Here is a 54,244-nt window from a genome sequence, read left to right as displayed (position 1 = left end):
GAGCCGGATGCGGTGAAAGTCGCACGTCCGGATCTAACTGAGAGGTGCGGAGGATAATACTTCCCATCGACTCAACCGGACAATAGAGGGAGAGGAGGGCGATCATTAAGGAAAGTTGACTGATTCGAGTATGGAAACATACCAGCTCAATAAAAATAGAAAAGATAAAAAAATCTTATTCCATAAAAAAATAAATTATGAAGCCAAACGACAACTTAGTAAAGTTACATATGGGCTGTGGGACCAACCTCAAGGAGGGATACTTTAATATAGACCAATATGTTTATGCTTCAGGCGTTATTCAAATGGATATCTTTAATTTGTCCTTTGAAAGTGACTCAGTAGATGAAATTTTTACAGAACATATGCTGGAGCATATTGGAAAATTTGAAGTGCCACTAGCTCTTCAAGAATGGGCAAGAGTTTTAAAGCCAGACGGTAAATTGGTGATGAATTTACCAAATCTAGAATGGTGTATGCAGCAGTGGTTAGCTAAGCCAGAAGATGAACGATGGGGTTGGCAATTAGATACTATATTTGGGTTGCAGACCCACCCTGGCGAGTTTCACAAGACGGGCTTTACTGCGCCTCGACTGCAACAATTGCTGAAAGCCACAGGTTTTCAAAATATCACGATTAGTAATTACTGGTCTCATGCTCAGAGCTGCTTTTGGGTTGAAGCAAGTAAAGGTTACTTCACGAGTGCAGTTAAGTGTTTAGCGAGCATAGTTGTACCTTGGTGGGATCACAGTGAATTGTTAGAACTGTGGGAACAAAATCTCCAATACTTACCCGATACCGAAATAATATTTATTGATAATGGTAGCGCACCAAAAGGAAAAACAGCATTGGAAGAATTTTGCAGGCGACAGAAGATTAAGCTGCTACGAAATGAGACCAATAGAGGCTTTGCGGCAGCAAACAATCAGGGAGCGAAGGTAGCAAATGGTGAGTATATTATTCACCTAAATAATGACGTGGAAATAATAGATTCACCGATTGAATATTTGTGTAATTTGGCTGCCGAAGGTTTAGCTGGACCTTTAGCGCAAAATGAACTAGGAGAATTTTATTTAGAAGGTTGGGCGCTGTGTATTAAAAGATATTTGTTAGAGGCGTTGGGAGGATGGTGCGAAGACTATGGGCCTGGATATTGGGATGATGTGGACTTGTCTCATCGGGCAAGATTGGCAGGCTATTCATTGACCCCTGTTCCTGATGCAAATCGGTTAATTCGCCATATAACAAACGCTACAGGTCGAGACGGACGAATCGATCAACTTGCTTTACATTTTAAAAATAGAAAAATTTTTATAAGAAAGTATTATAATTCTTGTCCCAAAATCATTGTTGATGGCGTATTCTTCCAGCTTTACAGAACAGGGATAGCTCGTGTATGGTCCTCATTGTTAGAAGAATGGGCAGAAAATGGTTTTGCTAAGCATATTGTAGTTCTTGACAGGGCTGGAACAGCGCCCAAAATCTTGGGTATCAGATACCGTACTATAGCAGCTTATAACTACGGAACAACCGATGCTGATCGCGAAATGCTGCAAGCAGTCTGCGATGAAGAAGAGGCTGTTTTATTTATCTCTTCCTACTACACGACACCGCTATCAACACCTTCGGTGTTTATGGCATATGACATGATTCCAGAAGTTTGGTCGACGAATTTAGATGAAGCCATGTGGAGGGAAAAGCATCACGGTATCCGCCATGCTTCTGCATATGTTGCTATCTCAGAAAGTACAGCACGGGACTTAACAAGGTTTTTCCCAGCCCTTGCCCAAGAATCGGTAACTGTAGCTCATTGCGGAGTTAAAAATCTTTTCTCGTCAGCGAGTAAAGAAGAGATTAGTAGTTTTAAAACGAAGTACGGAATTTCAAAACCATATTTTATTTCGGTTGGTGGTGGAGCTGGTTATAAAAATTCTATTTTATTCTTCCGCGCATTTGCTCAACTTGCAAGTAAACAAGGTTTTGAAATAGTATGTACGGGGAGTGGAGTTTTATTAGAAGGAGAGTTTAGAAATTATACATTAGGTACTGTAGTTCACAAGCTTCAACTTGATGATGAGGAGTTGAGATTAGCTTATGCCGGTGCTGTTGCACTGGTTTATCCATCGAAATATGAAGGATTTGGCTTGCCTGTACTGGAGGCACTCTCCTGCGGTTGTCCCGTCATTACTTGTCCTAATGCCTCGATTCCTGAAGTGGCAGGAGAAGCAGCTTTATATGTGGATGATGAGGATGTTGAGGGTTTAGCCGATGCACTTTGCGAGGTACAAAAACCGAAGGTTCGCAACTCATTGATTGCGGCTGGGTTGGAACAAGCCAAAAAGTTCTCTTGGTCAAAAATGGCGAAAACGGTTAGTTCCGCCCTGATAGACGCAACTCTAGTGCGTTTAAACTTGAAAGAGATTAATCTAATTATTTTTCCAGATTGGACGCAGCCAGAAGAGTCTCTTGGTTTAGAATTGGAACGAGTAGTGAGGGCGATCGCAACTCACCCAGACAAAAGCAAGATGACTTTACTGGTAGACAATAGTAACATTTCTGACGAAGATGCTAATCTCGCTTTATCAAGCGTGGCGATGAATCTTTTAATGCAAGAAGATTTAGATGTTTCCGACGGCCCAGAAATTACACTGATTGGACAGTTGAGCGAAATTCAGTGGTTAGCTTTGACACGTCGACTTTACGGTCGAATTTTGTTGGAAAATGAGAATAAAGAAGCGATCGCGCTTCTGGAAGCAAAAGGTATTAATTGTTGCGAACTAGAAAAATTTAACCAACAGGCATCAGCCCTAAAAGTAGAGGATAGCTAACCACTTCTCCACCTATCTCCATCCTTACACTTCTTGATTAAGCAAAGCCTTAATTCCCTCTAAATTTCTTTGAGCGTCTGTACAGTTTTCATCAAAATTAAGCGCTAGTTCAAAAGCATATATAGCGGCTTGCCAGGACTTCATCTGAATGTACGCAGCACCTAAACCACAGGCCGCATCAGTTGTCATAAAACTGATTTCAAAAGGCTCTCCTGTATAGTAACTGACATCTTTACCAAGTTGCAAGCACTTCTCAAAATAAGCAATAGCGCCCAGAGGAAATCCTAAACTAATTAAAGTCATTCCAGCTATGTAATTTATAGGCGGATAGTTGGCGCACCACTCCAGACCGCGCTGACAAATTAACCGTGCCGTTTCATAATCTTGATTCTGCAAGGACTGCCCCGCCAATGTAAAAATCAGGGAGGGAATAAAAGCAAAATCATCCGGCGGGTTCCCTTCCATCAAGTGTGGAAAAAGTCGCTCAAATGCTTCAGCGTAGCATTCTTGAGCTTTCTCAGCTTGCTGAGTAGCCCCGTAAACATTAGCAAGGCTGTAAAGAAGTCTTAAGCTAATACCTTCCTCTTGCTGGATTCGTTCCAAAATAGCAATGTCACGCTCTATCAATTCTTGCTGGATTTCTTCAGGAGCGGTTTTAGGATGGTGCAGAATTTTCAAACTTTCTAACTGACTTAAAAAGTTTGAACGATCGTACCATTTTTTTAAGTCTATATATTCGTGTAGGCGACTTACATATCTAAGTTCTGGAAGATTGCGAAATAGCCTGGGTGTGTGTAATGGGGTTGTCCCCTGTACAGCATTGGCTTCGCTTAGCATCAGTAAATAGGCTATGACTTCCCTTTTTGAAGTTAATTCCTCTTTCAACGCATCAGTATTAACAACTAATTCTTCATCAGCATCCAAAACTAAAATCCAGTCGCCCGATGCTAAGGAAAGAGAAAAATTTCGAGCGGCTGCAAAATCATCGCACCATTTGAAGTAATCGACTTTTGCTCCATATTGAAGAGCAATCTCCGGCGTACCATCCTGAGAGCCAGTATCTACCACTATGATTTCATCAACGTAAGGTTTAGCGCTCTCTAAGCATCTCGGTAAATTCTTTTTTTCATCTTTAACAATCATGCAAAGGGACAATCGAGGCGCAATCACCTCCTCTAAAGCATCACTCACTTAACTATCCTCCACAGTTCAAGTTATGTCATACATTGCTATCAGTCGTTTTACGAATGATGTTTCTCCAGATACATTTGCCACATTTGTTGGTAAGCTTTCTCCATCTCTAGCGTAAAATGCTTAGCATTCCACAGGGGAGCAGTTTGCCTCGAATGTCGCAATTTCCAAGCAATTTGTTGCCTCATAGCCGTATCTTTCCCTAAGCGTATCCCCCACTCGACATATTCCTCATCCGTCCAAGCTATTCCCTCAGTTATACCAGCATTGATCATCATCGTGTAACTGTTGCGAGCCGCAAATTGCTGTCCTACCCGCGTCACGAGGGGAATGCCCATCCACAAAGTTTCTAGGGTAGTTGTAGCACCGTTGTAAGGATAAGTATCAAGAACTACATCTGCAATGCCTAAGTTTGCTCTATGAACAGATTCGGCTCCTACCTCTGGCAAAAAACGCAGGCGATCGCCCGCCACACCTTCTTCTTCTGCTAACTGAAAAAAGAAGTTTTTAATTGATTCTTCATCAGCAGAACCTTTGATTAAAAAGTAACTATTTGGTACTTCTGCAATAATTTTTATCTGTAGTCGCGCTGTATCTGGATGGCGTTTATAGCCCCTCTGAGCACTAAGATATACAACAGCATCACTCGGAATACCCAACCTATCGCGCCTCAAATCTGGAATACCCACCTCAAAACCATCCACAGCTATATAAGTTTGAGGCAAACGCCAAATTTTTTCACTGTAATATTCCTCAGCAGACTCCGGCAGAACATAGGGATCGGCAATAAAATAGTCAACCGCCGGCAACCCTGAAGCATCCCAACCCAGCCAAGTGACTTGAACGGGTGCAGGCTTGAGTGCCATCACCTCACAAGTCACATCGAGTGTGATGCTGTCGAGATCGATCAGAATATCAATCTCATCGTGATAAATTTGCTCAGCCACTTCAGTACCGTAAAAACCGCCTTTGTGGGCTTTATCAACATGATTGACAAACCATTCCTGTAAAGAGTCCTCCGTCTTTCTATAGATCAGGAAATAACCGTGTATTTCAAATTGAGCGCGATCATGATGCTGGAAAAGCCATCGTGCTAGCCAGCCAACTGAATGTCTTCTGAGGCAATGCGATACATAACCAATCTTCAAACGCTTAGTAGCAGTACCATTGCTTTTACTGGATGCCACTCGCTGTCTGTATCGATCTGCCTGCTCCTTGGCATAGGTTTCAACATTAGTTTGACATAACTGAGAGACTTGATTTTGAATGGGTTTATTAATTTTTGGACTGTCTTCAAAGTACGGTAAAAAGAAGGTAGTAAGAAACAGATTTTGGACTGTAGTCGCGTGAAGTGATGTTGGTTGTTCGCCGATCAGTGACTCCAACAGTGATTTGTGTCTCTGGATTACCGGTAATACCTGTTCCCAATATCCACCTGCACTCATCAATCCCCGCATAATTTGATGATTAGAAAAAACTTTATCTGCTAGTTGCTTGCATAAGGAATAGCGCAATTTGGCAATTTCTATACCCCGAGCATATTGCTGAGCATTTTGATAATAAGTACCTAACTGTAGCAAAATTCCGAGATTATTAATATCTAAAGTGCGAGCTAACTCTGCAAAGCTTATTGCTAGTCCCGGCATCAATGCCGAGTGAGCAATTTCCACCGACGCTGCGATGACAATTTCAATAAAAACTAGAGGTTCCCGGACATGGGCTAGACAGGCTTCCGCTAGTTCGAGCGACGAAGGGTGCAGGGGAGCATAATGTAAAACACTGTTGAGCACTTGCATTAATAGCTCAGAGTCTGCCTCTGCGAGTTGCTCTGAATGGAGATGATCGATTAAGCCCAGAGCATTCAGTTCCTCTCCTGTATAGGTCTCAAGCAGGATGCACAAGCCAATCAAGTGCAAGAGGTTGCTAATATCTGCGGGATTAATTTCTCGGATGTGCTGCCGAATTACCCAAGCTACTGAATAGTCTGCTATACCTCTACGTCGCTCTGCTTCTGCTTGCAACACTTGTATCAGTTCTGCTGTCCACTCCTCCACTTGTTCTGGTTCCCCTTCTGCCATGCCTAGCAGCCAAGTAGTTTGAGCTTCTGCTTCTTGTTCCTGCAACAGAAACATCAAGCCCAAATACCAGTAATTAGATTTGGTGTCTGGATTAACTTCTATTGCTTGCTCGTACAACTTTGCTGCTTGAGCATAATGTCCCTGCATTGCATATTTATCTGCTTGCTGCTGAAAAGTTTGTAGTTCAGGCAATCCCGGGTTGTCTAAAAAGTTAGAGGGTGTCAAATTTTTAATATGGGAAACTAATATTTCTAGAAACTATGCAAATGGGTAGTGTATACAAACACTACCCACTTTTGGAAAAAGTTAAGACTACATTGATCGAACCTTCCTAGCCGTAATACCTTTTTTACTTGGCGACTTCTGTACCACCAGTTTCACACCGAGAACCGATCGCCGCGTTCGGATCTGGCTTATAAGCAGTAGCCTCACCATCATATGCACATAAAACGGCTGACGTGGTTTTGTCCTGTGTAGCCGCGCCTGCTCCAGTTTGTGAACCTATAGCTACCCCACCAGCATATAATTGGAGGGACTTTTTATTTACAGGTGTTGCGAAGTTGGTCGCTTTTGTATCCGATGCAAAATCTGACTGTTGGATTGAGTATAGATAGTTAGTAGTTTGAGTTTTGATGCCCAAACCCAAATCATTAACGTCCTTTACAAAGCCATTATCCTCTGCATATTTAGCTTGCTGAGCTCTGTTCATGGAACCGATATACTGCTTGGCTTCTGACTGCTTGGCTTTGTTGGCTTGGCTGAGGAAGGAAGGCAGAGCAATCGCAGACAAAATACCGATGATGATAATAACGACCAGCAGTTCAATCAGGGTGAAACCCTTATCCTGTCTTTTTTGATTGAGGTGTTGCAGGAATCTGGCTTTAAATTCAGTTTTCATTGGTTGTTTCTCCTAGAGGGGTGGGATGCTTGATTTCTAACTCTTAGAGATAACTTACCCACTTCTGACAGGCTTCATATCACTCGCGGGATTTTTTTTTTCGTTCTCAAGCCGAGCGCTCCAAAAGCACGTATATAAAAGCTTCTAGCATTTTCAAAAGTTCCTTGACCTCCTCAAACGCTGTCTCGTGACTCGCGGGTTCTAGGGTAACGGGATGGATGGGTCTGAGCTTTAGCCAGCGTTCGGCTAGGTCGGTGACAGAACAACCTCCTTCCCAAAGCGGCAGCAAACAAGCAGCCTTAATACTCTCTATTAGGATAGGAACTTTGGTTGGCAAACGCACATAACTGCTGATCTCGAATGGTCTGTAACCATTGATACAGTTAATCAAGTCTTCTTGTACCTGAGCAGTCCTTAGCTGGGGATGCAGATACACCCGTGCAGTCTGCCAATCAGCAAGAGTCCATTCCGAAACAGGTAACAACGGCTCTCGCGCGGGATGAGCGCACCAAAAGTCAATTAAACGATGAACTGGTTGTAACAGTTCAAACATATGCAGCCTCTCTTCTATAGAAACTTCTGGCAAACTCATCTCCAGAAATGCAGGTAAGTTATCTGGATCTTTGAACAAGTCCGTCAATTCCCAGTGTCGCCAATTCACCATGCTCACAAACTCTAAATCAGCAACTCTCAGCGCCGCGAACATTTCAGAAATCGTATAGCCTTTATCACCTTGAAACAAATAATTCATCAGTATGGACTGTTCCTTTTCAGCAAGGTTACCGTCCCAGGTAGTTACTTTAAGTCTTACGTCATCTTTCAAAGCATTCATAATATCACGGGTTAATTGGATCTCCATTTCTTGCGGATTTTCATCCATCAACCCCATCATCCTGAAAAGTGCTTGGGCGCGGTAAAAGTTAGTGCGCTGAAGAGAACTGTGCAGGTTGGTACGGATGATCCCCTCGGATTTGAGGACTGATTTCATCGCTTGCAATCCCACCGCTATGTCAGGTAAAATATAAAGCACCTCGTCGTTATTAATGTAGTCAAATGTGAGATTCAAGCTGGGTAAGTCTTCGATGGCTAAAACATGAAACTCGGCCTTTTCAAATCCGTGATGTCGCAGCCGTTTTTGAGCTAAGTTAACAGATTCTTCAGAAAGGTCTATGCCAACAATTTTTGCTCCGGGATTTGCCTCTGCCAAAATTAAGGATTTATAGCCAGTGCCGCAGCCAGCGTCTAAAATAACTTTACCTTCAGTCTCTATAACTTTTTGATTTCTTAAATAGTAAGCTGTTACCAGATTATGAATGTAGAGAGATTGATAGTCTGTTTTGGGAGAGTATTCGAGGGCAAATTTAGGGTAAGGAGCATTGTCAAATTGTTGACGAATTTTCTCTATCAAATCTGATTCTTGCTTATCCATTCTCTCTCAAGCCTAATATTAGTAAATTAGCTGATGGCACATTCCTATTATAGAATGGAAAGGCATCTGAGCCGCGCTATCTGGGGAAAAATTGATCGCCCCCCAATCCTCCGAGATTCTGCAATAATGGTGTCTCGATGGCTTCTCGGCATATTAGCCAAGTCCGCGCGACCGAAGCTATCCCGAAATGAAGCGCCCCTCTTCTCCCTCCCAAAACCAGATTATATAACCAAAGACCAATTCTATGAACACCAACACCGGATTTATCCTGAAAGTATTCCTGATCTCCGCTGTAATCTCCCTCATCATCAAGTACGGTGGCCCCATTATCTCTATACCCTTAACCGCATTCAACGCCCTAATCGCCGTCTTTACCCCCAGTATCATCCTAGCTGCCGTCCTCGGCTGGCGATCGCGCCAACAGCCAAGATAGGGGATGGAGGGCGATCGCCAGCCCCCAAAGACGAGTTAAATTAAACCAGGGGCGATCAAACTTTCACACCAAAACCCCTCCATGCCCAGCAATATAAATGAGACAGACAATCACATGGATCTAGCCACCTTAAATCTGAAACCCTTAAATTTGCTGATTTTTCCTGATTGGAACCAACCAGAAGAATCTCTTTATTTAGAGTTAGAACTAATTATTAGGAGTCGGGTAAATCATCCCGATTGCGATTTTATCACTATTTTAATATATGTGAGCGAAAGTTTAGAAAAATCCGAAATAGATCCCAATCTAATTTTATCAGCGATTGTGATGAATCTTTTTATGGAAGAAGATTTAGATACTAGCTGCGAACCAGAAATTATTTTATTAGAAAACCTCAATCGAAGCCAGTGGCAGGATATTTTGCCACAGATTCAATATCGAATTAAGTTGAATGCGGAAAATCACCAAGCAATAGCAGAGTCTGGAACCGCAGAAATTCCAGTAGTGGAACAGGAACAACTTAGCGAGATAACTGTTGATTCCCAAGCATTAGCGTTGAGAGAATTCGGCAACCAATTCTATCGTCAAGGAAGATACGAAGCTGCCATTAAGCACTATCAAAGGTTTTTAGTATCCCAGATAGGAGATATAGAACTGTATAGTAACTTAAGCGAGTGTTTAAGAAACCTCAACAGAATCGAAGAAGCGATCGGGATTCTTGACTCAGGCATCCACCATTACCCAACCGCAGGACAACTGCACTTTCAAATAATCAAAATTTTTCAGCAAAACGGACGCACTCAAGAAGCTATATCAAGTGCAGAAAGAGCAACGAAACTACTGCCCCATGAATATGTTTTTCAACTATTCAAACACTTGATATTGCCGATTATTTATAACACATCAGATGAAATCCTATTTTACAGGAAAAGATTTGTCCAAGGATTAGAAAACGTAATTCAGCAAACCTCCCTAAAAACTCCCGAATACAAAATTAATGCTTTGCGGGGTTTTAGTAGTTTTACTAATTTTTACCTAGCATATCAGGCTTACAATGTTGTGGAATCGCAATCAAAGTATGCTAATTTAGTGCATCAAGTTATGGTCGCCAACTATTCGCAGTGGGTGCAACCGCAATCAATGCCTCCCCTGCTGGAAAATGGCAAAATTAGAGTCGGTTATATTTCTAGTTATTTGCATTCTTACAGCGGCACTTTATGGTTAACTGGCTGGCTGCGTTATTGCAACCACCAACTATTTGAAATTTACTGTTACTATACGGGGGACGAACCCGATCCAATTACAGAAAGATTTCGCCAATACAGCGATCGATTTCGCCACATTCCTCACAACCTAGAAGGCGTATGCCAACAAATTATTGATGATAAATTGCATATTCTTGTCTTCCCGGAAATTGGCATGGACGCACCAACTATACAAGTAGCAGCTTTGCGCCTTGCCCCCGTGCAATGTTCGGCGTGGGGACATCCTGTAACCTCTGGTTTACCGACGATTGATTATTTTATTTCCAGTGAATTGATGGAACCGGAAAATGCACAGTTGCACTACTCAGAAACCTTAATTAAGTTGCCTAATATTGGCGTTGCCTACCCAAAACCGATTGTTGGTCAATTAACCCAAACTCGCTCAGATTTTAACCTGCGAGAAGATGCCGTTATTTATTTGTGCTGCCAAGCTCCTTTCAAATACTTACCACAATATGATTTTATTTTAGCAGAAATTGCCCGCCGCCTTCCGCAAGCTCAGTTTATTTTTCCTCGCGGCGAATTACTGCGGGAACGGTTAAAGCGTGCTTTTGCTGCTGTGAATCTCGACAGTGAAGATTACTGTCTGTTCCGAACTATTCCAACTCGACAAGATTACATAGCAATTAACTTTCTGTCTGATGTTTTTTTAGATACTTTTACTTGGTCGGGGGGGAATACGTCTTTGGAGGCGCTCGCTTGCAATTTACCCATAGTAACTTGTCCGGGAGAATTTATGCGGGGACTTCATGCTTATAGCTTTCTCAAAAGGCTGGGAGTAACAGACACAATCGCCAAAAATGAAGAAGAATATATTCAAATAGCTGTCAAGTTGGGTATAGATTCAAAGTGGCGCCGAGACATTGCACAACGCATGAGTCAGCGACAAGGTGATCTGTTTGACGATAAAGTTTGCGTGACAGCTTTAGAGACTTTTTATCAAGAAGTTGTTCGAGAAAGGCTTGAAGGTAACAATAATTCTATAGGTTAGGGCGATCGCGCCAACAGCAGCAGTAGAGACACAATCAAAAAGTGCGATCGATCTACACTAGGTCTAAAAACTATGTTTTTGCCAAAATCTTAATTCCCCGTACAGCTATCAAAACCAAAGTTGAGGCACTCACCATGATTCAAACCATCACAGAATTAGTAACATTCGATGAATTCATTGATTGGTATCCTGAGAATTCAGAACACCGCTACGAACTGCACAATGGAGAGATTGTTGAGATGCCAAAAGCAACAGGTAAACATTCTAAAGTGGCCGGTTTTACCAGCGGCTGGTTATTTCTCGAAATAGAACGCTTAAACCTACCCTACTTCATCCCCAAAGAATGCGTCATCAAACCCATGCGCGAGGAATCGGGATATGAACCAGATATTATTGTACTTAACGAACAAACCATTGGAAACGAGCCGCGATGGGAAAAATCATCAATTATCACAATTGGTTCATCAGTCCCCCTAATCGTCGAGGTAACTAGCACTAATTGGGGTGATGATTATGCCCTAAAGCTTGAGGCTTATGAGTCAATGGGTATTCAAGAATATTGGATTATAGACTATCTAGGATTGGGCGGCAGACGGTTTATTGGCAACCCCAAACAACCCACTTTTTCGGTTTACCAACTAATTGACGGGGAATACCAAGTCAAACTGTTCAGAGGCGCCGAGGGTATTGAGTCCCGAACTTTCCCCGAATTGAAGCTGACAGCGCAGCAGGTGTTCGCCAAAGGGAATTGAGGAGGCTGCTTATACTCATGTCCGAGTAGGGGTATATGATTAAAGATGCGATCGCGCCCATCTGCTGTATCTTGATATAAAGGCGATTCATCGCTTCTAGGCTGCGGAGCAATTAGCAAGCAGTAATTCCCCATACCCTATTCCTCAATCTAAAATCTAATATCTAATATCTAAAATCTAATGAAGCTAGGACAGTGGATGGGCTTATTAGCCCTCATCGCATCTTGTTACATTTTGTGGCAAATCAGGCAGGCCCTACTGCTGCTGTTTGCGGCCGTCGTCTTAGCCACCGCCTTAAACAGGCTAGCACGCTACTTGCAAAAATTCGGACTCAAAAGATCGATCGCTGTACTCTTATCAGTTAGCTTCCTAATCCTCGTATTCGTAGGCTTATTCCTGATAATTGTACCGCCCTTTACCCAACAGTTTCAACAACTTACCCAAAGAGCCCCTCAAGGAATAGAAAGATTAAATCAGTGGATAGATCAATTTGAAGGTCGTTTTTCGGGACAATTTGGTCAGAGGCTGCCCAATCTTGATGTTAACGACATCATGCAACAACTGCAACCTTTATTCAACCAACTCGTTGGCGGTGCAGGAGCCTTTGTCGGTAACACATTAGGCGTTATTCTCAGCTTTTTGCTAGTCATAGTTTTGACATTGATGACATTAGCAGAACCTCTATCTTACCGCAAAGCATTCATCCAACTATTTCCATCTTTTTATCGGCGACGAGTCGATGGCATCTTAGATGAATGCGAAATAGCTCTCGGTCGATGGGTCATCGGCGCTCTCATTAGCATGAGTGTGATTGCTTTTTTGAGCTTAATTGGTTTGTCGGTCTTGCAAGTCCCCCTACCGCTAGCTCACGCTGTAGTAGCAGGATTTCTTAACCTAATTCCCAATATAGGCCCCACTTTGAGCGTCATCCCCCCAATGACGATCGCACTTTTAGATTCTCCCTTACAATCAGGTTTTGTCCTAATCCTTTACTTTCTAATTCAACAGTTTGAAAGCAACGTCCTCACCCCCTACGTCATGGCACAGCAAGTATCACTGCTGCCAGCAGTAACATTAATAGCTCAAGTATTCTTCGCCACCTTCTTTGGATTTTTAGGCTTATTGCTAGCTCTCCCCCTCACCGTTGTAGCTCAAGTTTGGATTAGGGAAGCCCTCATTAAAGATATTCTAAACCAGTGGAGTGCCAGCCCTAAAACCTTAGCAGCAATCGATTCTGCTATCCATGAAAAACATGAATCTATAGGAGTCGCCGAAAGCCTACCAGAAAAATATTTACCAGAACAGAAACCAGACATCCCAGATCATGCTGAAAATGAGGCTCCTGAAAATCAATAGTTAAGGTTCATAATGACTTCATTCCTGATTCATTGCCAGTTATAGTACAGAAGTATTCACTAGAAAATTAGGAAAAATGTGGTACTAACACTCTCAACTAACTATCTTCACCCCTCGCATTTTTTACCGTATCTCTGTCGGCTATAAAAAGCTGTTGAACCCTCAAATTCAACAGCCAAAATGTGGGTGACACAACCCTATTACTACCCCGAAACTGACTGACTTGATACTCACCGTCAATCAACTGGTAAACAGAAAAAGTAGGTTTTTTCGGGGTGCCAATATAGCGTCTGGCACCAAGTCCCAAATAATCCGCAATCCAGTATTCAGAAATGCCCAAAGCTTCGTAATTCACCAATTTGTAGCCATAATCATCCCGCCAATTGGTACTGACAACTTCGACAATTAGCCGGACAGAACTACCCATTGTAATGATAGATTCCTTTTTTCATCTCGGTTCGCTGTCCGTTCCTTGCCTATCTAAAACTATCGCATCCGGTTCGTAACCAGATAGCTCGTTATCAGCTTTGACAACGCATTCTTTGGGAAGGAAGTAAAGAAGTCCTAGTCGTCTGATTTCAAAGTTGAGTTCAGCGACAAGGAAGCCAGCTACTTCTGAATATTCTCCGGTGGCTTTAGGGATTTCAACAATAGCTCCATTGTGCAGTTCGTAACGGTTTTCATAATTTTTAGGATACCAGTCAAGAAATTTATCGAAGCTGACTGGTTTTAATATCGCTTGAGTCATAGCGATCGCCCTTTATTTTATTTATGATATTGTTATTGTATCCGTTATAATTTACATCTTGCATCATTATCCAGAACAGGCAAGATGCCTGTTTCACGAAGAGTGAATTTTCCTGTGGAACAGGCATCTTGCCTGTTCATAAAATCCTTATTGAGAATAGTGCAACATCTCAGTTATAATATATTGCTTTTATCTCAAACAACCAGCTCGATCGACATTCCATCAATCCAAAATCAATCCAAAATCAAAATCACTCCAAAATCAATCAATTCAAAATCTAAAATCTAAAATCTAAAATATATGAGATCGATCGACGAAATCAACGATAAAATCAGTCAGGGCAAAGCCACAGTCTGGACAATCGAAGAACTCAAAACTAGAGTTCAAGAAACCAGCATTACCCAAGCAGCCAAAGAAGTCGATGTGATTACCGCAGGCACCTTCGAGCCGATGGAATCCTCCGGTGCAATCATCAACCTCGGCCATACCGACCCGCCGATCAAAATCCGCCAGTGCTGGCTAGACGGCGTTTTAGCCTACTCCGGCTTCGGGGCAGTAGACCTGTACCTGGGAGCCACCCAAGTAGCCGAAGACGGCGAAGAATCCCGCGAACGGGGAGGCGGACACGTCATCGAAGACCTGATTGCCGGGAAACCCGTGCAGTTGCGTGCCTTGGGGCAAGTAACAGACTGTTACCCCCGCGCCTCCTTTGAAACCACGATTACCCGCGATACAATCAACCAGTTTTATTTATTCAATCCCCGCAACGCATATCAAAACTTTATTGTTGGCGTCAACGGGGGCGATCGCCCGCTGTTCACCTACCTCGGCTCCCTGCAACCAAACCTCGGCAACGCCGTCTACTCGAACCTTGGAGCCATGTCTCCCCTGCTCAACGACCCCGACCTCGAAATCATCGGCATCGGCACCCGCATCTTCCTAGGAGGCGCTCAGGGCTACATCACCTGGGAAGGAACCCAGCACTTCCCGCTGCAAAAACGCCAGCCCAACCGCACCCCCATCGGCCCTGCCGCTACCCTCGCACTCATCGGCGACGCCAAACAGATGAACTCGAAATGGGTGCGCGGCTGCTACTTCAAAAACTACGGCCCATCCCTGATGCTGGGAGTCGGCATCCCCTTCCCCGTCTTAAATGAAACAGTCGTCGCCCACTGTGCAGTATCAGACAAAAAAATAGTAGCGCCGGTGGTAGATTTCTCTATCCCCCGGCGCGTTCGTCCCACATTCGGTTTAGTTAGTTACGCTCAATTAAAGACTGGCCGCATCCTGATAGAGGGCAAACCTGTGCGGGCAGCCCCCCTTGCTAGTATGTTTCTCTCCCGGCAAGTAGCATTGGAATTGAAGCAGCAAATTGAAGCGGGTCAATTTACCCTCACGGCCCCAGTTGCTCCCCTACCCACTGACAGAGTATTTCTCCCGCAAGATTTGTGGGGCGCACAAGTCCGGCTCGAATAAAGGATTTGAGATTGCCGATTTGGCGGTTTTAGATTATTTGTGGACGCACAAGGTCTGAGAAACCGGGTTTCTTGTCCCTAGCGCGGGCCTGAAAGCTTAGGTTGTTGGTCAAGAAACCCGGTTTCTGCTCCTCGCGAGTGCGTCCAGGATTCTAGATTTTCGATTGAAGAATTCTGGTAAAAAACTGCACACATGGGAAAGTGATGCACTCACCTAAAATCTAAAATCTAAAATCTAAAATCTAAAATGGGTTCATTCCTCGATCGGCTTAGGCTTCTTAACGGGCTTAGGAAGAGGTTCCTTCGGGACACGAGGTGCTGCTGCTGCTGCGGACTTGATGGTAGGACGCCCTACAGGAGCACCGTCACCGCTGGGCCTAGGAGTAAACGGACGCTTCCCTCCTCCTTTGAAGCCACCGGGCGGCTTGCTACCAGGGGGGAATTTCCGCTTTTTAATCGGCAGGGCACCAATATTATTAGCCTGCTCAATCATCAGACTGTCAGCTTTCAATTTGACGTGGAAATCCCAAAAAAACCCGATCGCCTTTGTTCCTAAATCTCCCTTGAGTTTCAGCTTAAAAAACTTCATCTTGTCGTCATTCTTGCGGGGAGCTTGCTTGATTTTGACGATGACATACTTTTCTTGGTCTTGGGATTGATAAATCACCTCACCTCTAATCGAAAAATAGCCATCTTCAACATCAGGTTCCGAGGGAGGCAAAGATGCGGTCGATGCTTCGCCGCTAGCCTCAATCTCCGCTGCTTCCTGATTTTCCTCATCAGAGGACGGTTCGGGAGGTTTCTTGAGCGTTTCCGGCTCCCAAACTCCCATAATCTGAGCGTGCAAGTTGCCGTCTTCTTGTCTGGTGCGGGGATAGACCACCCACAAGTGTTCTTGTTCCAGCTCCAGGTGATTTTTGACTAAACTCATGACTCTACCCAGCAAAACTGCGTCGATGGCAGTTCCGTCGGCAGCTATCAGCATACCCCGGGTGAATTGCTCTTCTGATGGCGTGTAGCGGCCCCGCACCAAACCAACAGCTCGGTACTGTCTGGGTTCGCTGGGGGGGGGAATGGGATGTTGGCGCATGACGGAGGGTATGTCCTCAGCGGTCTGACTTTCGTTAGTGGCAGGCTCGGCGTTTGCGGGCGGTGCGACTGCTAGCGCTGTCGGATCGCTGACAGCTTCCGAAGGTGCTGCTTGCTCAGAGGGTGCAGGAGCATTGCTGGGCTGGTCTTGTGGCTTTGTTTTGTCCTTGTCGAGGGCAGAACTGTAGCGTGGTCGTTGCAGCTTATCCTTGGACGCTGGGGCGTCTTTTGGCGTTGCCGGTTGATTTTGGTCAACAGGTGCACCCAACGCCGAAGGCACCGAACTTTCGTCTGGTGTCTCAGGAATGGAATCTGTATCTTTAGGCGAATTGACGGCCAGTTCGCTCGGCTGATCCTTGCGAGTAGAAGTAGATTTGGACGATTTGGAAGACCGGTTGGGAGAGGGGTTCATAAAAACTCCTTGCAGCGGAGACACATCCCTTAAGGGAAATTAGGAATAAACTGAAGAAACTGCTTTAAAAACTACTAGCACCTGACAGGCGGGCTTGCGCCCGGAGGTCTGGTTGTGACCCGTCAACGCCAACTTTCAACGCTACGAGTGCCGATCGGTTCGCTGGCTGCTAAAATCCTTCCGAGGAAGGACTTTGGGAGTTGCTGACCGATCGATCCTGCGATCGCGCTGATCTGGAGTTGCTGGCTAATAGCATTTAGGATATTCAGCTTGCCTATTTTACTTAATCCAATTACCTAACGGCCTGATCCGCCATATTTTCGGTAATTTTTAGCTTGACCAGACTAAATTGGACAGACACCGCAGTCCTTGGGGCTGCAGGTCTGAGTGTCCAAAATTGTTTAGCTAGCATGGAGTTATGGGTCTGTTACCATATTAGCTGCAAGTAAAAGGCTGCTTTGTCCGTTCGGACTTTGAAGTTAAGAACTTTTATGGTTGCATGGATCTAGTTAAATGGCAGACGCCCCTGGGCGATGCGTTAATTCTTAGAAAATAGTAGATTTTAAGCTGGGATAGTTGAATTATGGAAAAAGCAAACAAGCGTCGTGGGTTGATTACTGTAGTGGTGGTGCTATCGCTCATCGCTTTTTTGGGATTTTCTCTGGTTCCCATTTTGGACAGTATTCTCAAGGCCAGCCAAGCGCAAAGTACATCAACTCCAACACCTACTCAGACGGCGCAGTCTGGGGAGAAGCAATCAGAGTTGCTGCAAGCTCAGGCTAGGGGATACGAATTGGTTTTGCAGCGGGAACCTGACAACGTAACAGCTTTGCGGGGATTGTTGCAGGTGCGGCTGGAGTTGATCGGGCAAGGAGTGGGGGACATTAAGGATGCGATCGGTCCTTTGGAAAAGTTGGCTTCGCTGAATCCCGATACTACTGAATACGGAATTTTGCTGGCTCAGGCTAAGGAACGCACGGGCGATCGCGAAGGGGCTGCTCAAGCTTACAGGTCAATTTTAGCGTCTAAGCCTGGGGAAATTAAGGCTTTGCAGGGGTTGGTGAATTTGCTGCTGGTGCAGCAGCGGCCGGAAGCTGCGATCGGACTGCTGCAAGATACGCTGAAGGCTGCTCCGGCTGCCAATCTCGCGAAACCGGAAAGTGTTGATGTAACTTCAGTGCAGTTGATTTTGGGACAGGTTTATGCTGTCCAGAAGCGCTACGAGGAGGCGATCGCAATTTACGACGAATCTGCTAAGGCTAATCCCAAAGATTTTCGCCCGACTTTAGGAAAGGCGATCGTGCTGAAGGAACAGGGCAAAACAGATGAGGCAAAAACGTTGTTCGATCGAGCTACTGAGTTAGCTCCTCCTAACTATAAAGACCAAATTAATCAGTTAGCTAGTGGCACTCCTTCGCCTTCTCCTGCGGCTACGACGACTCCCGAACCGGCTGCTTCTCCTAGTCCAGAAGGTGCGCTACCGAAACCTTAAGAAAAGTTTTAAGTGTAAGAGTTTTGAGTTGTTAGTGAAAAACTTTTAAGTTCAAAACTTAATAATTTAAACTCAAAACTACTCGCTTTCTTCTCAATTACGCAGGGCTTAGGAAAAGAAACCCGGTTTCTACGAGAAATCTTTGTTGAGCGACGACATATACAGGTCGAAACCGGGTTTCTAAGCCCTAGCCCCCAGCGTACTTTTACCGATTACCAATTACTAATTACCAATTATGTAAGACCTCGGAGGGAATTATGACTACTAGCGTTAACCGCGTTGTTCTACCTCCTGCTTTTCCAGACCACACTCAATTACCAGACTCCGACGGTACTTTTGTAAAAAATTTTCAGGAGCATCCGCAGAGCTTAATTTTAACTGATTCGATCGGGCAAATTTTGCAAGAGCGGCATCCTGACGGACAATATGCGATCGGTCAAGACTGCGGCATTTACTGGCGAGAAACTGAACCTGCGGAACAAGGTGCAGAAGCTCCTGATTGGTTTTACGTTCCGAATGTACCTCCTAACATTGACGGTCAAATTCGGCGTTCCTACGTGCTGTGGCGGGAACACATAGCACCATTAATTGCTTTGGAATTTGCTAGCGGGAACGGGGATGAAGAGCGCGATCGTACTCCTTTATCTCGCACCGATGAAGGGGTAGTCACTAAACCGGGAAAGTTTTGGGTTTACGAGCGGGTGATGCGAATTCCCTATTATGGAATCTACCAAGTTAATAATGGCAGATTAGAAGTTTATCGGTTGATTGACGGGTATTATCAACTGTTAGAACTGAATCAGCGCGGTCATTTTCCCATTGCACCTTTAGGCGTAGAATTGGGACTTTGGCAAGGCAGTTATCAAAATCAAACCATGCTGTGGCTGCGCTGGTGGGACCAGGAAGGTAATTTGCTGTTGATTGGCGATGAAAGAGCTCAATTAGAAAGATTGCGAGGGGAGCAACAGCGGGAAAGGGCTGAACAAGAAAGATTGCGAGCCGAGAGTGCAGAACAGGCACGACAAGCTGAATTTCAGGCAAGAAGGGATGCAATTCCCCGGTTGTTGGGAATGGGTTTGAGTGCCGAACAAGTGGCGGAGGCGTTAAGTTTATCCGTCGCAGAAGTGACGGAGAATGCTGGAGAGTGAGAGAGTGACAGAGAATTGGGGGAAAAGGCGATCGCTATCAATAAACTTTTTCAGGGAAACCGATGTTGACCGACATTACGCCTTTAGCTTATCAAATGGCTAGCTGCTTGCGCAAACGGCCCTGGTGCAAATAATAAATCACAAATAGTGGAAACATATTCACACAAAGAGGGCTATAGCTATGTCGGATAAATTTCCCCACCCACCAAATCCTCGCCTAAAAATGCTGATCGTTGAGGATGGAACGGCCAGTGGTCTTGACTTGCTTTACCGCCAGTTCCGTCGCAAATATCAAGTATTCAGGGCAGAATCAGGCCCCGCAGCCCTAGAAATCTTGGCAAGGGAAGGAGAATTTGCCGTCGTTATCTGCGATGCGCCGACGCCCAAAATGAGCGTGACTGAGTTCCTCCGTCTGACGGCGGTACAGTACCCCGATACGAGCCAAATTATGTTAATTAGTTATACGGAACATTTCTTTAAAGCTATTGATGCTGGCCAACTATGCCATTACATAGCTAAGCCTTGGAATCCCGAAGAGCTTAACGTTTTCGTCACTAGACTGGTTGATACTTACACTCTCCGGAAAGCGCGCACCAATGAACTGCGACAGGGCGAGAGTGCAGAGCAAGCACGACAAGCTGGATTTGGGGCAATAAGGGATGCAATTCCCCGCTTGTTGGGAATGGGATTGAGTGCCGAACAGGTGGCAGAGGCGTTAAGTTTATCTGTGGAGGAAGTTAGGCAGAATGCTGGAGAGTGAGATAGTTTTATGTGGATCGGGTTAACTTCAATTTCGAGAACCTTCTAAAATGTTAACTGTCTGCTTCTCAGCTTTTGGAAGAAGTAATAGCGAGTGCCACATCCTCGCGAGTTGCTCCCAGCGCTAGCATTGTCCTTACCATCAAATCAAGAGAAACAGACGGATCGCCAGCTTCTATTTTAGCTACCCGTGACTGACTAGATTTAATTTTCTTAGCCAAACTTTCTTGAGAAAGATTTTGACTAATGCGAAGCTGCTTCAAGCGTTTAATTAGAGACAGCTTCATCTCAATAAAAGCAATTTCTTCGGCTGAAAGTTCTAGAAAGTCTGCGGCATCTCCCACCCGCCAACCTGCTGCTTCTAAACGTTGACGTTTAATGGCATCCATTGTAAATATTACCTCTTTTTTTTATTATATGAATTGCACAGAGCAAGGATTGTGAATGGTGAATTGTCTCTCAATTTGTAAGGTGGGCAATGCCCACCCTAAAGGAAGTCCTGAAATAACTAGGTTTCTCCTGAGCTTCGATCGTACAATCTCAGTCGTTTTTGACTGTTTTCGATCGCGCGCTTAGGCGTTTTCTGGGTAGTTTTTTGAAACACCTCTGCAATGACAATAGCATCTGAGTCAATCGGGTAAATAATTCGCCACTGTTTACCGGCTTCACTATCATCGATCCGCAATTCGTGGCAGTGAGGGCTGATGCTTGGCATAGGCCGAGAGACAGGCATGGCTAAAATTTCTCCATTTTGTAACATCCTTAATAAAATCCCTGCCTCAATTCGCGCTGAGGCGGAAAAAGGGGGAGTTTTTACGGAGCCTCTGATGAGCCAAACAACATCTTTGTTCTCGCCTTGGGATTCCATAAATTAAGTAGTCTAGTCATAAAGTTTACAAATATGTCGTATCTGACATAATTATAGCGCAAGATAACTAAAAGTGGTAGAAGAGACTAAAGATTGCCGAATTTCCTCTCAATTGGTAAGGTACGCATTGCCAACCAGCCCAGTCAAGGTGCGATCGACTGATTTGCGTCATTCTAGGCGGTGGCGATCGGCAATAAACCTGGTTTATGACTGATCTCCTTTTAAAAGAATCAGATTTAACGATCGCCCGCTACCCAATTTCAAGCGTTTGAGGGATTTCTTAACAACCTTAACAGGGCTGGCAATGCCCACCTACAATTTAATACTTCCTCTCCTGTGGCTCAAACATCGTAATCGCCACCGGCATATAAGCCAAATCAATCCCCGCAGGCGAATAATACGCCATTGTATGCTTCAAGAAATTGCCGTCATCGCGCTCAGTAAAATCTTCCCGCGAATGAGCTCCCCGACTTTCCTGACGGTTCAAAGCCGAAGTTAAAATCATTTTCCCGACAATTATCAAACTCCGCAACTCCAAAGCTTCCACAATTTCCGTATTCCACAATTTGCCTTTATCGTCTAAGTAAACATCCTCATATTGTCGCTCTAAATCCTCCAATTTTTTTAAACCTTCCTGCATCAATTCGGCGCTACGAAATACGCCACAATACTCAGTCATAGTATCTTGATACTGCTGGCGCACTTGATTGATGCGGTATTTTCCGGGACGTTCTAAAAGTGCCTGAATTTGCTCTTTTGCTTCCGTAATATAACGCTGTTCGTCTACGGCAGGCAACTTGCGATTTTGTACGAATTGTGCTATGGTTGCGCCAGTAACTTTGCCGTAAACTACGCATTCCAACAGCGAATTGCTGCCCAAACGGTTCGCGCCGTGAACCGACACACAAGCTGCTTCCCCGGCGGCAAAGAAACCCTCTACCAAACTGTCAGGACTGCTGCGAACTTGCCCGCTAACATTAGTAGGAATTCCCCCCATTGAATAGTGAACGGTAGGGCGCACTGGCATTGGCTGATTTACGGCATCAATTCCTAACAAACGGTGCGCTTCTTCCCAAGCAAAAGGAATTTTGCTCATGATTTTTTCGCGTCCCATGTGCCGCAAATCTAGATAGATAAAGGGGCCGCCGGCACTACCATCCACATTAATGCCTCGACCGGCGCGAATTTCTATGGAAATTGACCGCGAAGTGATATCTCTGGGGGCTAATTCCATCCGCGACGGGGCATAATTCGCCATAAATCGATCGCCCTCTGAATTAATCAAATAAGCGCCTTCGCCCCGCACAGCCTCGGAAATCAACACTCCCACGGGATACAAACCAGTCGGGTGAAACTGCACGAATTCCATATCTTCCAACGGCAATCCCGCCATAGCAGTCATCGCCAAACCGTCTCCAGTCGAGGCATAATCGTTCGAGGTCGTGTTGTAAACTCGGCCGTAACCCCCCGTGGCAAACATCACCGCCTTAGCACGGACAACCTCAATTTGACCGTCTAGAAGGCGGTACATAACTACCCCCTTGGCTTGGCCTTCTTCCAAAATCAGGCGCGTGACATACCACTCCTGATAGATGTGAACTCCGCAGCGGCGCAGATTATTGACTAATTCGTGGAGGATGGCATGACCGGTTTTGTCGGCGGCGTAGCAGGTGCGGCGGTGGGAATGTCCGCCGAAAGCGCGCTGGGCAATTCTGCCGTCTGGGAGGCGGGAGAAGAGGACTCCCATGTGTTCTAAATCTATGACTACACCGGGGGCTTCGCGGGTGAGGATTTCTACCGCGTCTTGGTCGGCTAAATAGTCTGAACCTTTTACTGTGTCGAAGGCGTGGGCTTTCCAACTGTCATCGGGATCGACATTTTGGAGGCTGGAGGCCATGCCACCTTGGGCTGCGACGGAGTGCGATCGAATTGGGTGAGTTTTGGCGACGACAGCTACCTTTAAACTCGGGTCAGTCCGGGCAATTTCTACTGCGGCGCGGCAACCTGCTAAACCGCCGCCTACAATAATTACGTCGTGTTCTAGCATCTTTTTGAATTATTTTGAGTGTTCTGCTCAACTTATCGTGACGCAAAAAAAAACTTCCTACCAAAAGAGCAGGAAGTTTTTTAACTTTTGGTTTGAATGGAAAATCAAAAGTTAAAATTTCAAATGGGACTAGCCGGCGCTTTCGGCAGGATTCTGAAGCGACTGATTTCCCGTTGCAGAAGGTTGAGGTTCCGTACCGGGTTCTACAGCAAGCACTTCAATGTTATTTAGCAGAGTTGTAACGAAAGCAAACAGCAAGAAGGGCAGAGATAGCACTAAAATCAAGCCGACGGTTGCCAAGGCGAAGATTTGGCGGGCGCTACTCCACAAGGCCAGTGCCGACGCTAGACTTAGGAAGATGACTATCAGCCAAACAATGATTTGACCGTAAATGTCGCCAAAGGTGAGGGTACATTTAAGGCGATAGTTTTGGATATTATTCATTTTGCTCCTGGCGAGATTGCTATTAAGACTTGTGCAAAAATACTTTGACAGTGCGTCAATCCCCACTGTAGATTTATCAGTTTAGCTACCCTAGCTTGGTTTGGGGGCTATTTTAAGCATTTTTACAGAAGTCGCAACAAGACTTTATAAATTGTTGCTTTCCCTCAATATAGCAACCGCCCGTGTTAGGACGCAAGGCGTAAGACATCTGCGATCGCATGGAGTAAGTAATCAAACTCATCTAGCTGTTTACGAATTCGACTTTTGGGCGAAGATCGGCATTGTTCCATCCAAATTCAAATCAAATGAATCAACTTAACTTTTCTCTTTTGGCGACAGTTAGAGTTCGATATCAGTTGCCACAACCTTCTTTAGTTTTTGTGCCATCTGGCATTGTGACATCACAGAGGTTATTTTTACTCATTTCCGCACCGCTGAGGTCTGCCCCCATTAAGTTAGCTCTACTCATGTTGATATCTACCAATCTGGCTGCTTTTAAAATAGCATTTGTGAGGTTAGCATCAACAAGTTTGGACTTCACAAGATCGGCATTACTGAGGTTTGCCTTAATTAAAGTTGCTCCTTCCAGGTTGGCCATCCTTAGAGAAGCCTTCGTTAGATCTGCTTCCGTTAATTGAGCCATTTCCAAGTTAGAATAACTAAGGCTAGCATTAGTTAAAATGGCATTATTCAAATTAGCTCTAGACAAAGTAGCATCATTCAGCCTAGCGTTAGTTAAAAGGGCATTCTTCAAATTAGCTCTATATAAATTAGCGCGATTTAACGTAGCCTTGTTAAGATTGGCGTTTCTCAAGTTAGCACCGCTGAGATAGGCAGGAGAAATATAGATTATGTTCCCCGCACGATAACGGTCAGGACTCAGATCTGCCTCGTTAAGGTTGGCATCTGCGAGATTTGCACCTATAAGCGATACTCCTTTGAGATCGGCCTTAGTCAAGTTAGCTTTTTTGAGGTTGGCATAAGTCAGTCTAGTTCGAGTTGTTTTATTACACTTTAATATAGCTCCAGATAAGTTGGCATTTTCTAAGTTAGCGCCCGTCATATCGTTGCCTTTAAGATTGGTATCTGTCAAGTCAGCACCGCTCAGGTTAATTCCTTTCATGTTGACATCTCCTAAGTCAGCAGATCTGACATTAGCACCGCTAAGATTAGCATTGACAAGATTAGCTTTGTACAAATATACATTTTCTAAGTTAGCTCCTGCCAAATTAGCCCCCTCCAGACTCGCACCCCTTAATTGAGCGTTTGTTAAATCGCAACCTTTGCACTGTTTAGTTTCTAACAGTTGCTTGATGTGTTCCGGGTTAGCGGCCTGAGCTGGGTTTGTCAAAGTCAGGGAAGCCACAAGTAGAGCAGTAGCTTCTGGCAACCAAGCTAGAAAGCTTCCTGTTTGGTCTTGTCGCTTTAGCCATAGGGCAATAATTTTTAAGCAATCGAGATTGATTGCGGGAATGACTTTCTGGGGTAAATCGTAGCTGTAGGGTTTTGCCATGAGTGGTGCGATCGCTTTGCAACAAACAAGATCGTTCTTAGTTTACACCACAATTGTCTGAGGAGTTGCTATACCAAAGAAGCTGGGTTTTTTTGATCGGTATTCAAGGAGCGAATGCAATTTTTATTGAAAAAACTCAGTGTCTGACTATCCCATGCGTCCTGAACTATAAAGCCCAGGTAGATGGGAAAGTCTACTTTTTGAGGGAGCCCTGCCTTGGTAAAGTAATGTTAAGCTGCGTGAGAATGGAATCAACCTTTATAGCGTCGCACCTGTCTTTTCGCCCATGTCTTCAGAGAGCAAATTGCTGATTTCGCGCTGTTTCCTGGCTGGTTTGGGAACGCAGACGTTTGTGTTCCGGGAAGACCGGATTCCCCAAGAGAGTCCGGTGCTGGTGGTGAGCAATCACCGCAGTTTCTTAGATCCTGTGCTGCTGACGGCGGCTTTGGGTCGATCGATCCGCTTTGCTTGTCATCATTACATGGGTCAAGTTCCGCTAATGAGGGAAGTTGTCACGACTTTCGGCGCTTTCCCCTTGGAAGCACCGGAGCACCGACAGCAGCATTTTTTCTCTCAAGCGACAGCGCTGCTGCAAAGCGGGGAGATGGTGGGGGTGTTTCCAGAGGGTGCAGAACCGATGGTGAAGCTGACTGGACCCAATACTGTGGGGAAGTTTCAGCGAGGATTTGCTCATTTGGCTTTGCGGGCGCCGGTGCGGGATTTGGCGGTTTTGCCGGTGGCCATTAGTTCTTTTGAGGAACGCTCGGTAAGATCGGGTGTACCGCTCAAGTTGTTGAGTTTGTTTGATCCTTCGGAACCGCTGTTCGATCGCTCTGGGTGGCATCCTGTGATAATTTATCAGCGAGTTAATGTTTTAATCGGCCAGCCTTACTGGATTACTGCCGAGAGACAGCAGCAATATCAAGGCAAAAAAGCCAAAGCAGTTGTGGCTGAACTCACAGACCACTGTCAGGGAGAAATTGCACAATTACTCCAACGAGCTTGTTTGTAAGTTTGTTGGCTGTTGACTGTTGGCTGTTGACTGTGGGCTGGTGTCAGATTTCCAATCTAAAATCTAAAATCTAAAATCTAAAATCGATTGACTTGAATCATGGCAAATGCTAACAACAAGGTTCGTTTCCTAACCCCCAAACCGCCGAAACCCGATCGCCCTTTATTTGTATTTTTGCCCGGTATGGACGGGGGCGGTTTGCTGCTGCGGTCGCAAATTCCTAAATTAGCCAATCATTTCGACATTCGCTGCTTAGCTATACCGGCTGACGACATGGCTAGTTGGGAGGTACTGGTTAGCGAAACAATTGCCTTAATTGAAGCAGAAAAGCAAGCGGGAAAGCCGAAGCGGCCGGTTTATCTGTGTGGCGAGTCATTTGGGGGCTGTTTAGCGATGAAAACTGTTTTAGAAGCTCCTCAATTGTGCGATCAATTAATATTAGTCAATCCAGCTTCTTCGTTTCGACAGCAGCCTTGGGTGCAGTGGGGATCGTACCTGACTCAGTGGCTGCCGGCAAACCTTTATCCGCTGTCGGTAATCGGTTTATTGCCGATATTAGCATCATTAGGAAAAATTGGGCGCGACGATCGGCGAGCTTTGCTAGAAGCGATGCAAGCGGTACCGCAAAATACGTCTGTGTGGAGATTGGCGTTAGTGCGATCGTTTAATGTTGACGAAAATCAGTTGCGCGGCATCAAACAGCCGACGCTAGTAATTGCTAGCGGTGCAGATCGGCTGCTGCCTTCCCTAGTAGAAGCGAAGCTTTTAGTCAAGGTAATTCCCAAAGCTGAAATGGTGGTGCTGGCTAACAGCGGTCACGCTTGTTTGTTAGAAACAGATGTTAACCTTTACGGGATTATGCAAGCTCGCAATTTTTTGACCAAATCCGAAGAAAATCTGTCATTAGTCATTAGTCATTAGCTATGATTTCTCACTTCTGAGTCAGTCGGGGCAAAATTAGAGATGGGGCGAGGGGTAAAGTTTATATTACAATTAACCGGCCCTGATACTCATTAGTAAGTCCCCGAAGACAAGCCACTAACGACTAATAACTAATGACTAATGACTAATTAAGATTTAACCATTTTTGAGCGTTAAGTCGCTGGACGACGCCAAACACCATGAGGTCTAGTGTTACCTTGCGCTCATCTATCAAAAAAGGCTCTAAAGTGCTGGTTTGGGTCTTATTTTCCGCGCAGGAAAATGCTCTTTGACTTTGAATATTTTCTTGAGGAAAATACAGGTTAAATTGGCGCTCTCCTTCTTGGAATTTACCAATTACCTGCCAGCAATCCCCGGCGGAACTCATGCCAAAAACGGGGAATTTTTGCTTGGTAAAACTCACCTCTAAATCCTTAACGCCCTGCTTAGTCAAAGCAGTTTGCAAAGCGGGCAAATAATCTTGTTGAATAAATTCCGCAAAGGGCTTGTCTTCAACAGCAGGTGCTTTTTCCTTTTTAGCTTTAGCTGGGGGCTTGTCGCCTTCGGCCTTGGCTGCAGGCTTTTTAGCAGCCGTTGGAGGCTTGTCAGTGCTGGGGAAGTCGGTTGTCTCGGCAGTGTCGGAACTCGGGGCGTTCTCAATCGACGCACTGGGAGTTTCCGATTCGCCAGCGGTAGGATTTTTCGGTTCTTTGGGCTTTTTAGCAGCCGGCTGAGGCTGGTCAGTGCTGGGAAAGTCGGTTGTCTCGGCAGTGTCGGAACTCGGGGCGTTCTCGATCGACGCACTGGGAGTTTCCGATTCGCCAGCGGTAGGATTTTTCGGTTCTTCTGACATTAACGCTTCCTGTTAAAAGTGATTCGGTAAGGAGTTGGGAGTTGAGCAAGCGGGCGATCGACTTTCTTGAGGGCACACATTTTATCGCAAACCAACCTGAGAGAATGGCTAGTCAAAAAAATTTGAACTGAAAACACTCTCACAGGGCGATCGACCGCCAATATCACAACTCCTTTGGTTATTCTAAATCTCAGCGACAGCTCGTTCAATCAAACGGCGGGCTAGAGTTTGAACACCGGTGTGTTCGTAGTAGTTGGTAGTCATGTCGAGGAATGCGCCCACGTAGTCCACCTTGTCAGCAGAAATTTCCACAAAACTCTGCAAGTGGCCAAGTACGTTTTCGGGAGTCAAACCTCGATCGCTCACAAAAGAGCTCATCCAGCCAGAAACCGAGTTAAAGCTTTCGCCGATAAAGCCGAGTTGGCCTGCAGGAGAGCCCCCTGGAATCATGCTGCCGATCGACTTAAAGGCCGAATTATCTTGCAAATCGCTGGGGGAGAGTCTCTGAATCCAAGACTGAGTTGCCATGATAAAGTCTGGGCCCAAAGGAATCAAACCATCAAAGCAAACCAAAGCAGCCATCCGCATCAGGGATTCGCCGCCGTAGTCGCCCAAGGATGCGGCAAAATCGCCGATGCTGTCGCCGGGAATGCCGTTGATTTGGCAAAAAGCGAGCAACTCAGTGACTAACTTCAGAGAAAGGTCGATGGTTTGAGCTTTTTCCGGCTTGGGAGTGAGATTGCCTAGCATGGACAAAAACGGCACATTTTGGGAGACTTTGTTAGCGAGCGCGGCAGTCCCCAAAGCCTTGTCGGCACTGTCGATCGTTTGGTATAGCCAAAGAGCGCGCTGGTAGCCCTGAGACTTATCGTTGTAGAGGTATATGGCGCGCTCGCCAATTTGCTGAATCAGTTCTTCGTCTGTTTCGCCAGTAACGGTGCGAATGGTATTTTCAAAGCCAACTAAATTGTTCCACTCACCGGGAACCACAAAGTCAAGCGCTCGCAGGGCTTTGACAGTCATGTTGTCTTGAGGCAGTTGATCGACTAATTCAAAGACTGTTTTGCTCACAAAAAACTCCTTTTGCTGGAACTAAAATCAAAGATATTACTTTTGGCAGATGGCAAAAAATTCACACTCTTTTTGTGGCCAACTTAGTTTTGATAGCGCCAGACTGGAGTCGGGCGCGGAGTGTGACAAAAGAGATTGCTACTTGAGGCGGGCGAGACCGCCGAGGTTAAATTTTGACAGCCAAGCTTCGCGCTCGCTCGCGGTAAAAGAGGGACTGCGTGATTGAACTTTCACCTGATAGCGATTTGCCACTAAAACAGCGGTACCATTAGCACCCTGATTAACGGCGGGATAGCCACTGATTTGCTTGGTACTTTGCTTAAATTTTGCACCTGCGCTGGGGTTGCCGGCGATGTCGCTAATCGAGAGCACCGCGACATTTTTACCGTCTTTGTTCAACTTAGCTTCAGCAAAACCAGATTTTTCTTGAGCAAAAACGCGATCGAATCCACCGCCAGAAGCCGGGAAGTATTTATTTAACTTACCGCCTGCCACTGCCTTCTTGGGCAGGTTTTGATTACTCGCACTTGATTTATCAGCAGTTGTCTGCTGTGCTTTACCAGGTTTTTGGGTACTTTCCTGCTGGGCTTTGTCCCAGCGGGAGGGGGCTTGGGTTTGACCGCAAGCGGTCACTAACAGCAGTACCGAGATCAGGAATGGAGCTAAGATGCGGCGTGCGGGGGAAAATTGCATCGCTGTCTCCTCATTAGTAGGTTTCCATAACAATTGTGGCTCAGAATTTAGCAATTTGTGTGCTCTGAGCGGATGATTTGTCTTCTTTGCAAAAAAATCCTCTGCCTGCCGGCAGAGGATTTTTTTACAATTGCGAGTTCTGAAGGAAGAAAACTCAAAGATTGCTCTACAGATAAATTCTGGAGATGGGGGTAAAGAAACTAAGTTTTCTGATAGCCAGCAATCTAAAAACAATTTTTGCTGATTTTCCCTAGATTTATCTAGAAATGTCAGAGCAATTGTTCCTCATCTTACTTCGGCTTTCCAACTTAGGTCTTACTTTAGGGGTAAGGCTCAGGCGTCGCTTTCAATGTAGATAAACAACAAACCCATTACCACAACCGGCATTACCCAGGTAATTAGGGGAATCAAAATCCAAGGCAAGAAAGAGGCAGCGTAGGAACCTGTCATATCAAATTCTCCAAACTAAAGTTAGTGTGTTCCAACAGGGATATTTGGGAGTCGAGTCTAATTGTTGACTAAGCCCCGGAAAATGGCATCAACGCCGTTAAAGTTTTCGAGTAAGAAGTAGGCAACAAAGACACCACCCATTCCACCAATGAAGAAACCACCGGTAAACTGGCTCCAGCCTTCAGCATTTCTGAGGGCATCAGGGGTCATGGGATTAGCGCTAGGGTAGCTGGTGTTGTCTTGTTTGAAAGAGACTAAACCGTAAGCAGACATACCTAGTGTGCCAAGCAGAACTAAGACGAGGGCTGTATATAATCCTCCGAGATTAGCTGCTTCTGGATAATCCCGCAGGGGGCCGAAGACGATTTCGGGGCCGACGAGGAAATAACCGTGTGCCAAACCAATTTCTAGGCCTCGAATTAGGGGCGAGAGTCCTTTGCGGTAGACGGGCAAGTTCCCAATGAATGCTTTTGTGAAATCAGAAGCACTGATGGGAGTTGCTAGATGACCCGTGAAGGGGTCGCCGTTAAAGGGTTTAATAAGCTCTGCATCTCTGGGATCGGCCATATTCTGTTTGTCCTCGCAGTTTAAAAAGTTGAGGCGTTCAAGTCATATTTTACGCAGGGACGTGTTTCCTATTTACATAATTAACGGCGAGCTTTAGAAAAGTTCACTATTCTTTAGTTTTTGGAAGAATTTTTCTTTTGCCTCTTATACCAGAAAGCGAGTCGATCGGGCGACACTCCCAAGAAATAAGCGATGATTACTATTTGATTAATAGCGGTGGTTTTGATGACCCCAAGCTGTTGCCAGCGACGGGCGGAGGTCAGGACTGGCTGGGGTACTATTTGAATGCGGCCTTGTTTTTTCAATCGGCGCACGAATTCAAAGTCTTCCATGAGGGGCAAGTCGGGAAAACCGCCGATTTTGTCAAAGGTAACTGCGTGGAGGAAAATAGCTTGGTCGCCGTAGGGCATTTCCAAAAAGTTCGATCGCCAGTTTACCCCTGTTTCTACCAACCGGAGGCTGAGACTGCCGGCGTCAATCTTGAGTTCAAAGGCCCCCGCTACCGTACAGGGATTAGCTAGTACCCGACGCGCGCTATCGTCGTACCCGCTAGGCAAAAGAGTGTCGGCGTGGAGAAACAGCAATATCTCTCCAGTAGCTTTGGTGGCACCTACATTCATTTGGGATGCACGGCCTGGGGCGGTGGAGATAACTCGGACGCCCAAAGATTTTGCTATATCTGTAGTACCGTCACTGCTGCCGCCGTCAGCGACAATTATTTCGACATTTTGGGCCTCAAGCGCGGTGGAGATGACTGGGGCAATTGTAGATGCTTCGTTTAAGACTGGAATGATAATGGAAATTTTGAGATTTGGATTTTCTGGCGACATACAGAATTAAGCAGCCCGTGAGAGAGAGCGGGTTTTGTACAAAGCTGATTTTGCCCATTTGTGACCCCGGGTTCGCCCCTACATTTGGCCTTAACGTGGGAGAGTTTGGTAAAAAACCCAGCTATTAGTTGCTCATTTTTTACGCCGGGCCCGCGCCTACATTGGGCTTTCCTGTGGCATGGCGGGTTTTGTACAAAGCTGAACTGTTAGTTGCTAATTTAATTGCTAATTTTTGGCTTTTTCTCGCGCCTGGGACTATTGTCCCAAGCGCTGTCTAACTGCTACTGAAATTCAGTATTTGGTTAGACAAATACAATTACTATATTATGACGTTCCGGTTTTACAAGCAAGCATTTTTATTAAAAAACATATGATTCTTTCTAATAGTTGACAAGCCTTAAATATAGTTTAGTTATTTCAACATATTAATATCTAAACCAAGGAGGTCTTCTGGTCGATCAATATCTGTAAGAGTGGGAAGATAAGCAATATTGAGATCGAGCTTTTGGGCGATTGCCCGCGTACAAGCAAATACTTCACTCGTTCCCCAGGGAATGCCACCGAACAATTCCGGTATCGATCGCCGCAACCCGATCAGATAATAACCTCCGTCTTTTGCGGGACCCAAAACTAAATCGTGCTGGCTCAGTTCCTCAAAAGCTTGCGCCATGATTTCGGCTTTCAAATCAGGACAATCTGTACCGATTATTGCAGTTTTTTCCACCCCTGAATTAAAAGATTTTTCAAACGCTGCTTTCATTCTTGCGCCCAAATCTCCGTCTATTTGATTTTGACAAATAATATCACTTCCCAACCAGTCTTGCATCACTTGTTGGCTGCCGCCGGAGCGGTGAATTTCTACCGATAACCCGCGGGATTTTTCAAGAGAGAGAGCGCAGGCGATCGTCCGTTGGGCCATCAAGCGGTGAAGGTTGGCAGCACCTGCTTTTCCCAGCACCGGAATTAGTCGAGTTTTGGTTGTTCCCGGTTCGGGATAGCGGGTGAAAATAATCAGTTTTTCGGACATCATTTATCGTGGTTCATGAGTTTTAAAGGTAGGCACCCCAGAGGAAGAGAAGAGAAAGAGTGGACAACTGATTGACAGAGTGCCACTCGATGTTGGTGGGTTAGGCGATGACTTAATTGAATAGCTTTGCCCAACCCAGCCTACAATAGATTTACTTAAAAATATCCACCGGTTAGCTCATTTCTAGCATTCGTTGGATGGGCTGCAAGGCTGCTAGTTGAATATCTAGGGGCATGGTAATTTCGGGGGTTTGATTTTTTAGGGAGAGATACAATTTTTCCAAGGTATTTAATCTCATGTGCGGGCATTCGTTGCAAGCACAGTTATTATTGGTTGAAGGAGCGGGAATAAAGCGTTTGTGCGGAGCTTGCTTTTGCATTTGGTGAATGATTCCCGGTTCAGTCGCAACAATAAAAGCTTGGCTGGAACTAGCTTGAGAATATTTGAGCAAAGCAGTGGTGGAACCTATGTAATTAGCGTGGCGCAGCACGGGAGGTTCGCATTCTGGGTGGGCAATTATTTCGGCTTCGGGATTTTCGATTTTGAGTTGAACTATCTTTTTTTCTGAGAAGTTTTCGTGGACGATGCAAGCTCCTTGCCAAATCTCCATCTTTCTACCAGTTTGTTCCATGACGTAGCGGCCGAGATTGCGATCTGGCCCAAAAATTATCGGCTGATTTTCCGGAATTTGGTTGACAATTTTAACCGCGTTAGAACTGGTGCAAATTATATCGCTCATTGCCTTAATTGCGGCGGTACAATTAATGTAGGAAATTACTAAATGTCCTGGTCGATCGGCTTTGAAAGCTGCAAAGGCTTCGGGAGGGCAACTGTCGGCGAGGGAACACCCAGCATTCAAGTCTGGCAACAATACTAATTTGTCGGGATTGAGAATTTTTGCGGTTTCGGCCATGAAATGAACTCCGGCAAAAACTATGACATCGGCGCTGGTGTTGGCTGCTTTGCGGGCAAGTTCTAGGGAGTCGCCAATGAAGTCTGCGATGTCCTGAATCTCGGAGTCTTGGTAATAGTGGGCGAGAATGACGGCGTTTAACTCTTGTTTGAGGGCGTTAATGGCTGCAAACAAGTCGTGGGGCAGTCGGGTTTGAGTAAAGTTCGGAGCAGGTGCGGTGGTAAACACAGTTAGAATATTCCGGGGAAGGTGGCGAAGACAGCTAAAGTGTATTTTGAATTATAGTTGAATTCACCAAAAAGTGCTGGCTGTTCAGTGGAGCTCATCTAAAATCTAAAATAGCCTGGGGGAGAGTGCAAAAATTGGTCGCTGTTTCTTATGCTGAGTAAGAAGGGGCTAGGGATCGATCGCACATGACAAATCACATGAATAAAGCTAAATCTATCAAAATTGCGGTAGTGGGGGACGTTCACGATCGCTGGGAACCTGAAGACGGCGAGGCCCTGAAGCATCTGGGCGTTGATTTGGTGCTGTTTGTGGGGGATTTTGGCAATGAGTCGGTGGAGGTGGTGCGGGCGATCGCCCAATTGGACATTCCGAAAGCAGCGGTGTTTGGGAACCACGATGCTTGGTACACGGCGACGGAGTGGGGCCGAAGTCAGTGCCCTTACGATCGCACTCAAGAAAATTGGGTGAAACAGCAGATAGATTTAATGGGAGAAGCTCACGTCGGTTACGGGAAAAGGGATTTTCCCGAATTGGGCGTAACTGTGGTGGGAAGCCGCCCGTTTACTTGGGGGGGCTCGGAGTGGAAGTACGGGGATTTTTACTCGGAATGGTTTGGGGTAGAAAGTTTTGAAGAGTCGGCACGGCGCATTGCAGAAGCTGCGGCGGAGGCCGATTGCGAAAATGTGATTTTTTTGGGTCACACGGGCCCGACGGGGTTAGGAGAGGCTCCTGAAGACCCCTGCGGGCGAGATTGGAAGCCGTTGGGAGGGGATTGGGGCGACCCGGATTTTGCGGAGGCGATCGATCGAACTCGGAGTTCTGGGAAGCACATACCGCTGGTAACTTTTGGTCATATGCACCACAAACTGCGGCACACGAAGCACGAGTTGCGGAAGTCGCTGGAGGTGAGTGCGGAGGGTACGGTGTATTTGAATGCGGCCAGCGTACCGCGAATTGTGGAGAGAGAGTGCTCTAAACTGCGGAATTTCTCGATCGTCCTGCTGGAAAATGGAGCAGTGTCGGAAGTGTCTCTGGTATGGGTAGGCGAAGATTTCGCGGTAGAAAGAGAACAAATTCTTTATCGGCGCACTGAATCTGCGGCTATTTGTAGTTAGAGACAATTGCTGGTATGATAAAATTTATGCGCCAGGAGAGGTGGCAGAGTGGTCGAATGCGCCTGACTTGAAATCAGGTGAACCGCAAGGTTCCGTGGGTTCAAATCCCACCCTCTCCGTTTAACAATTCTCTTGTTCGTTAAGGGTTTCAGATTCGCTATCCCCTGAATAGTTCCCTTTTCCGCTCATCTTTGGCTCACTCGTGGTATTTCCCCAAAAAAAACACCCCCGCAGGGGTGCTGTTGCTTACCAGGTAATTTTTCTAGCCAACTGACTTAACTAAACCCTTCCTCATCCGCCGGGTCGCCGTAGGGGTCTTCGCTTGCCGGGATCACATTGCCGAACATTCCAGCATCCGCTACGTAGTCTGCGGGGTCGCCGTAGGGGTCTTCGCTGGCCGGAGTCAGGTTGCCGAACTGTCCGTAGTCGGTACCGGCGTAGTCTGCGGGGTCGCCGTAGGGGTCTTCGCTGGCTGGGATCACATTGCCGAACTGTCCGTAGTCGGCGGGGTCGCCGTAGGGGTCTTCGCTGGCGGGAGTCACGTTGCCGTACTCTCCGTAGTCAGCCGGGTCGCCGTAGGGGTCTTCGCTGGCCGGACGCGCGTTGCCGAACTGTCCGGGATTTGAGGCATCTTGGTAATTGCCGTCAGGATCAAATTGCTCGCTGTCTGGTCCAACGATCGCATCTTTTAACTTCCGCAAAAATCCGTCCACCATGATAGAGTTCCTCTTTTTTATGTGTTGAAAAACGACTGTTTTAGATTGGGAATCCCAGATTTAATTGAACGTCACGGAACCTGCAATCTAAAATCTCAAATGGTTACACTACTGTGCCGGAACAGGAGCTGTAGCTTCCGGCAAGGTAGTAAGGTCTCGACCGGTATTTTGGTTGTTGTATCCCTGGAATTCGCGGTAACGCACTGCCTCGGACTCCGGAACTTTAATTCCTCCAGGCGGGGGCGTTACCCAGTGAGCGCGATTCTGGGCATCGCGGTAGTAAACGCGACCGTTTTTGGAAAGGTAATGTTTTCCCTGCGGCCCCTTTTCTTGTTTATTTTTGTGCTGATTGTAGATGTAGTAAAGGGCGGCGGCTCCTGCTAAAGTAATCCCTACTTTTTGAGCATTGCTCAGTCCTTTTTTCGCTTGTGGCGAAGGAGTGGAGCCACGATTAGTTTGCACTCCTCCAGCGCGAGTATCGTCAACAGGAGGCGGGGGAGCGGAACTTTGCTGGTTAGAACCGCAAGCAGTCACAAAGGGAAATGTCAGCAGCGTTGTCAGCAGCAGAGCCATGAAGCGCGATCTTTTTGGTTCGGGTTTGATTGTGTTCATTGCCGCTCCGAATTGTCGGGATTATAGGTAGGGTGTATTCTGGCGAGGTTTAGGAACCTGAGCTGCTGCCAACAGTTTTTAGAGTAAATTAATTTCTCAAAGCAATTTTTTTGACAAAAGTAGTTGCTGAGAACTTAACAGCGCAGGTACGGTATTGCGTTTCTATTTAATCATGCTGTAATCTCTCGATGATTTACTCATTCCAGGGATATAAATAAAGTTTCTTTTATTTCAGTCTGGAGGTATATGCAAATGCGCGCCTTCGGGTAACAGTAAATTCCGTTTGTGGGCTGGTCAAAGCAAAGTGAAGCAGACGGAGGGGGCGAGTCCGAAACTCAATGCAGCACTGGCGAGGGAAAGGAGGCGGGATTTATAAGCCCGGCGGTGTTTAATTGCGCCAGAGTGCTTGTGGGAGATGCCTGCTTTTTTTTGGGAAATTCTGGAGAGGTCGATCGCACTCTTGGAGAAATCTATTAGCCGCGACAGAAAGCCCCCCAAGCTTTTCGGATATTTATGAAATTAAAGAATTTAGTTACTGCTGGATTGTCCATCGCAGTTGTATTTACTGCGGTAAAATATCTAACATTTTCCAATCAACAAAACCAAGTCAAGGAATTACTGCAAACAAAACAGTGTCCCGAATGCAATTTCAGCAATGCCAACCTGAAGGGACTTGACTTACGAGGATTTAACTTGCAGGGTGCGAACCTCGAAGGTGCTAATTTGTCGGGAGCCAAATTAGCCAATGCTAACTTAAAAAATGCTAACTTGAATAGAGCCAACCTCACCGGAGCAGATTTGGGCTGTAGCGGCATTACTTTCAACCTTGATGCGAACGATCGAGGAGCAAACATGGATTTTAATGTCACCGCTGTTCCCGAAAAAAACAACCCAGAAAATGCAGTAGTTGGTTTCAACATGAAAACGAGCGATCGGGGAGCGACAATGCGTTTAAATCTGCCGGGATGCGCTGACTTTGAGAATGCTAGCTTGCAGTCAGCTCAAATGCCAGATGGCACAATTCATCCTTAATTGCAGCAAATATAGCAATCTGCTCTCTCATCATTTCTCAACTTCTTTTCCTTTTTTCTGCTCTCTCTTTTCTCTTTCTCTGTGTCCTCTGTGGCCTCTGTGGTTCATAAATAAAACCGCCGTCTGAAAAACAGGCAGCGGTTTTTTAAGCAACTAACTGCACGCCTAAAATTAGTGAGCAGAACCGTTACCGTGATACTTGTCAGTATCGTAGAATCCGTTTTTTGTGCCGAAGAACAGACAGCAAACGGTGAAAACTGCTGTCAAGACTGCTAAAACTAACTTAACGTCCATAATTTACCTGCTGTTGTTGAGTGAGTGCAAATACTCAGATTGTAGAATCTTTTTGGCTGGCGCGACCATCTACCAGCGTAGCGCCAGATTTGCTCGGCTGTACTCTGGTGCGGCAGTTTCCTGACGGCGAGACAATTCGGGGAATGATTGTCGAAACAGAAGCTTACGGCCCGGGAGATCCCGCTTGTCACGCTTACCGACAGCGCACTCCTCGCAGTGAGGTGATGTTCGGGCCTCCGGGTATGAGCTACGTTTACTTAATCTACGGGATGTATCACTGTTTTAATGTGGTGACGGATGCAGAGGGAGTTGCTAGTGGTGTGCTGATTCGAGCTTTGCAGCTAGATGCGCTTCCCCAAGAATTCGCTGGAATTCCCGAGAAGAAGCGATCGCGCCTCGCCGCCGGGCCTGGGAAACTGTGTAAGGTGCTGGATATCGATCGAACTTTAAGCGGTTTTCCCTTGGGTGCAGGCCAACCGCTGCGATTGGAACACCGGAGCGAGGACTTTCAGCAAGCTGTGGAGGAGGGTACAATAAATTTTGTGCAAACTACGCGGATCGGGATTTCTCAAGGAATGGATTTGCCTTGGCGGTGGTATGTAGGGAACTCTACCGCTGTGTCACAACTCTAGTAATCTCAAAGGTATCAGTGTAAATTTTGTCGCTTATCTCTGTGAAATTATGGCTTACTCTTCTGAAAATCCGATCGTACAACTCAAAAAATGCCTAACCCTGGTTCAGGATGTTAGCACTCACAACGAAGCGAACCGGGCCTTCGAGCAATTGTGCGGGATTATCGATGCTGAAAACCCAATGGCCGCGCAACTTTTGGAGATGCTTTGGGAAGAAGCAATTATGGCGAGGCGATCGGCTTTATTTTGGCAGCAAATGAGCGATGTTGAGAAAGATATGGCTAATAGAATGATGGAAAATATGACGCAAATGCGGCAAAACTATTTGCGGTTGATGCAGGAAATGTAGACAGTAATTGATAAATTCCTGTTTGTAGTGAGGACTCTAGTCCTCTCTTTATCAATAAACTTTTCTAGATGTAGGGTGCGTCAACGCTGATATTTGAGGAAGCTCAAACAGTTGGTTTCCGGGGCACCCTACAATAAATTCTGCTACTTCATTAAAGCAGCGCCGCGGTTGTAAAGTTCCCGCGCGTAATCAGTCCAAGTTCCCTGTCCCCAATAGCGGAAACAGCTTGTTTGCAATAACAAATTGTAAAGCAAAGCTTGCTGGTATTCAAACTGCTTGGTAACGGTCGCATCTTGCTGCACCAGCGGATCGTATTTTTTGTGGAATGCTGCGCTGAGGAGATTCATCGGTTCCAAGACATTTTCGTAGCCTTTCACCCAACTCAAATCGTTAGTCCAAGAAGCACCATCCATGTGAAAATTGTGGTCTGTTTGCTTGAGTTGGGCGATCGCACTTTCCACCTTTTCCGGTGTAGCACTATCAGGATCGACTAACTGCCAGATTTTGTGCTGGTTAATCCCCTGACAAACAGGATAATCATCAGGATTAACGCCCGCCGCTTCAATTATCTCCAAATATTCAGTGCCGTTTAAACCAACAACACCGGATTTTCCCCCGCCTTGTTCGCGGTTTTCGTGCCAAGCTTTGACAAAAGCGCTGGGAAATTCATTCATCATCACGCCGCCATTTTCGCCGTCGGCAATCTGAGTGACTAAAGAAGGAATTGTAATATTGCCAATTTGCTGTTTGTTCCGTCCTTTGGCTTCGTAATACGGCTGCATTTGACCCACCAATTTCGTATCCGAACCTTGGGTTTTAATCAAAGCCGTGATGCTGATTGTTTCGCCGTGAGAATTGCGGGCAACCAAACGGTTGGGAATATATTTTTGGTCTTGCGACAATCCCGAACCGTCGGAATTTTCTACTGAATGTTCTTGCACCATCAACCAGCGATAGCCGCATTCTTTCAAAGCTTTGATGTATTCGTAAAGTGTATCTGGGTGATTGGGAAAGTGCATTTCAGGGGGTGAAAAACCTTTAACCCGCTTCAGGGCATCAATGCCAAAAATGGCGGCAAAATGATGTTGCCATGCTTGAATTTGAAGTTTAATATCGGGAATGGGAGTTGAGGGAATGACGGCGTGACTCCACATTGTGCCCAGCCATTCTACGTGGGGTTGATATTGAGGATCGCAGGTGATGCGCTTGAGATTATCAAAGATATCGTCGCGTCCCATTTGGCGCAATCCCCACAATAAATTGCCCGAATAGTCGAGCATAATTCGCGGGTGGCAGCCTTCAGCAATCAGTTGGGGAATGAATTCTCCCATGCGAGAATAGCACCAAGCGAAGACTCCGGCATTGTGGTTATCTCCTTGGTTGGGATGTTCAAACATATTCTGGAGATTGCAGATCAGTTCGCCGTTTGCACCTGCAGGAATTGTGGGTTGGTGCATATGGAGGGCGCAGGCGAATCCGGCTTGAATGTTTTCGAGGCGCAGATTTGTGGTAGGTAAAAAGATTGGTTCGTTGCTATTGGCTGCGGCACTGATTTCTGCTTCGGAGCCGCAAATGTTGGGCAATCCTGAGTTGATTTCTTGTAAAATCGGTAAATTGGGAGATTGTGCGATCGCAGGCATAAATTTTTCTCAACACTTGTGGAGGGGCGCTGTCTGCTATTGCTAATATAGCTAGATACTTTAACAGTAGCAGAGGATGTCTGCCAAAGAGAAATTTCACCGGATAAGTCCGGGATCGCGACAGCCCCAAATCACGGGTCAAATGTTTAACACATTTCACGTAAATAGGCGAGGTAAATTATGAAATACGAAATAAAAGTTTTGGAACCAACAGCTTTGTGGTACATCCAAAATAACATCAATCCTGAAACCAATAAGTTTTACCATCCCACTAAGAATATTCCCCTCGTTCAGCAAGCGGAAATTAACTTAAACAATTCGGGAGTGATAATTCAAAAAGGTGCGCTGCATTGGTGTATGGGAAAATTGACTTCCGGTGTTTATAAAACGGATAACCGTTTAAAAGATATGTGGGTATCTTTGACAACGGAAATGGATTACAACGCTCCCGTATATCAAGGAACTGGTACGGTGAAACTGGAACCGAGACAAAAAGGCCATTTCCTGCATTATACGCCGATCGAGCTTTCGGATGCCCAGCAGTGGGAGTTTGATGACGGTATATTTCAGTTTTGTTCGGACAATGTAGTTATCGGTGCTAAAAAACTGAAATTCCGACAAGTGGCTGCTTCTAATGACGGTAGGTGGAGAATTGCTGTTACAGCTTTGCGCGAACAAAAAGCTACTGTTGTAGCAGCTACAAGTTCACCAGCTAAGATTGTCGAACTCAAACAAGGTGAAACTTTGATAGCTGATTGCGATTTGGTGAAAGGATTTACCAAGGGGATTGAAGAAGATTATCGAAAATTAGGTCATTTTGGCAAAGGCGGCGGGGAGGGTTATGTTTGGTTTTATCAGGGAAAAGGTCAATTATTAGTATGTGAAAATGATGCTATGGGTTTGGGTTGAGTTGTTGCATTTTTTTCGATAGGTATGAGAATGATGAGTGGGATTTATGTAAGATAAGGAGGAAGAAAGATCGCACACCAATTTGCAGGCATGAAAGAGTCTGAGATTCTCCAAGGTAAAAAAGGTAGTATAAAACAAGCACAGCTTCCGGCAAATTCGCCAAGTTGGGAAGAATTTAGCGAAATGATATGGGAGCAAATAGAAAGAGGTGCTGAAGAAAATATCCCAGGCTTTAAGATGGTTCGCAAATTGTTGAGCGATCGGAGATTTGATAGATGAAAAATAATGGGTTTGACCAAGTAATATTATTTTTGCAAAAATTGCAAAAACAGGCTATCGATTACAGTTTAGCGCATCATCGCGATGAAGCTCTGATGGTAATTGTAGCTGTACCTGGGGAACGGTGGGAAATTGAATTTTTGAGTGATGGTTCGGTGGAGGTAGAGAAGTTTGTCAGTAATGGAGAGATTGCTGGAGAAGAAGCTTTGAGTGAGTTATTCGATCGATATTCGGAACTAGACGAGACAAATGGCGATTTGGCTCAAAAGATTGAGTTGACAAATGCGATAAAATGAGTTAAATTTTGCGGAATTTGCGATCGAGTTGCAGCACTTTCGACTTGCTCAACCGATGATTTTTCCTTTGAAGGAGAGCTTGCAGCTTCGCCTTGATGATATCCTTCCCTGTTGGGCTATTGCCAGGTATCCCCCAAATCCGTCTCAACATCCGCTACCAGCGCCTATTGTCCCTGTATTCCCAATGGCCGACTTGCTTATCTGCCTAGAAATCATATACTTTGTCAAGTTAAGAAAATATTTTTTTGATTCATCCAGGAGTGAGAAAAAAAAATGTACATAGTACAAATTGCCTCGGAGTGCGCCCCCGTCATCAAAGCAGGAGGTTTGGGCGACGTAGTTTACGGTTTGAGTCGGGAGTTGCAGAATTCCGGCCACTGCGTCGAGATTATTCTACCCAAGTACGACTGCATGAGGTACGACCACATTTGGGGACTTCACGAAGCCTACCGGGATTTGGCTGTGCCCTGGTATGGCGGCGAAATCCTCTGCGATGTCTTGTGTGGCTGGGTGCACGGGCAGTTGTGTTTTTTCATCGAACCTCGATCTCAAGATAACTTTTTTAATCGCGGCTGTTATTACGGCTGCGATGACGACAATATGCGGTTTGCATTTTTCAGCAAAGCTTCTTTGGAATTTTTGCTCAGAAGCAACAAGCGTCCCGATGTAATTCACTGTCACGATTGGCAAACGGGTTTGGTGCCAGTCTTGCTGTTTGAAATATACAAATACAATTGGATGGAATATCAGCGAGTCTGCTATACCATTCACAATTTCAAACATCAAGGCATGGGAGGTAGCGATATTTTGCAAGCAACGGGTTTGCACAGACCGGATTATTATTTTGATTACGATCGCCTCCGAGATAACTTTAACCCTTTTGCTATCAACTTTATGAAAGGTGGTATTGTTTACTCGAACTTTGTCACCACGGTTTCGCCGCACCACGCTTGGGAAGCTCACCTCGGCGAGTTTGGCTACGGTTTGGGTCACACATTGCATTTATATCAAGAGAAGTTTCGCGGGGTGCTCAACGGCATTGATTATGATGTGTGGAATCCCGAAAGCGATCGCTACATTCCGCACCACTACACTAAGGATGATTTGGCAGGAAAAGCCAAAACTAAAAAAGCTTTGCGCGATCGGCTGTTCCTGCGCGATGCTGACAAGCCTATTATTACCTTTATCGGTCGTTTGGACGACCAAAAAGGCGTTCATCTCGTTCACCATGCAATTTATTACTCTCTGAGTAAGGGAGCGCAATTCGTGCTTTTGGGTTCCGCGACGGAAGCGGGAATTAACGCTCATTTCCAGCACGAAAAATACTTTTTAAATGACAATCCAGACTGCCATTTAGAACTAGGTTTTAATGAGGAACTGTCGCACTTAATTTATGCGGGTGGGGATATGATTGTGGTTCCCAGTAATTACGAACCCTGCGGGCTGACTCAGATGATTGGGTTGAGGTACGGTACTGTTCCTGTGGTGCGGGGAGTTGGCGGTTTGGTGAATACTGTGTTCGATCGAGATTACGACACCCGCCACCTCCCAGAAGAACGCAACGGTTACGTGTTTTATCAAACCGACTACGCCGCTTTGGAGTCCGCGCTCGATCGCGCGATCGGATTGTGGTATGACTATCATGATGAATTTGAAAAACTCATGCTTCAAGGCATGAATTGTGACAATTCGTGGAAATATCCAGCTAAAGACTATGTGGAAATTTACGAGCTAATTCGACACAAATAATCCGCAGGGTGTCCAGTGTGCAAATTACTAACTGTAGGGTGTGCACTGCTAGCCCGCGTCTTGGTGGCTGTTGAGCCTGGTCGAGAATTCCGGCAGTTGATACATGGCGTTGACGCGAATCGGTTGGGAGATGGCGGTTGCTTTTTTTTTGGGAGAGCGAGGTTGTATAAGGAATTTTATTAAATTTACCCTGTGGGCTAAATTTAATAAAACTTCTGGAGGTTGTTGTCGCTCGCAATTACTAAAAGCTACTGTCTGTCATAAAACGGCAGACAGTCAGAAACATACGGGGGATAGGGCTGGGGAGTTTTTGGAGATGTCTATTGCCAACAAGTGCTGTGATACCTAATCAGCAAAAATCTTTGTCATAAATACAATTCTGGGCCCATCAAAACCTTCATCAGCAAATTTTTTGATGTTGCATAATAGCGGCATGATTTTGATTTTTCTGTGGGATGGGCCCATGAGCCCGAAGGCGTGTATGTTCAGAGCAGGCGGGACACCCTACAATAATCATCCTCAAATTGTGCAAGGTCAATTTTTTACCTAATCTGCGGGCTACCACAAAGTCTTTTCGTAAAAAAAACTGCCGATTGAGCGAAGTCTAGACCGGATTTCTGACCACGAGTGCGTCAGCCCTAAAATAGTTACCCTCTCGATCATCAAATAAGAATTACTTGCATTAATATAGTAAAGCAATGACTATAGATGGCTGTAGATACACCATCGTGTCAATTGCCAGATGAAAAAATCTATCATTATAGAACAATGAGCATTTCTCGGCGTATTTTTCTTGCCAGCGGTACAGCAATGGCTGTCGTGGCCGTGGGGGAACTAACCAAAAAAGCCCCTGTCGCAGCCCAAACCGGCACTCTCAACCTTTATTCAGCGCGTCACTATGACACTGATAATCAGTTGTACCAAAGCTTCACCAAAAAAACTGGGATCAAGGTTAACCTTGTTGAAGCGGATGCTGACCAACTAATTGAACGGATCAGAAGTGAAGGTGCAAATAGCCCCGCTGATGTTTTCATCACGGTGGATGGTGGGCGTTTGTGGCGGGCAAAACAAGCAGGTATTCTGCAACCTGTTTCTTCAACAGTCCTGACATCGGCAATTCCAGCAAGTTTGCGAGATCCTCAAAATTTCTGGTTTGGTCTATCGCGCCGGGCCCGGGTGATTGTTTATAACAAAAGCAAGGTGAACCCTTCCCTGTTGTCAACCTATGAAGCGCTGACAGAACCTCGGTGGAAAGGCAAAGTTTTAGTGCGATCGTCCACTAATATCTATAATCAATCTCTGGTTGGGGCTATGTTAGCAGCTCATGGAGCTCAAAAAACAGAAGCTTGGGCGCGAGGATTAGTGGCTAATTTTGCGCGTCCTCCAGAGGGAAATGATACAGCGCAAATCAAGGCGGTTGCTGATGGGGTAGGCGATATTGCCCTTGTTAATACCTATTATGTAGCTCGCTTAATGAAATCGAAAGATCCAGCAGAACAGGCGGTAGCGGCGAAAGTAGGGGTATTTTTCCCGAACCAGCGCGATCGAGGTACTCACGTCAATATTTGTGGTGCCGGTGTAGTCAAAACCTCGCGTAACAAAGCAGGCGCGATCAAATTCTTGGAACACTTAGCCAGTCGCGAAGCGCAACAAATTTTTGCTAGGGGTAATTATGAATACCCTGTGATTTCAGGTGTGGCGATCGATCCTACGGTTGCCAGTTTTGGTACATTCAAATCTGACCCTCTCAACCCTGATGTGTTTGGGAAAAATAACCCCGAAGCTTTAAAGATTGCCGATCGGGCAGGATGGAAATAGAAGCTTTTTGAACAAGAAGCTATTCTTTGTGATTCGGCGGTTTCAACCGCCGAATCCAATCAACTTTAATTTTTAATTTTACCATCTGGCATTATAGCGCCTTTCAGGTTGGCCCCTGTCAGGTTGGCCCCTGTCAAATCAGCACTATTTAAGTCAGTTTCACTTAAATCGGCATTACTAAGATTGGCATTATTCAGTTTTGCCCCTCGCAAAAAAGCCCCCTTGAGATTTGCATTACTCAAATCAGCATTTGTGAGATCAGCAGAAAATAAACCTGCTTTTTCCAGAGAAGCACCTTTTAAATTTGCACCTTTGAGATTGACGCTATCGAGTAAGGCTTCATTAAGTTTGACCTTTTCTAGCACAGCACCTTCCAACTTAGCACCATTGAGATTAGCGCTTGTTAAATCAATGTCACTTAACTTGGTATCAGTCAGGTCACATCCTGGACATTGCTTAGTTTTTTGTAATGTTTCGAGGGGGCTTGCTGCCTGTTTTTGGCATCCAAACGTGACCAAAATAGTAAGTAGTAAGAAAGAGATTGTGCCAGTAGTGCGGGTAAACATTGGTGAATTTTTATTAATCATCTTGATTTGTAAAGGGATAATTTTAACCTTTAACTGTTAACCGTTAACTGTGTTGAAGACTTGCGCGATCGCGCAATTTTCCAACTTAATAAAATAACCGGTAACATCCCCACTAAAACAATTGCGAGTGCAGGGCCAGAAGCTTCAGCCAATCGCTCATCTGAGGCAAGTTGATAAGTTCGCACAGCCAATGTATCAAAATTAAAAGGTCTAATAATTATAGTAGCAGGTAACTCTTTCATCACATCAACGAATACTAACATCATGGCAGTTAGTAGACCTCCCGTCATCATTGGTGTATGAACTGTAACTAAAGTTTGCATGGGACTATAACCCAAACTTCTCGCCGCATCATCTAAATTAGGCTTGATTTTGCCCAAACTTGACTCCACCGCATTTAAAGAAACAGCAAGGAAGCGAACTATATAAGCAAATACCAAAGCTGCGATCGTACCGCTTAACAACAAGCCTGTAGAAATTCCCAAGTTTTCACGCATCCAACTATCAAATAGATTGTCAAATTTTCCTATGGGAACCATAATCCCCACTGCAATGACAGAACCAGGTACAGCATAGCCCATTGCCGCAACTCTCGTTCCAAACTGCACTCCTAAATTAGGATATAACCGTAAGCCATAAGCCATAATCAAGGCAATAACTACTGCTAAAATTGCTGTCAGTGTTGCCAAAATTAAACTATGACGGGCAAAGATCCAAAAACGTTCATCTAAAGTGAGTTGCCAATTAGCTAAGGTCAACTTGACTAAAAGACCCGCGGGCAATAAAAAACCAAAAAACAGTGGCAAAAAACAAGCAATTACCGCTAGAATTTCCCTAATTCCTTTAAGTTGATAAGTTGGCAGTTGGCGATAGCGACTGCTAGCTTGATAATATTTAGTCCGACTGCGAGACCAGCGTTCTAGTAAAATTAAACCCAGAACAAATAATAATAGCAGGGCAGCTAATTGATTGGCTGCAATTCGTTCTCCCATGCCAAACCAAGTTCGATAAATACCTGTAGTGAATGTATCAACTCCAAAATACTGAACAGTTCCATAATCGTTCAGAGTTTCCATCAAAGCCAGTGCTAAACCTGCTACAATTGCGGGTCTTGCCATTGGTAAGGCAACTGTAATAAAACTCCGCCAAGGACTACAGCCAAGTATTCTACTAGCTTCTAGGGTACAAGTGGATTGCTCCAAAAATGCAACTCGTGTTAATAGGTAGACGTAGGGATATAAAACTAAGATTAGCATTAAGATTGCCCCAGGGAGCGATCGCACATTAGGAAACCAATAGTCTCCATAACTCCAGCCAAAAATATAACGCACAGCAGTTTGAACTGAGCCAGAAAATTCTAAAAAGTCTGTATAAATATAAGCTAGGACATAAGCTGGGGCCGCTAAGGGTAACAGTAATGCCCATTCAAATACGCGACTGGCCCGAAAGCGACACATTGTTACTAGCCACGCACATCCTACGCCAATCACGACAACACCAAAGCCTACGCCGATCATTAACAATAAAGAGTTGACGATATAACGGGTTAAAACTGTATCGGTTAAATGTTGCCATGTATCTTTAGCTTCAAAAAAGATACTGGATAAGACACTGATGACTGGTATGGCGATCGGCAATGCTAAAGCGATAACTGCAAGTGTCCACCCACTAGCCGATAGACCGCGTAAGGTCGATAGCCATTGGATTGTTCTGATTCCTGTTTGGTGTAGTGATTTTTGCGAATTTTTCATTGCTAGTAAAAAGTCTAGCTTGCTAGCTTATCAGTAGGTGTAAACATTTGTCAAGGCTTTTTGATAATTAATCTCACTAAACTGGTATATTGTAGAATAGTAAGTTGTTGATTATTTATAGCAATAATGGCTCGATCGATAATTCTGCATTTGGATGGTGTAACAAAACAGTATTCCCAAGCAGCATCACCTGCGGTGGCATCTGTCACCCTAACCTTACATCAAGGAGATATACTGGGGTTGTTGGGGCCATCGGGTTGTGGGAAAACAACGTTGCTGCGGTTAATTGCTGGTTTTGAACAGCTACAAGCAGGGACGATCGCCCTAGCAGGGAAAACTGTAGCCAGTGTTAATATGTCAGTCGCGCCGGAACAGCGAGACATTGGTATGGTGTTTCAAGACTATGCACTATTCCCCCATTTGACAGTCGCGAAAAATGTAGCTTTTGGCTTGACACATCAAGGAAAAGAGTCAAAGCATAATATTCAGAAAGGTGTCACCGAAGCATTAGCGCTGGTGGGATTAGAAGGATTGGAAAACCGTTATCCCCATGAATTATCCGGGGGTCAGCAACAGCGAGTGGCGCTGGCCCGTGCTTTAGCCCCTAGACCTGCGATTATTTTACTAGATGAACCGTTGAGTAATTTAGATGTACAAGTACGGTTAAGATTGCGTCAGGAAGTCCGCGAGATTCTCAAAGCAACGGGAACTTCTGGTGTATTTGTCACGCACGATCGCGAAGAAGCACTTTCGATTTCAGATTGGGTAGCGGTGATGCGTCAAGGCAAATTAGAACAGTTGGGCACTCCAGAGGAAGTTTATCAAGAACCAGCATCTCGATTTGTGGCTGAGTTTGTGACGCAAGCAAATTTTGTTTCTGCATCGCTAAAGCAGGATTTTTGGGAAACAGAAGTAGGTTGTTTTGCTGTTAAAGGAGATTCATTTGTAAAAGTTCCTTGTGATGTTTCTACTGAAGGAGAATTGATGATCCGGCAGGAAGATTTAAGCTTATTCTTAGATGAAGATTCGGCTGTTGTGATTTGCGATCGCCAATTTTTAGGCAGAGAAAATCGTTATTGTTTAAAAACTCCTTCTGGCGAAAAGTTATATGCACTTACAACCACAGAAAATGTTTTTCCCATCGGTTCTAAAGTTCGGTTATCTTGTGGTGAGAATTCTCCCTTAGCTTTCTTTGTCGGTAAGTCTAAGCCATAGCTAATGGCTAATTGCTAATAGACCTTTCCGAAAAATAATCTAAAACCGTTGGCCTATGTAGAAAAGGTTATTTGCAGCCACTCAACAGAAATGTTACATTTTTTACCGACAGGTGAAGTGCGATCGCCCGCAACTCCTTCCCATAGCCCTCCTTATTTCCCTAAAACCTCAAAAAATACAGCCACCACCAAGGCTAAAATCAGATCCTGATCGATCGCCAATATGCCGCCAACCCCCTCAGCAACCAATTCCCCTCGCTATCCCACCAGCATAACCCTTGCTGAGTCTGATTTTGATAACTGCCTTCCCATCGGCTCAATTCTACTCCCATGAGTTCGATCGGCTAGTGAAATAAACGATATTACAAAATAAAAGCCTTTCATCCCCGGACTAACGTCACCGGGATGAAAGGCTTTTGCACGTTTTGACCAGCCTTCAATCTTGTTGGTTTGACAGATTTAAGCTAATTTTATTCAAATGAAAGTATGTTAAATTTCGGACTTTTGTCCTTGCGATTCGGGCACAGCAACTTCTGAATCCGGCTGATTGAGAGCCATTTCTAGAGATTTTGCAATCTCGACTGACTCAGGAGTACGCTTAGAAAATCCCCAGACAAACATCAAGACGATACTGGAAACTAGCAGCCATTGCGGAGGAACTAAATCTGGATTAATTACTTTCACCAACAATCGCATTCCCACGAACCCAACCGTGATGTAACCAGCACTTTCTAGGTGAACGAACTCATCCAGCCAGCGGATGAACAATCCGGCCATGAATCGCAGGGCAATAATTCCAATAGTAGCGCCTGTTACGACGATAAAAGTGTTGTCAGAAACAGCGATCGCAGTAGTAACGCTATCCAATGAAAACGCTAAATCCGTAAAAGCAATCATGGGAATTGCTTGCCACACAGACGCAAATCTGGGCCCGTGATGTTCTCCTTCGGAGTCTGTCTCTGAAGTGAAATGTTGGAAAACCAGCCACAACAGGTAGAGAGCACCAAGCAGCTCAAACTGCCAGTATTGGATCACCCAAGTAGCCGTTAAAATTAGGGCGATCCGCAGTACAAAAGCAATTATCAAACCCAAGTTGAGAGCATTTTGCTGTTGCTTGGCATCTTCTAAACCTTTAGAAATAGACGCCAGGGCGATCGCGTTGTCAGCCGAAAGTACAGCCTCCAAAGCCACCAAAACCAACAATAATAAAAAGCCGTCAACTCCAAAATTGGGTGAAGCGTCGAGAAATTGATCTATCATTAACTATTTTGTGCACCTAAGATTGGCAAGGGTCGAGCGCAGCGCAAATTACCCGCTCTGTCTAACATTAGTGTCACCTTCACTTAAATCTTAACCTAACGCGGTAATTCTGTGGGAGGCGATCGTCCGAACAACGTCCGAAGCAAGCAGTCCCAGGAAACCAGGAAAAATTCTTTCCCTCCGACACTCAAAAACTGTGCCACTGCGCCACTCGGCCACTAGGCCACTCCTCCCCGGAGGAACCATTTGTGTTGCAAGTTGTAACAAATGATTCCCAAAAGTGCCAATTTGTCTCAAATTGGTGAAAGCTCGTGCCCGCGAAAAGGAGTTTTGCGAATATGTCTTTAACAGATACCCAAGTCTACGTAGCGCTCGTAATTGCTTTGATTCCCGGAATCTTGGCTTTCCGGCTGTCAACTGAACTGTACAAATAGTTTCCAGACACCAGTTGCGAACCGCAAAACGCCTGCCTGAGCAGTTAGATCTCTCGGATTACAGATACAGACAATTGCTGCCCCAGTGCACTAGATTGTTTGTGTTCAGCAAGACGAGACTGCAAGGGCAGGCATTTTTATGGGAAAATTCCGTCTTCAGGCGTCACCTTTGTCTCAACAATTTTGGCTGTCAGCACCCTGACTAACAGCGGCGAGTGTGCGTTAAGCTCAGAATTTGCTCTGTTGAACTCTAAAACGTCAGTCTCAGGTATTTGAAAAAAAATTATGCAAGCAATTCAACCCACCGTTACCCCACTGCGTCCTGTAAAAAACTCCCCTCGGGTTACTCCTCGTCGCAGCAGCAGCCGCCAGCGTTCCTACCCTCACCAAACCCTCGCGGCCGAAACAGGCGTCAAGTTGGCAGTCAACATGGTACTTTCAGTCTGTGCCACTTCTGCTTTGCTTCAGCTTTGGCCTCACTACCGGGCGGTGCAAGAAAAATTGCACGAAATCCAAGCTGAAGTCAATCTTACCCAAGGGCGAGTAAATCAGTCGCGATCGGACTTTAACCGCTACTTTGACCCTAGTCTTGCTAAAACTGTGATGCAAGAGCAAAGCAACCAAGCTGACCCGCAGCAGCGTCAGGTAATTTTGCAAGAAGCCGATGTACCCGAAGCCGAGGAATCAACCCCGCAACCTTAAGGGAACGGCTGTTTTGGGTTTTGATATCACGTCCGATGTGCATCATTCTTTTATGTCATTGCTTCGCACAGCGAACAATGACAGATGGATCTGTCGGACGTGATATCACTTTTGACTTAAAGAGTTTTTAGGATGATTCTTGTCTGTCCTCGGGAACGAAACGCAGAGACAGACAGACCTGCGTATTGTTACCTGTTGCAATCTCAAAACTTCAAACTCCGGCTTATACTGACTTTGCCAGCACGGTTTTTTCTTTCAGTAGTTGCAGTGCAGCTTGATATTGCAAGTCTGCTGCGGTGCCGATTTCATCGCGCGCGATGGGTTCCAAAGGCACTACGCGATCGGGCGAAATCCCCAGCTTGTTAATATCTTTATGGTTCGGTGTCTCGTACTTAGCAACAGTCACGGCCAACCCAGAACCGTCAGACAAATCAAACAGCGACTGAATCAGTCCTTTGCCAAAAGTCTTTTCTCCTACCAGTTGAGCTCTGCCGTTATCTTGCAGCGCACCCGCCAAAATTTCGCTAGCACTGGCAGTTCCCTTGTTCACCAAAACAATCAGTGGATCGTTAGTTAGGGCTTGTCCAGAGGCTTCAAAACTGCCGAGAATGCCCTGTCGGTTCACCGTGTAGACGATCGTCCCGGAATCGAGCCACAGGCGGGCAATTTCAATCCCTGCTTGCAATAGTCCGCCCGGGTTGTTTCGTAGATCGAGAATGTAGGCGGCGGCTCCTTGTTTTTCCAAGCGGTCGATCGCGTGAGCGACTTCCTCAGTGGCGTTAGCGCTGAATTGACTCAAGCGAATGTACCCCAGCGGCAAATTCTCCGAGGCCGATTGCAATTCGGCGTAAACCGGATTGAGAGCAATGCGATCGCGCACTAGCTCAATGTCCTCAGCAACGTCCCTTCCCTCGCGCCCCAAGGTCAAGGTAACGGCAGTGCCGATGCGGCCGCGCATTCTAGTTGCTGCTTCGTCTAGGCTCAATTCTGAGGTAGGAGTGCCATCAATTTTCAGAATGCGATCGAGGGGTTGGATGCCAGCTTTATCCGCCGGTGAGCCGGCCAAAGGAGCCACCACTGTCAGGGTATTTGTCTGGGGGTCGATCGCAATTTGCAGCCCCACTCCCGTCAATTCTCCCGAAGTGTTGACCTGCAGGCTGCGGTACTGTTCGGGTTTCAGCAGTCGAGTGAAGGGGTCGTCGAGTTTCGCCAGCATCCCCTGAATCGCCGTGTAAGTCTGCTGTCTGTCGTTAAGCGGTTGCTTGACAGCTTTTTGGCGAATCGACCACCAGTTTTGAGAGTTGAAGCTGTCGTCCACATAAGAGCGATTGACAATTCGCCAAGCTTCGCTCAATAGCTGCTGTTCAGGAGTCAGCGCCGCGGCAGGCTGCGCCCACCCACCTAGAACCAGGACGACTTGGAGGAAAAGTAAAATCGCAATCTGGAAAACTCGTCTGTGCATGATTGTTCCGTAAAATACCAGTAAGTATTACATTTTATGTATTTTACGTTTGTACGCTGGGAACGCTGTTGCAGATTTAACTCCGATTTGTGTCCCGACGGTCAGTCCCGGAGGCACTCGGATGCTTAGAAGAATCCTCGCTGTAGAACGGCGAGGAGTTGTCAACTACAAAATACCAACTCGTCCAGCCGGTGCCAGCTATGTCCCCACAGAAACCATTAATTCTTGATTTTGCCAAGACAGACGCGATGAAAGTGATTCTCCCGCGCCCCGCAATCCTGTCGAGTCACGGCGCCAAGTGGCAAGGAATTCATGTCGAATATCACTCTCAGCCACCAAACGAATGTCCCGAACACTGTCTCGAACAGCACACGGTTGGCTTGATGCTCAATTCAGCAACACTAAAAGGAACAGTGAACGGGAAACACTGCGGTAGCGAATCATGGCAAAGTGGGCAGATTTTCATCGCTGCTGCTGGTACTTATTTCCAAACAGTTGCAGCCGGAAACTATGAATTTATGGCGATCGCTCTTGAACCAACCGACTTCGACAATACAGTTGGCGAATCAATCAATTCAAATCCCATTGAAATTATACCGCAATGGCAAACCCGCGATCCGTTGATTCACGGAATTGCCTGGGCACTCAAAACCGAATTGGAATCAGGCGGATTAAACGGTAGTCTTTATGTCGATGCACTGAAAAACGCGCTTTCACTGCACATACTGCACCGCTATGGCGCGCAGAGACCGAACCGGCGAGATGTTGCAGGCGGTCTTGACCCCCGCCAATTGCAGCTAGTTATTGACTACATTAATGAATACATAAACCGAGATTTGCACTTAAGTGAACTTGCTAATTTAGTAAAACTTAGTTCTTATCATTTCAGCCGTATGTTTAAAGAATCGACTGGAGTCACGCCCCATCAGTACGTGACCCAGTGCCGAATAGAAAAAGCAAAACAATTGTTTAAAAAACCGGAGTTATCAATAAAATATATATCCCAGCAAGTCGGATTTCACGACCAAAGTCACTTTAGTAAGACATTCTGCAAAATTGTCGGTTTGACTCCTAAGAAATATCGCGATCTGCTTTAACAAAACTCAAGCCCTGTCACATTAAAAGCAGTTTGTAGTTGCAAAGTATTTTCGCATAGGGCTTGCGGGGGTTCAGAAACCGAGTTTTTTACCCGATCGGGAAACCTGTGTATTTTGGTAAAAAACCGGGTTTCTTTGGTATTGATGCGTAAGTCCTGTCGTAAAAAACCCCTGCCCGCCGACGCTGTTACAATTCTTCATCAAATAGGGATAAATTCCGCAAGAAAATTATATTTTTCGCAAGTTTTCCGCAAGAATTTACTATACAGCAGAGCTGGTGCTTTTGTAGACTTGCTGGCATCTCATAAACCAGAAGTATCAGCTAGGTAAATTAATCATGTCTACTTTCAGTACCGGTACCAACTTTCCTGCCGGCACAAGTCCCCAATCCTTCACTGCCGAAAACTGTAATAACGATAACATTCCAGACTTAAACATCCGGTAGTGGCCAAGAAGTAATGATGGTAAGATAGTAGCCTTGATAAGTTTTTTGTGAACTATGCCGAATTGTCCCG

At 45.5% G+C, this 54,244-nt stretch carries 52 protein-coding genes, 1 tRNA gene and 2 pseudogenes; 26 read left to right on the top strand and 29 right to left on the bottom strand.

The window, feature by feature from the left end; translation table 11 throughout:
* Positions 1-197: 197 nt before the first annotated feature.
* Positions 198-2,828, top strand: coding sequence for a glycosyltransferase (locus QUA10_RS18720; RefSeq protein ID WP_333081482.1), 2,631 nt, complete (start codon positions 198-200; stop codon positions 2,826-2,828).
* A 24-nt stretch (positions 2,829-2,852) separates the two neighbouring features.
* Here QUA10_RS18720 and QUA10_RS18715 read toward each other — a convergent pair whose 3' ends face one another.
* The 4 genes from QUA10_RS18715 to QUA10_RS18700 form a co-directional block, all read right to left on the bottom strand.
* Positions 2,853-4,019 carry a glycosyltransferase family 2 protein gene (locus QUA10_RS18715; protein ID WP_333081481.1) on the bottom strand — a complete coding sequence of 389 codons (1,167 nt, stop codon included), beginning with the start codon at positions 4,017-4,019 and terminating at the stop codon, positions 2,853-2,855.
* A 50-nt stretch (positions 4,020-4,069) separates the two neighbouring features.
* Positions 4,070-6,244, bottom strand: coding sequence for an O-linked N-acetylglucosamine transferase family protein (locus tag QUA10_RS18710; protein ID WP_333081566.1), 2,175 nt, complete (start codon positions 6,242-6,244; stop codon positions 4,070-4,072).
* 202 nt (positions 6,245-6,446) lie between these two features.
* Positions 6,447-6,995 (bottom strand): type IV pilin-like G/H family protein, encoded by a 549-nt coding sequence (locus tag QUA10_RS18705; RefSeq protein WP_333081480.1) that lies wholly within the window; start codon positions 6,993-6,995, stop codon positions 6,447-6,449.
* A gap of 106 nt (positions 6,996-7,101) precedes the next feature.
* A complete protein-coding gene (locus QUA10_RS18700) occupies positions 7,102-8,424 on the bottom strand; it encodes a methyltransferase domain-containing protein (RefSeq protein WP_333081479.1) in 1,323 nt (440 codons plus the stop codon).
* Positions 8,425-8,668: 244 nt separating this feature from the next.
* On the opposite strand from QUA10_RS18700, the gene QUA10_RS18695 reads away from it, so the two are divergent.
* From QUA10_RS18695 to QUA10_RS18680, 4 genes are all read left to right on the top strand, one after another.
* Positions 8,669-8,857 (top strand): hypothetical protein, encoded by a 189-nt coding sequence (locus QUA10_RS18695; protein ID WP_333081478.1) that lies wholly within the window; start codon positions 8,669-8,671, stop codon positions 8,855-8,857.
* Positions 8,858-8,971: 114 nt separating this feature from the next.
* Positions 8,972-11,113, top strand: a complete 2,142-nt coding sequence (locus QUA10_RS18690; protein WP_333086336.1) for an O-linked N-acetylglucosamine transferase family protein — start codon at positions 8,972-8,974, stop codon at positions 11,111-11,113.
* Positions 11,114-11,247: 134 nt separating this feature from the next.
* Complete coding sequence (locus QUA10_RS18685) at positions 11,248-11,865, top strand: Uma2 family endonuclease (RefSeq protein WP_333081476.1); 618 nt, start codon at positions 11,248-11,250, stop codon at positions 11,863-11,865.
* A gap of 180 nt (positions 11,866-12,045) precedes the next feature.
* Positions 12,046-13,221, top strand: coding sequence for an AI-2E family transporter (locus tag QUA10_RS18680; RefSeq protein ID WP_333081475.1), 1,176 nt, complete (start codon positions 12,046-12,048; stop codon positions 13,219-13,221).
* A 97-nt stretch (positions 13,222-13,318) separates the two neighbouring features.
* Here QUA10_RS18680 and QUA10_RS18675 read toward each other — a convergent pair.
* Positions 13,319-13,969, bottom strand: a pseudogene (locus tag QUA10_RS18675) (Uma2 family endonuclease).
* A 300-nt stretch (positions 13,970-14,269) separates the two neighbouring features.
* Here QUA10_RS18675 and QUA10_RS18670 point away from each other — a divergent pair.
* Positions 14,270-15,445, top strand: coding sequence for a homocysteine biosynthesis protein (locus QUA10_RS18670; RefSeq protein WP_333081474.1), 1,176 nt, complete (start codon positions 14,270-14,272; stop codon positions 15,443-15,445).
* Positions 15,446-15,697: 252 nt separating this feature from the next.
* Here the strand turns inward: QUA10_RS18670 and QUA10_RS18665 are convergent, their stop codons facing one another.
* On the bottom strand, positions 15,698-16,945 hold the full coding sequence (locus QUA10_RS18665) for a hypothetical protein (protein WP_333081473.1): 1,248 nt from the start codon (positions 16,943-16,945) through the stop codon (positions 15,698-15,700).
* Between the two features lie 583 nt (positions 16,946-17,528).
* Between QUA10_RS18665 and QUA10_RS18660 the strand changes: the two genes are divergently transcribed.
* From QUA10_RS18660 to QUA10_RS18650, 3 genes are all read left to right on the top strand, one after another.
* Positions 17,529-18,437, top strand: coding sequence for a tetratricopeptide repeat protein (locus QUA10_RS18660; protein WP_333081472.1), 909 nt, complete (start codon positions 17,529-17,531; stop codon positions 18,435-18,437).
* Positions 18,438-18,694: 257 nt separating this feature from the next.
* Positions 18,695-19,585 carry a Uma2 family endonuclease gene (locus tag QUA10_RS18655; protein ID WP_333081471.1) on the top strand — a complete coding sequence of 297 codons (891 nt, stop codon included), beginning with the start codon at positions 18,695-18,697 and terminating at the stop codon, positions 19,583-19,585.
* 181 nt (positions 19,586-19,766) lie between these two features.
* Positions 19,767-20,345, top strand: a complete 579-nt coding sequence (locus QUA10_RS18650; RefSeq protein ID WP_333081470.1) for a hypothetical protein — start codon at positions 19,767-19,769, stop codon at positions 20,343-20,345.
* A 67-nt stretch (positions 20,346-20,412) separates the two neighbouring features.
* Here the strand turns inward: QUA10_RS18650 and QUA10_RS18645 are convergent, their stop codons facing one another.
* The 5 genes from QUA10_RS18645 to QUA10_RS18625 all read right to left on the bottom strand — a co-directional run bounded on the left by QUA10_RS18645 (position 20,413) and on the right by QUA10_RS18625 (position 25,216).
* Positions 20,413-20,733: a helix-turn-helix transcriptional regulator gene (locus QUA10_RS18645; RefSeq protein WP_333081469.1), complete on the bottom strand. Its 321-nt coding sequence runs from the start codon at positions 20,731-20,733 to the stop codon at positions 20,413-20,415.
* 119 nt (positions 20,734-20,852) lie between these two features.
* Positions 20,853-21,212 (bottom strand): type II toxin-antitoxin system RelE/ParE family toxin, encoded by a 360-nt coding sequence (locus QUA10_RS18640; RefSeq protein WP_333081468.1) that lies wholly within the window; start codon positions 21,210-21,212, stop codon positions 20,853-20,855.
* Positions 21,213-21,531: 319 nt separating this feature from the next.
* Positions 21,532-23,259: a succinate dehydrogenase/fumarate reductase flavoprotein subunit gene (locus QUA10_RS18635; protein ID WP_333081466.1), complete on the bottom strand. Its 1,728-nt coding sequence runs from the start codon at positions 23,257-23,259 to the stop codon at positions 21,532-21,534.
* 129 nt (positions 23,260-23,388) lie between these two features.
* Positions 23,389-23,703 (bottom strand): hypothetical protein, encoded by a 315-nt coding sequence (locus QUA10_RS18630; protein WP_006633212.1) that lies wholly within the window; start codon positions 23,701-23,703, stop codon positions 23,389-23,391.
* A 352-nt stretch (positions 23,704-24,055) separates the two neighbouring features.
* Positions 24,056-25,216 carry a pentapeptide repeat-containing protein gene (locus tag QUA10_RS18625; RefSeq protein WP_333081465.1) on the bottom strand — a complete coding sequence of 387 codons (1,161 nt, stop codon included), beginning with the start codon at positions 25,214-25,216 and terminating at the stop codon, positions 24,056-24,058.
* A gap of 286 nt (positions 25,217-25,502) precedes the next feature.
* Between QUA10_RS18625 and QUA10_RS18620 the strand changes: the two genes are divergently transcribed.
* Positions 25,503-26,228: a lysophospholipid acyltransferase family protein gene (locus QUA10_RS18620; protein WP_333081463.1), complete on the top strand. Its 726-nt coding sequence runs from the start codon at positions 25,503-25,505 to the stop codon at positions 26,226-26,228.
* 99 nt (positions 26,229-26,327) lie between these two features.
* On the top strand, positions 26,328-27,149 hold the full coding sequence (locus QUA10_RS18615; protein WP_333081462.1) for an alpha/beta hydrolase: 822 nt from the start codon (positions 26,328-26,330) through the stop codon (positions 27,147-27,149).
* Between the two features lie 145 nt (positions 27,150-27,294).
* Here the strand turns inward: QUA10_RS18615 and QUA10_RS18610 are convergent, their stop codons facing one another.
* The 8 genes from QUA10_RS18610 to nadA all read right to left on the bottom strand — a co-directional run bounded on the left by QUA10_RS18610 (position 27,295) and on the right by nadA (position 33,781).
* Entirely contained in the window at positions 27,295-28,002 is a 708-nt protein-coding gene (locus tag QUA10_RS18610; protein ID WP_333081460.1) for a DUF2996 domain-containing protein, read from the bottom strand.
* Positions 28,003-28,185: 183 nt separating this feature from the next.
* Complete coding sequence (locus QUA10_RS18605) at positions 28,186-29,073, bottom strand: hypothetical protein (protein ID WP_333081459.1); 888 nt, start codon at positions 29,071-29,073, stop codon at positions 28,186-28,188.
* Positions 29,074-29,211: 138 nt separating this feature from the next.
* Positions 29,212-29,766 (bottom strand): hypothetical protein, encoded by a 555-nt coding sequence (locus tag QUA10_RS18600; protein WP_333081457.1) that lies wholly within the window; start codon positions 29,764-29,766, stop codon positions 29,212-29,214.
* Between the two features lie 333 nt (positions 29,767-30,099).
* Complete coding sequence (locus tag QUA10_RS18595; protein ID WP_333042098.1) at positions 30,100-30,216, bottom strand: photosystem I reaction center subunit VIII; 117 nt, start codon at positions 30,214-30,216, stop codon at positions 30,100-30,102.
* A gap of 57 nt (positions 30,217-30,273) precedes the next feature.
* On the bottom strand, positions 30,274-30,783 hold the full coding sequence (locus tag QUA10_RS18590) for a photosystem I reaction center protein subunit XI (RefSeq protein WP_333081456.1): 510 nt from the start codon (positions 30,781-30,783) through the stop codon (positions 30,274-30,276).
* Between the two features lie 113 nt (positions 30,784-30,896).
* The gene (locus QUA10_RS18585) at positions 30,897-31,613 is read right to left on the bottom strand and encodes a TIGR04283 family arsenosugar biosynthesis glycosyltransferase (protein WP_333081455.1); all 717 of its coding nucleotides are present in this window, start codon (positions 31,611-31,613) and stop codon (positions 30,897-30,899) included.
* Between the two features lie 412 nt (positions 31,614-32,025).
* Positions 32,026-32,643 carry a TIGR04282 family arsenosugar biosynthesis glycosyltransferase gene (locus QUA10_RS18580; protein WP_333081454.1) on the bottom strand — a complete coding sequence of 206 codons (618 nt, stop codon included), beginning with the start codon at positions 32,641-32,643 and terminating at the stop codon, positions 32,026-32,028.
* Between the two features lie 169 nt (positions 32,644-32,812).
* Positions 32,813-33,781, bottom strand: coding sequence for a quinolinate synthase NadA (nadA, locus tag QUA10_RS18575; protein ID WP_333062467.1), 969 nt, complete (start codon positions 33,779-33,781; stop codon positions 32,813-32,815).
* 197 nt (positions 33,782-33,978) lie between these two features.
* Here nadA and QUA10_RS18570 point away from each other — a divergent pair, with 197 nt between their 5' ends.
* Both QUA10_RS18570 and QUA10_RS18565 read left to right on the top strand, forming a co-directional pair.
* A complete protein-coding gene (locus QUA10_RS18570) occupies positions 33,979-34,896 on the top strand; it encodes a TIGR04168 family protein (protein WP_333081453.1) in 918 nt (305 codons plus the stop codon).
* Between the two features lie 34 nt (positions 34,897-34,930).
* Positions 34,931-35,015 (top strand) — tRNA-Ser (locus tag QUA10_RS18565).
* A gap of 156 nt (positions 35,016-35,171) precedes the next feature.
* Here the strand turns inward: QUA10_RS18565 and QUA10_RS18560 are convergent.
* Together QUA10_RS18560 and QUA10_RS18555 are read right to left on the bottom strand one after the other, a co-directional pair.
* Complete coding sequence (locus QUA10_RS18560; protein ID WP_333081452.1) at positions 35,172-35,612, bottom strand: translation initiation factor; 441 nt, start codon at positions 35,610-35,612, stop codon at positions 35,172-35,174.
* Between the two features lie 108 nt (positions 35,613-35,720).
* The gene (locus QUA10_RS18555) at positions 35,721-36,224 is read right to left on the bottom strand and encodes a hypothetical protein (protein ID WP_333081451.1); all 504 of its coding nucleotides are present in this window, start codon (positions 36,222-36,224) and stop codon (positions 35,721-35,723) included.
* Positions 36,225-36,509: 285 nt separating this feature from the next.
* Between QUA10_RS18555 and QUA10_RS18550 the strand changes: the two genes are divergently transcribed.
* On the top strand, positions 36,510-36,701 hold the full coding sequence (locus QUA10_RS18550) for a hypothetical protein (protein WP_333081450.1): 192 nt from the start codon (positions 36,510-36,512) through the stop codon (positions 36,699-36,701).
* Between the two features lie 36 nt (positions 36,702-36,737).
* Entirely contained in the window at positions 36,738-37,256 is a 519-nt protein-coding gene (locus tag QUA10_RS18545) for a pentapeptide repeat-containing protein (RefSeq protein WP_333081449.1), read from the top strand.
* A gap of 171 nt (positions 37,257-37,427) precedes the next feature.
* Here the strand turns inward: QUA10_RS18545 and QUA10_RS18540 are convergent, their stop codons facing one another.
* Positions 37,428-37,550, bottom strand: coding sequence for a hypothetical protein (locus QUA10_RS18540; protein ID WP_006633228.1), 123 nt, complete (start codon positions 37,548-37,550; stop codon positions 37,428-37,430).
* 20 nt (positions 37,551-37,570) lie between these two features.
* Here QUA10_RS18540 and QUA10_RS18535 point away from each other — a divergent pair, with 20 nt between their 5' ends.
* Positions 37,571-38,182 carry a DNA-3-methyladenine glycosylase gene (locus QUA10_RS18535; protein ID WP_333081448.1) on the top strand — a complete coding sequence of 204 codons (612 nt, stop codon included), beginning with the start codon at positions 37,571-37,573 and terminating at the stop codon, positions 38,180-38,182.
* 49 nt (positions 38,183-38,231) lie between these two features.
* Positions 38,232-38,531, top strand: a complete 300-nt coding sequence (locus QUA10_RS18530; protein WP_333081447.1) for a hypothetical protein — start codon at positions 38,232-38,234, stop codon at positions 38,529-38,531.
* Positions 38,532-38,674: 143 nt separating this feature from the next.
* Here the strand turns inward: QUA10_RS18530 and QUA10_RS18525 are convergent, their stop codons facing one another.
* Complete coding sequence (locus QUA10_RS18525; RefSeq protein ID WP_333081446.1) at positions 38,675-40,171, bottom strand: glycosyl hydrolase family 57; 1,497 nt, start codon at positions 40,169-40,171, stop codon at positions 38,675-38,677.
* 180 nt (positions 40,172-40,351) lie between these two features.
* Here QUA10_RS18525 and QUA10_RS18520 point away from each other — a divergent pair, with 180 nt between their 5' ends.
* The 5 genes from QUA10_RS18520 to QUA10_RS18500 all read left to right on the top strand — a co-directional run bounded on the left by QUA10_RS18520 (position 40,352) and on the right by QUA10_RS18500 (position 45,222).
* On the top strand, positions 40,352-41,080 hold the full coding sequence (locus QUA10_RS18520; RefSeq protein ID WP_333081445.1) for an AIM24 family protein: 729 nt from the start codon (positions 40,352-40,354) through the stop codon (positions 41,078-41,080).
* Positions 41,081-41,170: 90 nt separating this feature from the next.
* A complete protein-coding gene (locus QUA10_RS18515) occupies positions 41,171-41,359 on the top strand; it encodes a hypothetical protein (RefSeq protein ID WP_333081444.1) in 189 nt (62 codons plus the stop codon).
* Entirely contained in the window at positions 41,356-41,655 is a 300-nt protein-coding gene (locus QUA10_RS18510; RefSeq protein WP_333081442.1) for a hypothetical protein, read from the top strand. The genes QUA10_RS18515 and QUA10_RS18510 overlap by 4 nt, the downstream gene beginning before the upstream one ends.
* A 273-nt stretch (positions 41,656-41,928) precedes the next feature.
* On the top strand, positions 41,929-43,404 hold the full coding sequence (glgA, locus tag QUA10_RS18505; protein ID WP_333081441.1) for a glycogen synthase GlgA: 1,476 nt from the start codon (positions 41,929-41,931) through the stop codon (positions 43,402-43,404).
* Positions 43,405-44,172: 768 nt separating this feature from the next.
* Positions 44,173-45,222: a Fe(3+) ABC transporter substrate-binding protein gene (locus tag QUA10_RS18500; RefSeq protein WP_333081440.1), complete on the top strand. Its 1,050-nt coding sequence runs from the start codon at positions 44,173-44,175 to the stop codon at positions 45,220-45,222.
* 65 nt (positions 45,223-45,287) lie between these two features.
* Here QUA10_RS18500 and QUA10_RS18495 read toward each other — a convergent pair whose 3' ends face one another.
* Positions 45,288-45,809, bottom strand: a complete 522-nt coding sequence (locus QUA10_RS18495) for a pentapeptide repeat-containing protein (protein WP_333081439.1) — start codon at positions 45,807-45,809, stop codon at positions 45,288-45,290.
* Between the two features lie 29 nt (positions 45,810-45,838).
* Entirely contained in the window at positions 45,839-47,560 is a 1,722-nt protein-coding gene (locus QUA10_RS18490) for an iron ABC transporter permease (RefSeq protein WP_333081438.1), read from the bottom strand.
* A gap of 126 nt (positions 47,561-47,686) precedes the next feature.
* Here QUA10_RS18490 and QUA10_RS18485 point away from each other — a divergent pair, with 126 nt between their 5' ends.
* Positions 47,687-48,775: an ABC transporter ATP-binding protein gene (locus QUA10_RS18485; protein WP_333081437.1), complete on the top strand. Its 1,089-nt coding sequence runs from the start codon at positions 47,687-47,689 to the stop codon at positions 48,773-48,775.
* Positions 48,776-49,007: 232 nt separating this feature from the next.
* Here the strand turns inward: QUA10_RS18485 and QUA10_RS18480 are convergent.
* Positions 49,008-49,118 (bottom strand): annotated as a pseudogene (locus tag QUA10_RS18480) (Uma2 family endonuclease); the annotation flags it as partial.
* Positions 49,119-49,263: 145 nt separating this feature from the next.
* Positions 49,264-50,034 carry a TerC family protein gene (locus QUA10_RS18475; protein ID WP_333081436.1) on the bottom strand — a complete coding sequence of 257 codons (771 nt, stop codon included), beginning with the start codon at positions 50,032-50,034 and terminating at the stop codon, positions 49,264-49,266.
* 338 nt (positions 50,035-50,372) lie between these two features.
* On the opposite strand from QUA10_RS18475, the gene psaM reads away from it, so the two are divergent.
* Positions 50,373-50,468 carry a photosystem I reaction center subunit XII gene (gene psaM / locus QUA10_RS18470; protein ID WP_015174804.1) on the top strand — a complete coding sequence of 32 codons (96 nt, stop codon included), beginning with the start codon at positions 50,373-50,375 and terminating at the stop codon, positions 50,466-50,468.
* Between the two features lie 285 nt (positions 50,469-50,753).
* Positions 50,754-51,170 carry a slr1601 family putative cell division protein gene (locus QUA10_RS18465; RefSeq protein WP_333081435.1) on the top strand — a complete coding sequence of 139 codons (417 nt, stop codon included), beginning with the start codon at positions 50,754-50,756 and terminating at the stop codon, positions 51,168-51,170.
* A 223-nt stretch (positions 51,171-51,393) separates the two neighbouring features.
* On the opposite strand, the gene ctpA is transcribed toward QUA10_RS18465, so the two are convergent.
* Positions 51,394-52,632, bottom strand: coding sequence for a carboxyl-terminal processing protease CtpA (ctpA, locus tag QUA10_RS18460; RefSeq protein ID WP_333081434.1), 1,239 nt, complete (start codon positions 52,630-52,632; stop codon positions 51,394-51,396).
* Between the two features lie 158 nt (positions 52,633-52,790).
* On the opposite strand from ctpA, the gene QUA10_RS18455 reads away from it, so the two are divergent.
* Entirely contained in the window at positions 52,791-53,729 is a 939-nt protein-coding gene (locus QUA10_RS18455; protein ID WP_333081432.1) for an AraC family transcriptional regulator, read from the top strand.
* A 318-nt stretch (positions 53,730-54,047) separates the two neighbouring features.
* Here the strand turns inward: QUA10_RS18455 and QUA10_RS18450 are convergent.
* The coding region (locus tag QUA10_RS18450) for a hypothetical protein (protein ID WP_333086335.1) at positions 54,048-54,244 on the bottom strand (197 nt) is incomplete at its 5' end.

Origin of the sequence: Microcoleus sp. Pol8_D6, assembly GCF_036700965.1 — a bacterium.
In the GTDB taxonomy this organism is placed as follows: domain Bacteria; phylum Cyanobacteriota; class Cyanobacteriia; order Cyanobacteriales; family Microcoleaceae; genus Microcoleus.
This window is presented reverse-complemented; position numbering and strand designations above follow the sequence as displayed.

Excerpts from the sequence above, each read along its gene's own strand:
- QUA10_RS18720 (WP_333081482.1), top strand. The coding sequence starts at position 198 with ATGAAGCCAAACGACAACTTAGTAAAGTTACATATGGGCTGTGGGACC.
- QUA10_RS18710 (WP_333081566.1), bottom strand. The coding sequence starts at position 6,244 with ATGCAGGGACATTATGCTCAAGCAGCAAAGTTGTACGAGCAAGCAATA.
- QUA10_RS18705 (WP_333081480.1), bottom strand. The coding sequence starts at position 6,995 with ATGAAAACTGAATTTAAAGCCAGATTCCTGCAACACCTCAATCAAAAA.
- QUA10_RS18700 (WP_333081479.1), bottom strand. The coding sequence starts at position 8,424 with ATGGATAAGCAAGAATCAGATTTGATAGAGAAAATTCGTCAACAATTT.
- QUA10_RS18695 (WP_333081478.1), top strand. The coding sequence starts at position 8,669 with ATGAACACCAACACCGGATTTATCCTGAAAGTATTCCTGATCTCCGCT.
- QUA10_RS18690 (WP_333086336.1), top strand. The coding sequence starts at position 8,972 with ATGGATCTAGCCACCTTAAATCTGAAACCCTTAAATTTGCTGATTTTT.
- QUA10_RS18685 (WP_333081476.1), top strand. The coding sequence starts at position 11,248 with ATGATTCAAACCATCACAGAATTAGTAACATTCGATGAATTCATTGAT.
- QUA10_RS18680 (WP_333081475.1), top strand. The coding sequence starts at position 12,046 with ATGAAGCTAGGACAGTGGATGGGCTTATTAGCCCTCATCGCATCTTGT.
- QUA10_RS18670 (WP_333081474.1), top strand. The coding sequence starts at position 14,270 with ATGAGATCGATCGACGAAATCAACGATAAAATCAGTCAGGGCAAAGCC.
- QUA10_RS18665 (WP_333081473.1), bottom strand. The coding sequence starts at position 16,945 with ATGAACCCCTCTCCCAACCGGTCTTCCAAATCGTCCAAATCTACTTCT.
- QUA10_RS18660 (WP_333081472.1), top strand. The coding sequence starts at position 17,529 with ATGGAAAAAGCAAACAAGCGTCGTGGGTTGATTACTGTAGTGGTGGTG.
- QUA10_RS18655 (WP_333081471.1), top strand. The coding sequence starts at position 18,695 with ATGACTACTAGCGTTAACCGCGTTGTTCTACCTCCTGCTTTTCCAGAC.
- QUA10_RS18650 (WP_333081470.1), top strand. The coding sequence starts at position 19,767 with ATGTCGGATAAATTTCCCCACCCACCAAATCCTCGCCTAAAAATGCTG.
- QUA10_RS18645 (WP_333081469.1), bottom strand. The coding sequence starts at position 20,733 with ATGGATGCCATTAAACGTCAACGTTTAGAAGCAGCAGGTTGGCGGGTG.
- QUA10_RS18640 (WP_333081468.1), bottom strand. The coding sequence starts at position 21,212 with ATGGAATCCCAAGGCGAGAACAAAGATGTTGTTTGGCTCATCAGAGGC.
- QUA10_RS18635 (WP_333081466.1), bottom strand. The coding sequence starts at position 23,259 with ATGCTAGAACACGACGTAATTATTGTAGGCGGCGGTTTAGCAGGTTGC.
- QUA10_RS18630 (WP_006633212.1), bottom strand. The coding sequence starts at position 23,703 with ATGAATAATATCCAAAACTATCGCCTTAAATGTACCCTCACCTTTGGC.
- QUA10_RS18625 (WP_333081465.1), bottom strand. The coding sequence starts at position 25,216 with ATGGCAAAACCCTACAGCTACGATTTACCCCAGAAAGTCATTCCCGCA.
- QUA10_RS18620 (WP_333081463.1), top strand. The coding sequence starts at position 25,503 with ATGTCTTCAGAGAGCAAATTGCTGATTTCGCGCTGTTTCCTGGCTGGT.
- QUA10_RS18615 (WP_333081462.1), top strand. The coding sequence starts at position 26,328 with ATGGCAAATGCTAACAACAAGGTTCGTTTCCTAACCCCCAAACCGCCG.
- QUA10_RS18610 (WP_333081460.1), bottom strand. The coding sequence starts at position 28,002 with ATGTCAGAAGAACCGAAAAATCCTACCGCTGGCGAATCGGAAACTCCC.
- QUA10_RS18600 (WP_333081457.1), bottom strand. The coding sequence starts at position 29,766 with ATGCAATTTTCCCCCGCACGCCGCATCTTAGCTCCATTCCTGATCTCG.
- QUA10_RS18595 (WP_333042098.1), bottom strand. The coding sequence starts at position 30,216 with ATGACAGGTTCCTACGCTGCCTCTTTCTTGCCTTGGATTTTGATTCCC.
- QUA10_RS18590 (WP_333081456.1), bottom strand. The coding sequence starts at position 30,783 with ATGGCCGATCCCAGAGATGCAGAGCTTATTAAACCCTTTAACGGCGAC.
- QUA10_RS18585 (WP_333081455.1), bottom strand. The coding sequence starts at position 31,613 with ATGTCGCCAGAAAATCCAAATCTCAAAATTTCCATTATCATTCCAGTC.
- QUA10_RS18580 (WP_333081454.1), bottom strand. The coding sequence starts at position 32,643 with ATGATGTCCGAAAAACTGATTATTTTCACCCGCTATCCCGAACCGGGA.
- QUA10_RS18570 (WP_333081453.1), top strand. The coding sequence starts at position 33,979 with ATGAATAAAGCTAAATCTATCAAAATTGCGGTAGTGGGGGACGTTCAC.
- QUA10_RS18560 (WP_333081452.1), bottom strand. The coding sequence starts at position 35,612 with ATGGTGGACGGATTTTTGCGGAAGTTAAAAGATGCGATCGTTGGACCA.
- QUA10_RS18555 (WP_333081451.1), bottom strand. The coding sequence starts at position 36,224 with ATGAACACAATCAAACCCGAACCAAAAAGATCGCGCTTCATGGCTCTG.
- QUA10_RS18545 (WP_333081449.1), top strand. The coding sequence starts at position 36,738 with ATGAAATTAAAGAATTTAGTTACTGCTGGATTGTCCATCGCAGTTGTA.
- QUA10_RS18540 (WP_006633228.1), bottom strand. The coding sequence starts at position 37,550 with ATGGACGTTAAGTTAGTTTTAGCAGTCTTGACAGCAGTTTTCACCGTT.
- QUA10_RS18530 (WP_333081447.1), top strand. The coding sequence starts at position 38,232 with ATGGCTTACTCTTCTGAAAATCCGATCGTACAACTCAAAAAATGCCTA.
- QUA10_RS18525 (WP_333081446.1), bottom strand. The coding sequence starts at position 40,171 with ATGCCTGCGATCGCACAATCTCCCAATTTACCGATTTTACAAGAAATC.
- QUA10_RS18520 (WP_333081445.1), top strand. The coding sequence starts at position 40,352 with ATGAAATACGAAATAAAAGTTTTGGAACCAACAGCTTTGTGGTACATC.
- QUA10_RS18515 (WP_333081444.1), top strand. The coding sequence starts at position 41,171 with ATGAAAGAGTCTGAGATTCTCCAAGGTAAAAAAGGTAGTATAAAACAA.
- QUA10_RS18510 (WP_333081442.1), top strand. The coding sequence starts at position 41,356 with ATGAAAAATAATGGGTTTGACCAAGTAATATTATTTTTGCAAAAATTG.
- glgA (WP_333081441.1), top strand. The coding sequence starts at position 41,929 with ATGTACATAGTACAAATTGCCTCGGAGTGCGCCCCCGTCATCAAAGCA.
- QUA10_RS18500 (WP_333081440.1), top strand. The coding sequence starts at position 44,173 with ATGAGCATTTCTCGGCGTATTTTTCTTGCCAGCGGTACAGCAATGGCT.
- QUA10_RS18495 (WP_333081439.1), bottom strand. The coding sequence starts at position 45,809 with ATGATTAATAAAAATTCACCAATGTTTACCCGCACTACTGGCACAATC.
- QUA10_RS18490 (WP_333081438.1), bottom strand. The coding sequence starts at position 47,560 with ATGAAAAATTCGCAAAAATCACTACACCAAACAGGAATCAGAACAATC.
- QUA10_RS18485 (WP_333081437.1), top strand. The coding sequence starts at position 47,687 with ATGGCTCGATCGATAATTCTGCATTTGGATGGTGTAACAAAACAGTAT.
- QUA10_RS18475 (WP_333081436.1), bottom strand. The coding sequence starts at position 50,034 with ATGATAGATCAATTTCTCGACGCTTCACCCAATTTTGGAGTTGACGGC.
- psaM (WP_015174804.1), top strand. The coding sequence starts at position 50,373 with ATGTCTTTAACAGATACCCAAGTCTACGTAGCGCTCGTAATTGCTTTG.
- QUA10_RS18465 (WP_333081435.1), top strand. The coding sequence starts at position 50,754 with ATGCAAGCAATTCAACCCACCGTTACCCCACTGCGTCCTGTAAAAAAC.
- ctpA (WP_333081434.1), bottom strand. The coding sequence starts at position 52,632 with ATGCACAGACGAGTTTTCCAGATTGCGATTTTACTTTTCCTCCAAGTC.